50 protein-coding genes (2 of these 50 only partly in view) are annotated in these 57,671 nt (G+C 67.5%); 33 read left to right on the top strand and 17 right to left on the bottom strand.

The window, feature by feature from the left end; genetic code table 11:
- Positions 1–545, bottom strand: the 5' portion of a protein-coding gene (gene rhaI / locus LG299_RS08620) for an L-rhamnose isomerase (RefSeq protein WP_404429230.1). 622 nt of this gene lie to the left of the window's left edge; 545 of the gene's 1,167 nt are visible here — the first part of the coding sequence; its start codon is at positions 543–545; the stop codon falls past the left edge of the window.
- Entirely contained in the window at positions 542–925 is a 384-nt protein-coding gene (locus tag LG299_RS08615) for an L-rhamnose mutarotase (protein WP_404429228.1), read from the bottom strand. Before LG299_RS08615 ends, rhaI begins: the two co-directional genes overlap by 4 nt.
- Before the next feature lie 151 nt (positions 926–1,076).
- Between LG299_RS08615 and LG299_RS08610 the strand changes: the two genes are divergently transcribed.
- Entirely contained in the window at positions 1,077–2,087 is a 1,011-nt protein-coding gene (locus LG299_RS08610; protein WP_404434747.1) for a LacI family DNA-binding transcriptional regulator, read from the top strand.
- 11 nt (positions 2,088–2,098) lie between these two features.
- Here LG299_RS08610 and LG299_RS08605 read toward each other — a convergent pair whose 3' ends face one another.
- Complete coding sequence (locus LG299_RS08605) at positions 2,099–2,524, bottom strand: DUF1801 domain-containing protein (RefSeq protein WP_404434746.1); 426 nt, start codon at positions 2,522–2,524, stop codon at positions 2,099–2,101.
- Between the two features lie 50 nt (positions 2,525–2,574).
- Here LG299_RS08605 and LG299_RS08600 point away from each other — a divergent pair, with 50 nt between their 5' ends.
- Entirely contained in the window at positions 2,575–3,810 is a 1,236-nt protein-coding gene (locus LG299_RS08600) for a D-arabinono-1,4-lactone oxidase (protein WP_404434745.1), read from the top strand.
- Between the two features lie 55 nt (positions 3,811–3,865).
- On the opposite strand, the gene LG299_RS08595 is transcribed toward LG299_RS08600, so the two are convergent.
- Positions 3,866–5,221, bottom strand: a complete 1,356-nt coding sequence (locus LG299_RS08595; RefSeq protein ID WP_404434743.1) for an MFS transporter — start codon at positions 5,219–5,221, stop codon at positions 3,866–3,868.
- A complete protein-coding gene (locus LG299_RS08590; RefSeq protein ID WP_404434742.1) occupies positions 5,218–5,673 on the bottom strand; it encodes a MarR family winged helix-turn-helix transcriptional regulator in 456 nt (151 codons plus the stop codon). The genes LG299_RS08595 and LG299_RS08590 overlap by 4 nt, the downstream gene beginning before the upstream one ends.
- Positions 5,674–5,757: 84 nt before the next feature.
- On the opposite strand from LG299_RS08590, the gene LG299_RS08585 reads away from it, so the two are divergent.
- Positions 5,758–6,642, top strand: coding sequence for an alpha/beta fold hydrolase (locus tag LG299_RS08585; RefSeq protein ID WP_404434741.1), 885 nt, complete (start codon positions 5,758–5,760; stop codon positions 6,640–6,642).
- A 162-nt stretch (positions 6,643–6,804) separates the two neighbouring features.
- Entirely contained in the window at positions 6,805–8,409 is a 1,605-nt protein-coding gene (locus tag LG299_RS08580; protein ID WP_404434740.1) for a glycoside hydrolase family 6 protein, read from the top strand.
- 73 nt (positions 8,410–8,482) lie between these two features.
- Here the strand turns inward: LG299_RS08580 and LG299_RS08575 are convergent, their stop codons facing one another.
- On the bottom strand, positions 8,483–9,997 hold the full coding sequence (locus tag LG299_RS08575; protein ID WP_404434738.1) for a DEAD/DEAH box helicase: 1,515 nt from the start codon (positions 9,995–9,997) through the stop codon (positions 8,483–8,485).
- A 229-nt stretch (positions 9,998–10,226) separates the two neighbouring features.
- Between LG299_RS08575 and LG299_RS08570 the strand changes: the two genes are divergently transcribed.
- The 3 genes from LG299_RS08570 (at position 10,227) to LG299_RS08560 (ending at position 13,317) form a co-directional block, all read left to right on the top strand.
- Entirely contained in the window at positions 10,227–11,276 is a 1,050-nt protein-coding gene (locus LG299_RS08570; RefSeq protein WP_404434737.1) for a biotin/lipoate A/B protein ligase family protein, read from the top strand.
- On the top strand, positions 11,255–12,229 hold the full coding sequence (locus LG299_RS08565) for a DNA-methyltransferase (protein ID WP_404434736.1): 975 nt from the start codon (positions 11,255–11,257) through the stop codon (positions 12,227–12,229). The genes LG299_RS08570 and LG299_RS08565 overlap by 22 nt, the downstream gene beginning before the upstream one ends.
- A 236-nt stretch (positions 12,230–12,465) precedes the next feature.
- Positions 12,466–13,317: a DUF559 domain-containing protein gene (locus LG299_RS08560; RefSeq protein WP_404434735.1), complete on the top strand. Its 852-nt coding sequence runs from the start codon at positions 12,466–12,468 to the stop codon at positions 13,315–13,317.
- A gap of 82 nt (positions 13,318–13,399) precedes the next feature.
- Here the strand turns inward: LG299_RS08560 and LG299_RS08555 are convergent, their stop codons facing one another.
- Positions 13,400–14,890: a carboxylesterase/lipase family protein gene (locus LG299_RS08555; RefSeq protein ID WP_404434733.1), complete on the bottom strand. Its 1,491-nt coding sequence runs from the start codon at positions 14,888–14,890 to the stop codon at positions 13,400–13,402.
- 179 nt (positions 14,891–15,069) lie between these two features.
- Between LG299_RS08555 and LG299_RS08550 the strand changes: the two genes are divergently transcribed.
- Positions 15,070–15,906, top strand: a complete 837-nt coding sequence (locus LG299_RS08550; RefSeq protein WP_404434732.1) for an alpha/beta fold hydrolase — start codon at positions 15,070–15,072, stop codon at positions 15,904–15,906.
- A gap of 147 nt (positions 15,907–16,053) precedes the next feature.
- The gene (locus LG299_RS08545; protein ID WP_404434731.1) at positions 16,054–17,040 is read left to right on the top strand and encodes an LLM class F420-dependent oxidoreductase; all 987 of its coding nucleotides are present in this window, start codon (positions 16,054–16,056) and stop codon (positions 17,038–17,040) included.
- A gap of 131 nt (positions 17,041–17,171) precedes the next feature.
- Here the strand turns inward: LG299_RS08545 and LG299_RS08540 are convergent, their stop codons facing one another.
- The 9 genes from LG299_RS08540 to LG299_RS08500 form a co-directional block, all read right to left on the bottom strand.
- On the bottom strand, positions 17,172–19,412 hold the full coding sequence (locus LG299_RS08540) for a beta-galactosidase (RefSeq protein ID WP_404434730.1): 2,241 nt from the start codon (positions 19,410–19,412) through the stop codon (positions 17,172–17,174).
- Position 19,413: 1 nt separating this feature from the next.
- A complete protein-coding gene (locus LG299_RS08535) occupies positions 19,414–20,394 on the bottom strand; it encodes a serine hydrolase domain-containing protein (RefSeq protein ID WP_404434728.1) in 981 nt (326 codons plus the stop codon).
- Positions 20,394–22,160, bottom strand: a complete 1,767-nt coding sequence (locus LG299_RS08530; RefSeq protein ID WP_404434727.1) for a beta-galactosidase family protein — start codon at positions 22,158–22,160, stop codon at positions 20,394–20,396. The genes LG299_RS08535 and LG299_RS08530 overlap by 1 nt, the downstream gene beginning before the upstream one ends.
- Positions 22,161–22,429: 269 nt before the next feature.
- Positions 22,430–23,872: an aldehyde dehydrogenase (NADP(+)) gene (locus LG299_RS08525; RefSeq protein WP_404434726.1), complete on the bottom strand. Its 1,443-nt coding sequence runs from the start codon at positions 23,870–23,872 to the stop codon at positions 22,430–22,432.
- 76 nt (positions 23,873–23,948) lie between these two features.
- Positions 23,949–25,055, bottom strand: a complete 1,107-nt coding sequence (locus tag LG299_RS08520; RefSeq protein ID WP_404434724.1) for a mandelate racemase/muconate lactonizing enzyme family protein — start codon at positions 25,053–25,055, stop codon at positions 23,949–23,951.
- Positions 25,052–25,948: a 5-dehydro-4-deoxyglucarate dehydratase gene (locus tag LG299_RS08515; RefSeq protein ID WP_404434723.1), complete on the bottom strand. Its 897-nt coding sequence runs from the start codon at positions 25,946–25,948 to the stop codon at positions 25,052–25,054. The genes LG299_RS08520 and LG299_RS08515 overlap by 4 nt, the downstream gene beginning before the upstream one ends.
- The gene (locus LG299_RS08510; RefSeq protein ID WP_404434722.1) at positions 25,945–26,868 is read right to left on the bottom strand and encodes an NAD-dependent epimerase/dehydratase family protein; all 924 of its coding nucleotides are present in this window, start codon (positions 26,866–26,868) and stop codon (positions 25,945–25,947) included. Before LG299_RS08510 ends, LG299_RS08515 begins: the two co-directional genes overlap by 4 nt.
- Positions 26,865–28,223, bottom strand: coding sequence for a Gfo/Idh/MocA family protein (locus LG299_RS08505; protein WP_404434721.1), 1,359 nt, complete (start codon positions 28,221–28,223; stop codon positions 26,865–26,867). Before LG299_RS08505 ends, LG299_RS08510 begins: the two co-directional genes overlap by 4 nt.
- Positions 28,224–28,392: 169 nt before the next feature.
- Positions 28,393–29,394, bottom strand: a complete 1,002-nt coding sequence (locus LG299_RS08500) for a LacI family DNA-binding transcriptional regulator (protein ID WP_404434719.1) — start codon at positions 29,392–29,394, stop codon at positions 28,393–28,395.
- Positions 29,395–29,483: 89 nt separating this feature from the next.
- Between LG299_RS08500 and LG299_RS08495 the strand changes: the two genes are divergently transcribed.
- From LG299_RS08495 to LG299_RS08380, 24 genes are all read left to right on the top strand, one after another.
- Positions 29,484–31,262 carry an ABC transporter ATP-binding protein gene (locus LG299_RS08495; protein WP_404434718.1) on the top strand — a complete coding sequence of 593 codons (1,779 nt, stop codon included), beginning with the start codon at positions 29,484–29,486 and terminating at the stop codon, positions 31,260–31,262.
- A 34-nt stretch (positions 31,263–31,296) separates the two neighbouring features.
- Positions 31,297–32,409, top strand: coding sequence for a Gfo/Idh/MocA family protein (locus tag LG299_RS08490; protein WP_404434716.1), 1,113 nt, complete (start codon positions 31,297–31,299; stop codon positions 32,407–32,409).
- Positions 32,406–33,320: a PmoA family protein gene (locus tag LG299_RS08485; protein WP_404434714.1), complete on the top strand. Its 915-nt coding sequence runs from the start codon at positions 32,406–32,408 to the stop codon at positions 33,318–33,320. Before LG299_RS08490 ends, LG299_RS08485 begins: the two co-directional genes overlap by 4 nt.
- Positions 33,317–34,075: a cupin domain-containing protein gene (locus tag LG299_RS08480; RefSeq protein ID WP_404434713.1), complete on the top strand. Its 759-nt coding sequence runs from the start codon at positions 33,317–33,319 to the stop codon at positions 34,073–34,075. Before LG299_RS08485 ends, LG299_RS08480 begins: the two co-directional genes overlap by 4 nt.
- Positions 34,072–34,950: an aldo/keto reductase gene (locus LG299_RS08475; protein ID WP_404434712.1), complete on the top strand. Its 879-nt coding sequence runs from the start codon at positions 34,072–34,074 to the stop codon at positions 34,948–34,950. Before LG299_RS08480 ends, LG299_RS08475 begins: the two co-directional genes overlap by 4 nt.
- A 127-nt stretch (positions 34,951–35,077) precedes the next feature.
- Positions 35,078–36,169, top strand: coding sequence for a Gfo/Idh/MocA family protein (locus tag LG299_RS08470; RefSeq protein WP_404434711.1), 1,092 nt, complete (start codon positions 35,078–35,080; stop codon positions 36,167–36,169).
- 35 nt (positions 36,170–36,204) lie between these two features.
- The gene (locus LG299_RS08465; RefSeq protein ID WP_404434709.1) at positions 36,205–37,140 is read left to right on the top strand and encodes a family 43 glycosylhydrolase; all 936 of its coding nucleotides are present in this window, start codon (positions 36,205–36,207) and stop codon (positions 37,138–37,140) included.
- A 175-nt stretch (positions 37,141–37,315) separates the two neighbouring features.
- The gene (locus LG299_RS08460; protein WP_404434707.1) at positions 37,316–38,617 is read left to right on the top strand and encodes an ABC transporter substrate-binding protein; all 1,302 of its coding nucleotides are present in this window, start codon (positions 37,316–37,318) and stop codon (positions 38,615–38,617) included.
- Positions 38,618–38,695: 78 nt separating this feature from the next.
- Positions 38,696–39,691, top strand: a complete 996-nt coding sequence (locus tag LG299_RS08455) for a carbohydrate ABC transporter permease (RefSeq protein WP_404434705.1) — start codon at positions 38,696–38,698, stop codon at positions 39,689–39,691.
- Positions 39,688–40,623 carry a carbohydrate ABC transporter permease gene (locus tag LG299_RS08450; RefSeq protein WP_404434703.1) on the top strand — a complete coding sequence of 312 codons (936 nt, stop codon included), beginning with the start codon at positions 39,688–39,690 and terminating at the stop codon, positions 40,621–40,623. The genes LG299_RS08455 and LG299_RS08450 overlap by 4 nt, the downstream gene beginning before the upstream one ends.
- Before the next feature lie 2 nt (positions 40,624–40,625).
- Entirely contained in the window at positions 40,626–41,285 is a 660-nt protein-coding gene (locus LG299_RS08445) for a hypothetical protein (protein WP_404434702.1), read from the top strand.
- 18 nt (positions 41,286–41,303) lie between these two features.
- Positions 41,304–42,830, top strand: coding sequence for an alpha-N-arabinofuranosidase (locus tag LG299_RS08440; protein ID WP_404434701.1), 1,527 nt, complete (start codon positions 41,304–41,306; stop codon positions 42,828–42,830).
- A 191-nt stretch (positions 42,831–43,021) separates the two neighbouring features.
- Positions 43,022–44,149, top strand: coding sequence for a Gfo/Idh/MocA family protein (locus LG299_RS08435; RefSeq protein WP_404434844.1), 1,128 nt, complete (start codon positions 43,022–43,024; stop codon positions 44,147–44,149).
- Between the two features lie 5 nt (positions 44,150–44,154).
- On the top strand, positions 44,155–45,372 hold the full coding sequence (locus LG299_RS08430; protein WP_404434700.1) for a dihydrodipicolinate synthase family protein: 1,218 nt from the start codon (positions 44,155–44,157) through the stop codon (positions 45,370–45,372).
- Positions 45,369–46,256, top strand: a complete 888-nt coding sequence (locus tag LG299_RS08425; RefSeq protein WP_404434699.1) for a sugar phosphate isomerase/epimerase family protein — start codon at positions 45,369–45,371, stop codon at positions 46,254–46,256. The genes LG299_RS08430 and LG299_RS08425 overlap by 4 nt, the downstream gene beginning before the upstream one ends.
- A gap of 10 nt (positions 46,257–46,266) precedes the next feature.
- Positions 46,267–47,325 carry a LacI family DNA-binding transcriptional regulator gene (locus LG299_RS08420; protein WP_404434698.1) on the top strand — a complete coding sequence of 353 codons (1,059 nt, stop codon included), beginning with the start codon at positions 46,267–46,269 and terminating at the stop codon, positions 47,323–47,325.
- Positions 47,325–48,434, top strand: coding sequence for a glycerate kinase (locus LG299_RS08415; protein WP_404434696.1), 1,110 nt, complete (start codon positions 47,325–47,327; stop codon positions 48,432–48,434). Before LG299_RS08420 ends, LG299_RS08415 begins: the two co-directional genes overlap by 1 nt.
- Positions 48,435–48,665: 231 nt before the next feature.
- On the top strand, positions 48,666–49,364 hold the full coding sequence (locus tag LG299_RS08410) for a YesL family protein (RefSeq protein ID WP_404434695.1): 699 nt from the start codon (positions 48,666–48,668) through the stop codon (positions 49,362–49,364).
- Between the two features lie 41 nt (positions 49,365–49,405).
- Positions 49,406–50,944 (top strand): extracellular solute-binding protein, encoded by a 1,539-nt coding sequence (locus tag LG299_RS08405; protein WP_404434694.1) that lies wholly within the window; start codon positions 49,406–49,408, stop codon positions 50,942–50,944.
- 61 nt (positions 50,945–51,005) lie between these two features.
- Positions 51,006–51,986 (top strand): ABC transporter permease, encoded by a 981-nt coding sequence (locus LG299_RS08400; protein WP_404434693.1) that lies wholly within the window; start codon positions 51,006–51,008, stop codon positions 51,984–51,986.
- A complete protein-coding gene (locus LG299_RS08395) occupies positions 51,986–52,867 on the top strand; it encodes a carbohydrate ABC transporter permease (RefSeq protein ID WP_404434691.1) in 882 nt (293 codons plus the stop codon). Before LG299_RS08400 ends, LG299_RS08395 begins: the two co-directional genes overlap by 1 nt.
- Positions 52,864–53,514 (top strand): DUF1961 family protein, encoded by a 651-nt coding sequence (locus LG299_RS08390; RefSeq protein WP_404434689.1) that lies wholly within the window; start codon positions 52,864–52,866, stop codon positions 53,512–53,514. Before LG299_RS08395 ends, LG299_RS08390 begins: the two co-directional genes overlap by 4 nt.
- Positions 53,511–56,177: a Tat pathway signal sequence domain protein gene (locus LG299_RS08385; protein WP_404434688.1), complete on the top strand. Its 2,667-nt coding sequence runs from the start codon at positions 53,511–53,513 to the stop codon at positions 56,175–56,177. Before LG299_RS08390 ends, LG299_RS08385 begins: the two co-directional genes overlap by 4 nt.
- Positions 56,174–56,845 (top strand): rhamnogalacturonan acetylesterase, encoded by a 672-nt coding sequence (locus tag LG299_RS08380; RefSeq protein WP_404434686.1) that lies wholly within the window; start codon positions 56,174–56,176, stop codon positions 56,843–56,845. Before LG299_RS08385 ends, LG299_RS08380 begins: the two co-directional genes overlap by 4 nt.
- A 9-nt stretch (positions 56,846–56,854) precedes the next feature.
- On the opposite strand, the gene LG299_RS08375 is transcribed toward LG299_RS08380, so the two are convergent.
- Positions 56,855–57,671, bottom strand: the 3' portion of a protein-coding gene (locus tag LG299_RS08375; RefSeq protein WP_404434684.1) for a helix-turn-helix domain-containing protein. The gene runs 104 nt beyond the window's last position; only the last 817 of its 921 coding nucleotides appear in the window; its start codon lies beyond the right edge, outside the window; it ends in the stop codon at positions 56,855–56,857.

Raw genomic sequence — 57,671 nt, 5'->3', positions numbered from 1 at the left:
TTGTACTCCAGTACCAGGCGCTGCTCGCCGGTCAGACGCGCATAGATCTGGCGCAGCGAGTCGTTCAGGCGGTCCTGGCGGGCGCGCATATCGGTCTGGCCCGGGTAGTTCGAGCCCTCGGCGAGCCAGATCTTCAGGTCGCGGGAGCCCGTGGCGTCCATCACGTCGATGCACTCGATGTGGTGATCGATCGCCTTCTGGCGGATGCGGTCGCTCTCGTGGGTCAGGGCGCCGAACTTATAGTCCTCGTCCTGGAACGTGTTCGAGTTGATCGTGCCGAGCACTACACCGAGGTCTTCGGCGTGACGGCGCAGGGCGCCGAAGTCATCGACCTTGTCCCATGGAATGTGCAGAGCGACGCTCGGGGCGAGCCCGGTCACCCGGTTGACCTCGGCGGCGTCGGCGATCTTCTCGAAGGCGTCGCGGGGCGTGCCCTCGGTCGTCCATACGCGGAAGCGCGTGCCGGAGTTGCCGAATGCCCACGAGGGCAGCTCGATGCCCTGCTGCGCCAGGGTGGATTGAATCTCGGGGGACAGCGTCGTCATGATCGCGTGCTTTCTGTGAGCTGGTCGTGCAGGTTGAAGATCTCGGTGAGCGGGGTGGCAGCCTGGTCGGGGCGACCGCCTTGGTCAAGGGCGGGGAGTCCGACGAAAAATCGCGCCATCTCGGCCTCCCACCGCGCGGCGACGGGTGACGCGGCGAGGTAGGCCTGCGCGGCGGTATCGTCGTCGGTCTCGTAGTAGCCGATGAGGCTGCCGCCTTCGGCGAGGAAGAGCGAGTAATTGCGGCGGCCGGATGCCGCGATCTCGGCGAGCATCTCAGGCCAGACCGGCGTATGCCGTGCGACGTACTCGTCGAGCAGCTCGGGTGCGATCTGAAGTTGGAAGCAGACGCGCGTTGTCCTCGGCAATGAGGTGCTCGACATCGAGGGCTCCTTGGCTGTGGCGGCAGTGCGCCAGTGAATCGTTTCAAGAACTGTAACGCGTGATGTGCATGCGTGTCAACGTCCGCCACGCCACACAAGGTGTGAAAGCGGTATCCGAGCCCCGCTACACTCACGCAGAGGGGAGGAAACGATGGCGGTAAGCGTGCGTGACGTCGCCCTGCTCGCGCAGGTCTCGGTGGGGACGGTGTCCAACGTTCTCAACAGTCCCGACAAGGTCGCGCCCACCACCGTCGAACGGGTTCTCCGCGCGATCGACGAACTCGGATTCGTTCGCAACGATGCCGCGCGGCAATTGCGTGCAGGCCGCAGCCGGAGCATCGGACTCGTCGTCCTCGATATCGGCAACCCGTTCTTCGCTGAGGTCGCCCGGGGTGCAGAAGACCGCGCCGCGAAGGCGGGCATGACCGTTCTGCTCGGGAACAGTGATGAATCCGTCATCCGCGAGACCGCCCATCTCGATCTCTTTCGCGAGCAACGGGTCAACGGAGTGCTCGTGACTCCGGCATCCGACGATCTCGCTCTGCTACGCCGTCTGCAAGCCGGTGGCGTTCCGGTGATCCTGGTCGACCGCGAGGTCGAGGGTGAGTCGTTCGACTCGGTCGCCGTCGACGATGTCGAGGGGGGACGCCTCGCAGGCGCCCACCTCATCGACATCGGCCGCCGCCGAATCATGTTCGTCGGTGGGCCGCAGTCGATCCCACAGGTGGCCGACCGACTCGAAGGCGCACGGGCCGCGGTGGCCGCATGCCACGGCGCCACGATCGAAATCATCGAACGGCCGGCGCTCACGGTCCTGCAGGGTCGCGCGGCGGGAGAAGAGATTCTCGCGCTCCCCGCCGACCAGCGCCCGGATGCCGTCTTCGCGGCGAACGACCTCCTGGCCGTGGGGCTGCTTCAAGCGCTCGCGATTCTGTCGGACCTCCGGGTGCCCGACGACATCGCCCTCATCGGCTACGACGACATCGACTTCGCCACGGCAACTGTCGTGCCGCTGAGCTCGATCCGTCAGCCCGCCCACCTCATCGGCTCAACCGCCGTCGACCTTCTCCTGCAACAGATCGCCGACCCCGATGGCAATCACGAGCGAGCGGTGCGCTTCCAGCCCGAGCTCGTCGTGCGCGAGTCCACCGTCGGGCGCTGATCGTCAGGCGGTCAGCGCGGATCGGGGTCGTCCTCCCGCGCCCACGCGATTTCGATGAGCTGTCGCAGGACGTCGAGGTCGATGTCGTCGAGCTTCTTCACGTAGACGCACCCCGCACCCTCGGTGTACGTCCCCAGGGACGGCAACAGCTCGGCGCCCTCGGGGAGGTCCTTCAGTCCGTACAGCGAAAGTTGCCCCTTGCGTGGCGAGAACCCGGTCTTCGGCCACACGCCGCGCGTGCGCGGATTCGCGGGAGAGATGAAGTGGTAGCTGCCGTAGCCGACCATCGACGGACCCCACAGGACCGGGTCGGTGCCGGTGATCTCGTGGAAGATTCTCGCGAGTTCGAGGCCGTCCTCACGCCGACGGGCCGGCGTTGCGGCGTCGAGAAACTCGTGTACATCAGCATCCGTCGGCTGGGTCTTTGCTTCGCTCATGACGACATCATCGCAGTCACTTACGACGCGTGGATGGGTAGGTTTGTGCGATGACCAAGAACTGGGCCGGCACGTACGAGTACTCCGCGCCTCGCATGGTCGTGGCGCAGTCGGTCGACGACGTCCGCCGGATCGTCGCTGAGGGTGGACGCGTGCGCGCTCTCGGCACCCGGCACTCCTTCACCGATCTGCCCGACACCACGGGCACGCTCGTCGATGTGACGGGGCTGGCGCCGGACTTCGTGCTCGACGAGAAGGAGCACACCGTCACGGTGGCGGCGGGAGTGCGCTACGGAATCCTCGCTCTCTGGCTGGATGAGCGTGGGTGGGCGCTGCGCAACATGGGGTCTCTGCCGCACATCAACGTGGGCGGCGCGACAGCGACCGGCACCCACGGTTCGGGTGACGGCAACGGGGTGCTCTCGACCGGTGTGCGAGCGCTCCGCTACGTGGGGGCCGATGCCGAGGTGCACGAAGTGCGCCGGGGTGACGCATCCTTCGACGCACTCATCGTCGGGCTCGGCGCGTACGGCATCGTCGTCGCGGTGACGCTCGACATCGTGCCGTCGTACGTCATGCGGCAGGACATCTATACGGGCGTGACCTGGGATGCCGCGCTCGCCGCCTACGGCGACATCTCCGGCGCGGGCTACAGCGTCTCGGTGTTCTCGCGCTGGGAGGGTGACGACCTCGGGTTCGTCTGGGTGAAGTCGACGGCGGATGCTGCGCCCGACACGCTTCTCGACGGCGTGCGCGAGACCGGACCGGCCTCACCGCTCACGGGCGACAACATCACCGAGGTCGGGGGAGTGCCGGGCCCATGGATGCTGCGCCTCCCGCACTTCCGGCTCGACGTCGAGCCGTCGTTCGGGGACGAGATCCAGAGTGAGTACTTCGTCGACCGTGCGGTGGCCGCCGACGCGCTGAGCGCGGTGCGGGCGCTGGGTGACAGCATCCGGCCCCACCTGATCGTGACAGAACTGCGTTCAGCCGCTGCGGACGAACTGTGGCTGAGCCCGGCGTACCGGCGCGATGTGGTGATCATCCACTTCACGTGGTTCAACCACCCCGCCGAGGTTGCGGCGCTGCTGCCGCGTATCGAAGAGGCGCTCGCGCCGTTCGCGGCGCGGCCGCACTGGGGCAAGCTGCATACGTTCGACGCCGAGCGCATCGCGGCCGTGCACCCGCGCATCGCCGACGCCCGCACGGTGTTCGAGCGGCTCGACCCGGAGGGTGTCTTCTCGAACGCGCACCTCGAGCGCTTGGGCGTGCGCGCCGAGCGGTGACGCGCGAACCTCTGCGCTCGAACCCACATATCTGTGCGTGAGCCAGACGGATGCCTCAGCCAGCGCGTCGCGCCGGGACTGTGGTGGGGCCAGCTTCGGGAACCCGGATCGGGGTCGTGCTCGCCACCTCGTCGGAGAACTGCTCGGGCGTAACGATCGCGAGCGGGCGGGTCTCGTCGATCGTGAGGCGGAAGCGCGACTCGTCAGCCCGGTGCAGGCGCCCCGAGACGATGAGCCACGTCGCGCCGACCGCGAAGGCGACCAGCGCTGCGCCGGCGCCGAGCAGGATCGCGGTGCGGGGTCCGAACTCTGCCGCGACCCAGCCCACGATGGGGGCTCCGATCGGCGTTCCGCCCATGAGGATCGCCATGTAGAGCGCGAGTACGCGCCCGCGGAGAGCCGGGTCGGTCGTGGTCTGTACGTAGCCGTTCGCCGTGGTCAGCATGGTGACCACCGCGAAGCCGGTGAACATGAGTGTTGCGGCATATGCCCAGTACGAGGGCATGATCGATGACACTCCGGCGGCGATCGCGAAGAGCAGCGTGCCCCCGATCACGACTCGAATCCGCGCTTTGTCGCGGCGCGCTGCGAGCAGAGCACCGGCGAGCGAGCCGACGGCGAGAATCGAGCTGAGCAACCCGTACCCGTCGGCCTCTTGGCCGAATTCGAGGGCCATGGTCGACGCGAAGATCGGGAAATTCATGCCGAAAGCACCCACGAGGAACACCATCGAGAAGGTGACGATGAGGTCGGGTCGGCGAGCGACGTAGCGGAACCCGTCGGCGAGGCGCGAGGCCCCGGTCGTCTTGGCCCGCGGGATCAGCTCGTCCCCGCGAATGAGGAGAAGGGCGGCGATCATCGCGAGGAAGGTGAGCGCGTTGAGGAAGAAGACCCAGCCGGTGCCTACGGCGACGATCACAACGCCCGCGACAGCGGGTCCGATCATGCGCGCACCGTTGAAGGACGCCGCGTTGAGAGCGACGGCGTTCGAGGCATTTTCGCGATTGACGAGGTCGGAGACGAAGGCCTGACGCGCCGGGTTGTCGAACGCGGCGATGACACCGAGGGCGAGGGCGAACGTGTACATGATGCCCAGCGTCATTGCGTCGGTGAGGATCAGCACGCCGATCGCGAGGCCGAGTGCGAGCAGCAGCGACTGCGTCAGCATCATCAACCGGCGTCTGTCGAACCGGTCGGCTACCCAACCGGTGACGCCGACCAGCAGCAGCGGCGGGGCGAACTGCAGGGCCATCGTGATGCCCATCGCGCCGGCGTCGTTGTTCGTGAGTTCAGTCAGCACGACCCAGCTGAGGGCGGTCGCCTGCATCCACGCACCCGTGTTCGACACCAGCGCGCCGATGAACCAGACGCGGTAGTTGAAGACCGAGAACGACCGGAACATGGCGCTCATAGTGCGGCCATCCGCTGCATGATCTCGGCGGCAGCAGACAGGGTGCGGCGCTCCTCTGTCGTGAGGCCCGACAAGGCCTCTTCGACCCAGGCGTCACGTCGACGGACGGTCTCTTCAACCACCTCGAGACCCGGCCGGGTGAGGTCGATGATCACCTTTCGGCGGTCCGCAGCATCCGGGGTCCGCGTCAGATAGCCCGACTCCTCGAGGCAGTTGACCGTGCGATTCATCGACGGCGCCGACACGCGCTCGCGCTCGGCCAGTTCGCCCAGTGTGTGCGGGCCGTGGATCTTCAGGCCGGCGAGCACCGCAAACTGTCCGTCGCTCATGGCATCGACGGCGCGCTGTGCGCGAAGGCGGCGAGCGAGTCGGAACGTCGCCATGCGAAGTTCGGATGCTTCGGCGCTCAGCGCTTCGACGGTAGTGGGCGAAGGATGCGTCGAAGTAGTCATATCGATTACTTAGCATAGCTCATTAGTCATGCTAAGTAAAATCTCCAAACCCGGATTCGGACGCGCGCCGATAGGCTCCCAGTCATGCCCGACTCCAGCACCGATGCCCGGTCCTTCGTCGACGAAAAGGGAATCACGATCGTCTACGACGTGCATCCCGCTACCACCGCACCGCGGGCGGTCGTTCAACTGCTCCATGGTGTGGGGGAGCACGCCGGTCGTTACGCAGCCCTTATCGCGGCGCTCACCGCCGACGGGTACACCGTCTACGCCGATGATCACCGCGGCCACGGCCGCACGGGCATGCTGCAGCACGACGGAGATGTTTCCCGCCTCGGCAAGCTCGGACCGGGCGGGCTGCGCGCCGCGCTCGCGGCCGTCTGGCAGTTCACCGGGATCATCCGTGCGGAGAACCCGGGCCTGCCCCTGGTGCTGCTCGGACATTCGTGGGGGTCGTTCTTGTCTCAGATGCTGCTGAACGACCATCCGGATGCCTACGACGCGGTGATCCTGTCGGGTTCGGCGCTACGGACTCCGACGTCGCTGAACGGTGGCAGCCTGAACGCGAAGTGGAAGGGGAAGGATGCCCTCGGCACCGAGTGGCTGGCTTCCGACCTAAGTGTGGGCCGAGCTTTTCTCGACGATCCGCTCACGACGGATGAGCCGCTGCTCAAGCTCTTCGGAGTCGTTGACGCCCTACGGCTGTATGGCCGCCCGCGGCGGGGCATTGCGGACGAGCTCGGTCGAGGCATCCCGGTTCTGCTCATGGTCGGACGTGACGATCCGGTGGGCGGACCGCGCAGCGTACACAAGCTCGCCGACGAGTATCGCCACCGGTCGGGCTTCAAGGACGTGACGACTCTGGTCTACCCGGGCGCGCGCCACGAGATCTTCAACGAGGTCATGCAGGAGGACGTTTTCGCGGACCTGCTCGCGTGGGCCGATCGGCGCTTCCCGGTACGCGGTTGAGTGTAACCGGTTGACGTGACGCGGTGGGATGCGTCATCCTGACACCGATGGATGTCGTGGGAGCGCTCCCACGTCCCCTACTCGGGCTGTTGCTCTCACGGCGCCCATCAGATCGCAGCGCGATGACGCACTGCGAAAGGCGCTGACGAAGGAGTCGCATCTATGGTCCCCTCTTCCCCCCACACCCGGCGTCGAAGGGCGTTCGGAATCGCCGTCTCGGCCGCAGTCGTGGCCGCCCTCGCGCTTCCGGTGTCGGGTGCAGCCGTCGCCGCCGACGGAGGTTTGGCTGACTCCGACCTGTTCTTGAATCCGTGGAGCACGACGCTCGAAGCGGCACAGGGACTCACCGGTCAGTCTCGCGACGACGCACAGCTGCTCGGCTCGATCCCCTCCGCCGACTGGTTCACCAAGGGCACACCCGCAGAGGTGCAGGCGGCCGTCGACGAGGTTGTCACAGCTGCGTCAGCCAAGGGCGAGATGCCCGTGATCGTGGCGTACAACCTTCCGTTCCGCGACTGTGCCCAGTACTCCTCGGGCGGTGCCCTCGACACCGCGGCCTACAAGGCGTGGATCGACGGGTTCGCGGCGGGCATCGGTGGCCGCCCCGCCACCGTGATTCTCGAACCCGACGGTCTCGGGATCATTCCTCACTACACGACCCTCGACAACGTCACGGAGTGGTGTCAGCCGGCGGAGCTCGACCCCGCGACGGCCACCTCGGACCGCTTCGAGCAACTGAACTATGCCGTCGATGAATTCGCCGCGCTGGCGTCCACCTCGGTGTACCTCGACGGAACCGGAGCGAGCTGGCTCAACGTGGGCGAGATCTCGGACCGCCTGCTCAAGGGCGGCGTGCAGAATGCCGACGGGTTCTTCCTCAACGCCTCGAACTACCAGTTCACGGCCAACTCGACCTACTTCGGTTCGTGGGTGTCGAAGTGCATCGCCTTCGTGACGGAGGCGGGTGGAAGCTTCGCAGAGTGCGGCAACCAGTACTGGAACGGCGGGCCGGCGAACAACTGGGGCGGCGATTGGCCCGCAGGCTACGGCGGCGCGATGTCACAGTACGCGGAGTGGTCGGCGGGCAGCGCTGACCCCGCCCTCAACGTCGACGGTGTCGAGTCTCGGTATGCCTCGCAACTGGGCGGCATCGAGCCGACGACGCGCTTCGTGATCGACACGAGCCGCAACGGCCTCGGCCCGTGGCAGTTCCCCGCGGGTGAGTACCCGGCGCCCGAGGACTGGTGCAACCCGCCGGACCGCGGTCTGGGACTGCTGCCCAACACCTCGACGGGTGTCGCTCTGGTGGACGCGTACCTCTGGATCAAGGTGCCCGGTGAGTCGGACGGCAAGTGCTTCCGCGGAACGCCTGGACCCCTCGACCCCGAACGCGGGATGGAAGACCCGGCGGCCGGTCAGTGGTTCGTCGAGCAGGCGCGCGAACTGATCGCGCTGTCCAACCCCCACCTCGCACCGCTGGACTGCCACGTCGATTGGAGCGCGAAGGGCGCTGGCAAGGCCTTCGCCACGACAGTACGCGTCAACGGCGAGGCGTCCTCCGGATGGTCACTGGAGTTCGCCGAGCGCGGCGGCCAAACGTTCACCAAAGCGGTCGGCGGCTCGGTGAGCCAGGCCGCCGGCACGGTGACCGTCACGGGCGGAACGGGCAAGGGTGCCGGCAAGGCGACCTCGACAGTGCTCCACGCCAAGGGATCGCCGTACCAGCCGTGGCAGTTCCACCTCGATGGCCGGGCGTGCACGTCGTAGGTGAGGAGTGACGAAGGGGGAGGCATCCGTGAATGGATGCCTCCCCCTTCGCAACTACTGAGGTGTGCGCGGATCAGCCGCGCGAGCCACCCGAGTGCGATGCGCGACGGTTCTGGCGCGGGCGCCCACCCTCGGAGCGCCCGCCGCGGCTGATTTCACCGACGGTGCTTCCCGTGGTGTAGCGCTGAGCCGAAGACTTCTGTGCCGGGCGTGCCTGGCTGCGCTGGCCCGACGATGCAGCCTGAGTGCGCTCGCCGCCACGGGCGTTCTCGCCCTGGCGCGCGCCCTCGCTGCGACCGCCCTGGCTACGACCCTGACCGCGCCCGCCCTGGCCGCGACCCTGACCTGCGCCGGCAGGCTTGCGCGCCGGACGCTGCTGCTGCTGCGGCTGAACCGGAGCAGGAGTCACGTGCGGGGCGATCTCGCCGACGAGCTGACCGACCGAGGCGTGTGCCGCGGTGACGGGCTCGAGAGCAGCGGTGACCTGCGCCTTGCGGAGGAGGTCCTTGACCTCGCCGCGCTGCGAATCAGTGGCCACCGTGACGACGACACCCTCGGCGCCGGCGCGAGCCGTGCGACCCGAACGGTGCAGGTACGCCTTGTGCTCGACAGGCGGGTCGACGTGGACGACGAGTTCGACCTCATCGACGTGAACGCCGCGGGCGGCGACGTCGGTGGCGACGAGCACGCGGACGCCACCCTTGGCCACATCGGCGCCGAACGCGGCGAGGTTGCGCTCACGGGCATTCTGGCCGAGGTTTCCGTGCAGGTCGACCGACGGGATGCCCGCGGCAGTGAGCTGCTTCGCGAGCTTCTTGGCCTGGTGCTTGGTGCGAGTGAACAGGATGCGGCGGCCGTGGCCGGACGCAAGGTGCTGCACGAGGGCCGACTTCTCGTCGGCCGACGTTACGAATACGCGGTGGGTCATGACGCCCTGCGGGACCGACTCTTCGTCTACTTCGTGACGAACCTCGTTCTGGAGGAAGCGACGCACGAGTGAGTCGACACCGCGGTCGAGTGTGGCGCTGAACAGCATGCGCTGCCCGCCCTGCGGGGTGGCGGCGAGGATGCGCGTGACACCGGGGAGGAAGCCGAGGTCGGCCATGTGGTCGGCCTCATCCAGCACGGTGATCTCCACCGCGTCGAGCCGAGCGAAGCCCTGCTTCATCAGGTCTTCGAGACGGCCGGGGCACGCCACGATGATGTCGACACCGCTCTTGAGCGCTGCTTCCTGCGGCTTCTGGCTGACGCCACCGAAGATCGTCGTCACGGTCAGGCCCGAGGCATCCGCCAACGGCTTGATGGTTGCGGCGATCTGGGTCGCGAGCTCACGCGTGGGGGCGAGCACGAGGCCACGGGGGCGGTTCGTGCGACGACCGGCGGCGTTCGCACCCGACAGGCGGGCAACGAGCGGCAGCGCGAACGCGATGGTCTTGCCTGAGCCGGTGCGGCCACGCCCGAGCACGTCGCGACCGGCGAGGGAGTCAGGAAGCGTGTCGCGCTGGATCGCGAACGCCTCGGTTTTACCATCCGCCTCGAGGACGGCGGCGAGCTTCTCGGGCACGCCGAGAGAAAGGAAAGAAGACATAGGGGTACTTTCGGTGATGCACACGCGAGCGATCATCGGACGCGGTGCGGGAAGAGGCGACGGCGCGGATTCGCGCATCGGTTCGCCGTTCGAAAAGAGCCGCAGCCGCAAGGCCGGGAGCGTGACGACGACGCAACGGCCAGGAACGGCCGCAGACTCCACCGTAGCAGTCCTATCCGGGAGTGCCCTGCACGCGGCCCCGCCGAGGCCTCGGTCGTAGGCTGAAGGCATGCACGGTGAGTACAAAGTCCCGGGCGGCAAGCTCGTCGTCGTCGACCTCGAAGTGCGCGACGGGCGGATCGCCGAGTTCCACCTCGCGGGCGACTTCTTTCTCGAGCCCGACGACGCCCTAGACGACATCGACGCCGCCGTCAACGGATTGCCGGTAGAGACGGATGCCGCGGCCATCGCCGCGGCCGTGCGCTCGGCTCTCCCCGAAGGCGCGCAGCTCCTCGGCTTCACCCCCGAGTCGGTCGGCACCGCGGTGCGCCGCGCGCTCGTCACCGCGCCGGGGTGGAGCGACTTCGACTGGGAGGTCGTGCACGAGCGGCCCGTCTCACCGCGGATGAACCTCGCCCTCGACGAAGTACTCACCTCCCGCGTCGGGGACGGGCGACGCCGTCCGACGCTGCGGCTGTGGGAATGGGACGAATCGGCGGTGGTGATCGGGTCGTTCCAGTCGCTCCGCAACGAGGTCGACCCGGAGGGTGCTTCGCGGCACGGTTTCGATGTGGTTCGCCGCATCTCCGGCGGCGGAGCCATGCTCATGGCGGCGAACTCGATCGTCACGTACTCGCTGTACGTCCCGGCATCCCTCGTTCAGGGTATGACGTTCGCCGACTCGTACGCGTTCCTCGACGATTGGGTGTTGCAGGCTCTGCGCTCGCTTGGGGTCGAGGCTACCTATCAGCCTCTCAACGACATCGCTTCGCCCCAGGGCAAGATCGGCGGAGCCGCGCAGAAGCGCCTCGCCAACGGGGGAGTGCTGCACCACGCGACCCTCTCGTACGACATGGACGGTCAGGTCATGACCGAGGTGCTGCGAATCGGCCGCGAGAAGCTCAGCGACAAGGGCACGGTGTCGGCCGCCAAACGGGTGGACCCGCTGCGCCGCCAGACCGGCCTGCCCCGCGACGCGGTGATCGAGCGGTTCATCGAGACGTTCACGAACCTCTACGGCGCGGTGCCGGGCGAGATCACGGCGGACGAGTACGCCGAGGCCGAAGCGCTGGTCGAGTCGAAGTTCGCGACCGATGCGTGGCTGAACCGCGTCCCGTGAGCGAGGCTCGTGGCGCCGTTGAGATTCACCACGGCGACAACCTCGTCGTCGCGCAGTCGCTGCCGGACGCGTCGTTCACCCTGATCTACCTCGACCCGCCGTTCAACACCGGCCGTGTACAGGGCAAGCAGATCGAGACTGCGCTGCATGTGCCCTCGGCGGCGGGGAATCGGACGCAGATCGGGGAGTCGACCGAGGCCGTTTCCGCGGGACTTCAGGGCAGCGTGCCGGCCGAGCGCCTGGATCTGCGTCCGAATTCACGCGGCGCCGAGCCCGGCGTGCGCCGAGGGTTTCACGGCCGGGAGTACGAGCGCCTGCGCGGAGACCTGCGGGCCTACGACGACCGGTTCGACGACTACTGGGGTTTTCTCGAGCCCCGACTCGCCGAGGCCTGGCGGCTGCTCGCTGACGATGGCACGCTGTACGTCCACCTCGACTACCGCGAGGCCCACTACGCCAAGGTGCTGATGGATGCCCTCTTCGGCCGGGAGCGGTTCCTCAACGAGCTGATCTGGGCGTATGACTACGGCGCGAAGACGCGCAAGCGGTGGCCCACGAAGCACGACACGATCCTGGTCTACGTCAAAGATCCGAAGAACTACTGGTTCGACTCTGAGGCCGTCGACCGAGAGCCCTACATGGCGCCGGGGCTGGTGACGCCCGAGAAGGCCGCCCGCGGCAAGCTGCCGACCGATGTCTGGTGGCACACCATCGTCCCCACGAGCGGGCGTGAGAAGACGGGTTATCCGACGCAGAAGCCCGAGGGCATCCTGCGGCGGATCGTGCAAGCATCCAGTCGCCCCGGTGACCGCGTGCTCGATCTCTTCGGCGGCAGCGGAACGACCGGTGCGGTCGCCTCGGCTCTGGGTCGCGACGCGGTGCTCGTCGACGCGAACCCCGAGGCCATCGAAGTGATGACGAAGCGGATGCCGCACGCCGTCGTGGTCCGTTGAGAGCAGTCGGCACTACCGGTGCGGTGTATTCGGCGCCCTTTGCGTGAAAGTTCCGGGACGAATCCGTCATTTGACGCCTGAACGGTCGTTCCCAGCCACATCCGTCCGGGATCTTTCACCCGACGACGGCCAGAACACCCCGGGCGGTTCCTCCTCAGCTGGGAGGTTTGTCGAGTTGTCCCCAATTCGGGGTCGGCCGACGTCGCGGTGGCTGCCCGGATCGCAGGCTTCTGGGCATGCCGACACCCGCTCTCCTCGATGCGCCGCGCCTTCTCACCCGTCAGCGACTTCGTCGGGAGGGGTGGACCGACCGCCAAATTGCGGCCGCTGTCGGGGACGGACGACTTCTTCGTCCGCGTTCCGGCGCCTATGTTCCGCCTGACAGCCATGCCGACCTCCTTGACTCCTGTGCTCAGGGTGGGCGGCTGGCCTGCGTTTCGGAGCTTCACCGGCGCGGGGTGTTCGTCCTCGACACCTCTGTCCTGCACATCCACCTTCACGAACCCAGCCGCAACGCGCCGAAGGCTTCCCGCGCAATCCGCCGCCATTGGCATCGCCTGCGGCGTGCCCCCCACCCGCACTCGATCGCCGTCGAGCCTTTCGATGCGGTGGCGTGCGCCGTGCGCTGTCAGACCGCGCGTGCCGCGCTCGCCACCCTCGACTCGGCACTTCGACTCCGCGTCCTCAACCCTGACGATCTGGATGAGCTCTTCCTCGGGCTTCCCCAGCGGTACAGGGTTCTCCGGCGACTGATAGATGTACGCGCGGAGTCAGGCCCAGAGACTTTGGTGAGGCTCATGCTGCGCGCGCTCGGCGTGCCGTTCGAGGTGCAGGTGGTGATCGACGGTGTGGGGCGAGTGGATTTCGTCGTTGCCGGCTGGCTCATCGTCGAGTGCGACAGCGATGCGCATCACTCGGGGTGGGAGGAGCAGCGTCGTGATCGACGCCGCGACCAGGCTGCCGCTGCGCTCGGCTACTCGACATACCGGCCTATCGCCGAAGACATCATGTGGCACCCGGAGCGTGTGCGCAATGCTCTGGCGGGTCTGCTCGCCGCGGGCCAGCGTGGACGGCGGGGACAGAGGTGAAAGTTCCGGGACGAAAGTGCTCTGGGCGCCCGCACGGTCGCCGCGAGGCCTGATTCGTCCCGGAACCTTCACGCCTCGCCGGTCAGAGCAGGGCGCGGACGCTCGCGTAGCCGTCGGCTTCGATGTCGGGGTGGGAGGCCTCGCCCCCGAAAATCCGCGTCACTCCCGGTGCGGAGGCCCACTCGGGCCAGCCGGGGTCGCCGTCGCGCACGAAGGCTGCGGCCGCGCCGTGCACGGCATCGGCGAGAGCCCGCGGGGGAGCCTCGCCGGCGATCGCCGCGACCCCGTCGGCGTCGAGGCAATCGAACCAGAACGGCACGTCGAGGCAGTGCAAGGCCCAGGTGCGGGTGGGTGAGGGCCAACAGAACCGGTACGCCCAGGTCGGCGCGGCGCCGCGCGCGTCGGCGACCTGCACGACGGTGGTGCGGAACATCGTGTCGGTGACGTAGCGTCCGAGCACGGCCGCTGTGCCCTTGCGTCGCTGGGCGGCGCCGTCGGCGAGGTACGCCTTGCGCGCAGTGGGCTCCGGCAGAAGCTTTCCGAGAGCGAATCCGACGGGGACGAATCGCAGTCTGCCCTTCGCTCCGTCGGTGGTCATCGTGAACTCGTCGTCGGTGGTGCCGAGCACGAGGGGTATCTCAGAGCCCACACCCGCGCGCAGCGATTCGATCGTCGGCCGGGTGATGAGGTCTCCGTCGATGGTCGGCCCCCAGGGCAGACCATCCGACAGCAGTGCTCGTACGCCGGCCAGTGCGTCTTTCGACTCCGTCGCGCCCGCGGCGTTCTGCAACGCGGTGAGCGTGGCCTCGGGCACCGACGCGAAGCCGTCGCGGGTGGGGGACACGCCGGCGAGATTGGCGAGCTTGGCCGACAGGGTGCGCGCCCGCTCCCTCGGCACGTCGACCAGCGCGGACGAGAGTGCCCAGGCGGACTGGAAGAGCCCGTGGGCCGCCGGCATCCCGAGCAGAGTGAGCACGGCGCCGCCGCCGGCGGATTGTCCGGCGATCGTCACCCGGCCCGGGTCGCCGCCGAACGCCGCGATGTTCTGCTGCACCCACTCGAGGGCTGCGAGCCAGTCGCGCACGCCGCGGTTGCTGGGGGCTCCGGCGATGTGGCCGAACCCGTCGAAGCCGAGGCGGTACGAGATACTCACCGTGACGATTCCGTCGCTGTTGAAGGCCCGGCCGTCGTACCAGGGGCTCGCCGGCGAACCCGAGACGAATCCGCCGCCGTGAATGTAGACGAGCACCGGCAGGGCCGCCGCTGTGTCGCCCGGTACCGGCGTGAAGACGTTCACGTTCAGTGTCGAATCACCCGGGACCGAAGGCTCGGGGATCAGCGTGATTCCGTTGTCGCCCCGCTGAGCGGTCGCTCCGTATGCCACGGCGTCGCGGATGCCGTCCCACGGCTCGGGCGCTAGCGGCGCGGCGAATCGGAGGTCGCCCACGGGCGCTTGTGCGAACGGGATGCCGAGAAACGCGGCGGATGCTCCGGCCGAACCGGATGTGCCGCGCCAGCGGCCCCGGACCCTGCCGGGCGCGATCGAGACGACGGGGTCTTCGGGTTCGGTCACAGTCGCTCCTTCGCGGGTAGCGGGGCTCTGCGCAGAGTGCCCAGCAGGTTGCATGTCCTTCCACCTCATCACACCTGGGCATGTGCGTGCGTCATACCTGTCAACCCCTGGTGCGTTCGGGTGGGCCGCCCTAACGTCGACAGTGGCCGTGGCGCGGGTCGCGGCCGGAAGGAGCGATCGTGGCATATGTGACCGTCGGAACCGAGAACTCGGCCGATATCGACCTTTACTACACCGACCAGGGGACCGGACAGCCTGTCGTGCTGATCCACGGATTCCCTCTCAACGGAGAGTCGTGGGGCAAGCAGCAGGCGGCACTCCTAGACGCCGGGTACCGGGTCATCGCCTACGACCGCCGGGGCTTCGGTGCCTCGTCGAAGACAGCCTCGGGCTACGACTACGACACGTTCGCGGCCGACTTGCATGCCCTGATGGAAGACCTCGATCTGAGGGATGCTGTGCTCGTCGGCTTCTCGATGGGCACGGGCGAGATCGCCCGCTACCTCTCCCGCTATGGCGCCGCGCGCATCGCGAAGGTGGCTTTCCTCGGCTCGCTCGAGCCGTTCCTGCTGATCACGGATGACAACCCCGACGGTGCGGGCCCGCAGGAGTTCTTCGACGGCATCGCCGCCGATGTGCGAGCGGATCGCTACGGGTTCGTCCAGGGGTTCTTCATGAACTTCTACAACCTCGACGAGAACCTCGGCTCGCGCATCTCGCAGGCGGCGGTCGATGCCTCGGTTCAGGTCGCCAACCAGGCAGGCAACGCAGGCATCGCTGCGGCGCCGCTCACCTGGCCGACCGACTTCCGTGACGACATCTCGTCGGTGACGGTGCCGGCGCTCATCCTGCACGGCACGGCGGACAATATCCTTCCGATCGACAAGACCGCCCGAAAGTTCCGTGAGCTCCTCCCCGACGCGACCTACGTCGAGATCGAGGGCGCTCCGCACGGACTGCTCTGGACACACGGCGACGAGGTCAACGAGGCGCTGTTGGCCTTCCTCTCGTCGTGACTCGCCGCCATCCCGGCGTCGCCGCACGAGGTCGCGCGCGTCGGGCGTCAAAGCTCCGGGACGAATCGCGGTTTGTGCCGCCACTGGATGGTCTGAGACCGCATCCGTCCCGGATCTTTGACGACGGTCCCCCCATAGGCTGAGGAAATGCGATTCGGAACCTTCATTCCCCAAGGCTGGCGCTTCGACCTGGTCGGCATCGCCGACGCGGAGCAGTGGAGCCTCATGCGAGGCCTCGCCCAGCGCGCCGACACGGGGCCCTGGGAGTCGCTGTGGGTCTACGACCACTTCCACACCACTCCGGTGCACAGTGACGAGGCGACTCACGAGGCCTGGTCGCTCATGGCGGCGTTCGCCGCCTCAACCGAGCGCATCCGGCTCGGCCAGATGTGCACGTGCATGGGCTACCGCAACCCCGCCTACCTTGCAAAGATCGCGGCGACTATTGACCACGTGTCAGCGGGCAGGGTCGAGATGGGCATCGGCGGCGGGTGGTACGAGCACGAGTGGCGGGCATACGGGTACGGCTTCCCCGAGATCAAGGACAGGCTCGGGATGCTGCGAGAAGGTGTGAAGATCATGCATCAGGCCTGGTCGACCGGCATGGCGACACTCGACGGAAAGCACTATCAGGTCGACGGAGCGATCGTCCGACCGCTTCCCGTGCAGGAGGGCGGCATCCCCCTGTGGATCGCCGGTGGGGGCGAGAAGGTCACGCTGCGCATCGCGGCGAAGTACGCCGACTACACCAACTTCGCGGGTGGGCTCAAAGAGTTCGACCGCAAGAGCGAGATCCTCCGCGGGCACTGCGACGACCTCGGCCGCGAATTCGGCTCCATCACCCGCTCGGCGAACTTCAACACGATCGTGGGCGCCACCGAAGCCGAGGCTCACGACCGGCTCGCGCTGGTCAAGGAGCGGATCCTGCCGCACGTCGGCCAGAAGCGCGCCGACCAGATCGAGCAGGACTACCTGTCTTCGCGCGGCTTCGGGTCGGTCGAGCAGGTGACCGAGCGACTTGCCGAGAACGGCGAGCACGGCCTCGGCTACGCGATCCACTATTTCCCCGAGGCGGCCTACGACCTCTCGGGCGTGGAATTGTTCGAGCGTGACGTGATCGGGGCGCTCGCGTAGGTGCCGCTCTCTGAGCGCGAGTCGGTGTCAGGGCGTCAGGCGGTCAAGGTTCCGGGATCACACGCGCGGTGTGCCACCGTGCGAGTGGTGAAAAGCGTGAGTCGTCCCGGAACTTTGACGCCGCGGGTGCGCTAGGTGCCGACGACCTCGCGCCACGGGCCGCGTGAGGAGACGCGCACGGCATCGACCGCGAGCAGGTCATCCGTGGTGGCTGTGCGCCGCGCTCGCGCGGACTCGGGAACCCACACGGTCGACTCGGCCGACAGGGGGAGCACGTGCAGGGTGACGTCGGCCGCCGCCAGCCCCAGATCGAGGACGCTGATCGTCCAGGTCGAGCCATCCCAGTACCGGTCGTCGACCGCGACGCCGCCCACGCGGAGCTCTGCGACATCGCCCGCCCAGTCGATGCGCAGGACGGCATCATGGGCCTGCTCGAGCGACCACTCGGGCAGCTCGAGCCGGTAGACCGCGGCGAGATCGTCGAACCGCCCGGGCGATGGTGCAGTGTGGCGCTCGCCGCCGAATCCGTAGTCGGATGCCGCGGCCTCCCCCGCACGCTCGAGACGCAGTCCCACCTCCGACGAGAGGGCCGGCACTTCGCGGTCGGCGATGTCGTGCTTCCGCCACCTGCCGGATGCCGGGTCGTAGGACGCGACCTCCGGGTTGTTGCCCCCGCGCACTGTGACCGGGCTGCGGTCAGACCAGGTCAACGGTGCAGGGCTGTGCAGGAGCACCCGCCCACCGCCGGAAACCTCGCGCACCCAGAGATCGTGTGCGAGAGCGGAAGGCAGGACGAGCAACCCGTCCGCGACGGGCGTCCACGACGGCTCGACCGCCCGCACCACACCGTTCACCGAGATCTCGACGGGGACGCCTTCGTCGGCGACGAGTACGAGAGTCTCATCGAGCACGGTCAGCACGGAGGCCGTCGCCCAGTCGAGGCGCTCGCCGTTGATCGACAGCCCGAGCGGCCATCGGCTGAGGGATCCGGCGGGGATAGCGACGGGTTCGGAGGGCAGGACAAGATCGCCGATGCGGAACTGCACGGGTGCCGAGTCGGCCAGACCGAGATGCGGCTGATGGCGGTTGACGAACAGGAATCCGCGGTCACCGTCCGAGCGCACCGCCCAGCGGACGGTCTCGGCATCGTCGAGGCCCGTCGGGAGAACGTCGGGCAGGCTCGAGTGGAGGTCACCCAGTATCTCGCCGAACGCGCTCAGAAACGCGTGCTGGCCGCGCAGCAGAGCGTAGCTCGGGGTGACGTCGCCGGACTGCCCGATCGCCGCGTGAAAGTCGTAGCTGAGCGGCACCATGTCGTTCGGGTAGCCGGTCGCCTGCGATTCGTGCAGGCCCGGGCCGGGGTTCGTGCCGCCGGCGTACATGTAGTACCCCTGCCACATCGACCCGTTGCCGACCTTGATGTGTGCGACCGCCGCAACGTCGAGCGCCGAAGGTCGTGGCCGGCGGTGGTAGGCCGTCGCCATCCCGCCGCCGAGTTCGCAGGTGGCGGGAGGGAAGACGGATGCTTCGTCATCGTCGTTCTCCGGAGCGGAAGCCGCGCTGAACCCCTGCGCTTCGCGCACATCGGCTCCGACGCCGGGGTCATCCCACACGTGGGAGAAGAAGTAGTGGGCACGAAAAGAGTCATCCCACGGGGCATCCGGCTCGGTCCAGAATCCGTCACCGTACCCGCCGTAGAGCGGAAAGACCTCGTCTGTCGGCAGCTCGGCGCCGCCCCACGCGGTGGCTGTCCACAAGGGCGCCGACATCCCGGCCTCGCGCGCGAGTCGCTTGAGGGTGCTGAGGTGCTCGGGCCGGTCGTACAGCTCATTCTCGAGCTGGATCGCGATGATCGGCCCTCCTGGGCGGGCTCGACCGCCCAGTGCAGCGGCGAGCTGACCGAACCACTCGCGCACGAGATCGAGATACACCGGGTCGTCGGATCGGTGGATGACCGGCTGCTCTTGCACCCAGTCGGGGAAGCCGCCGTTGCGCGCTTCGCCATGAGCCCACGGTCCGATCCGGAGGCAGACTTCGAGCCCCGACGCGGCGCACTCGTCGATGAACGCTGCGACATCGTTCTGGCCCTCGAAATCGGCGACCCCGCGCTCTGGAGAGTGGTGCAACCAGAAGACATAGGTCGAGGCGACCGAGATCCCGCCGGCCCGCAGTTGGCGTGCGCGTTCGCCCCAGCGGGCGCGGGGGATGCGGCTGTAGTGCAGTTCTCCCGAGACCGGAATCCACGGTGCACCGTCGCGAAGCACCGCCCGGTCGGTGACGGCGAGCCCCAGCACTTCTTCGCCTGCGGCGGGCATGGGCGCGGTGCGCGGTGGCGAGTCCCATCCTCGTGGAGAGAGCGTGAGTTCGGTCATGTCAGAGTCCGCCGATGATCGCGTTGTCGAGCAGGTCGGCGTCGACCCCGCTGGGCGGAGCCTGGTTGGTGAGCAAGACGTACGCGACCCCGGCACTCGGGTGCACCCAGAACTCACCGCCCGACCAACCACCGTGGCCGTAGGCGTCGCGGTCGATGAGCCCGGGCGCGCGGGTCGGCAGGTTCCAGGTGAACCCCCAGTCCTGTCCGCGCTCGGCCGGGTACGGGTCTAGCCGCGGGATGTCGCCGGTGAGCGGCCGACGCATCATGGCGAGGGTCGCGGGCTGCACGATGCTTTCACCGTTCCGCAGGAGCGCCGAGGCGATGGCGAGCAGGTCGGGCGCGCGGCCGATGAGTCCGGCGCCCGGGCTCTGCAAGCGTGCGAAACGAGCGATGTCGACGCCCGCGTCGGCTGCTCCGACGATGTCGTGCGGGTCGGATGCTTCATCCAGGGTGAGTCCGTCGGCACCGACCTCGGCGGCCCACGCGAGGGTCGCAGCATCCCACGTCTCTGTTGTCGCGTGCTCGATGAGCGCCGCGATGCCCTCGAACGCGAGGGTGGAGTAGCGCGAGGCGGTGCCCGCGGCGAAGTCGCGCCCGGCACGCAGCAGGTCTTCGCGCATCGGATTCGGTGCATCGAGCGGCGGTTCGCTGATGCCCGATGTGTGGCTGGCAAGGTGGAGCAGGCGCACGATGTCGTCGCGGTTCGCACCGAACGTGGGGAGCGCCGCGCTCAGCGGCGTCTCGGGAGAGAGCAGGCCGCGCTCGATGGCCCGTGCCGCGGTGAGTCCGGTCAGCGGCTTGGTGATCGAGAACAGCCGGTAGTGGTCGTCGACTCGGGCTGTGCGCTGCGCTGTTGCGCCGAAGGCGTCGAGGGCGACCGTGCCGTCCTTGGTGGCGATGCCGAGCACCGCCGTCGGCAGACGGCCCTCCGAAACCTGCGTACGCGTCCAGTCGAACGCGCGTGAGAACCCTGCGGTCATCACTCCACCTCGTGACCGAGGTCGTGCCGGGCGACGAATCGGGCGGTCGCGTCGGTGAGCGACTCCAGTTCGACGATCGTGATGGTGTTCTGGCCGGGCTGGGTCACAGGGCCCGGGACGAAGAGCGTCCGCTGTGGGCCGCGGCGCCAGTAGCGGCCGAGGAAGAAGTCGTTCACCCACGCATAGCCCTTCCCCCAGCCGCGTGTGTCGAGGAACAGGTCGGCGGATGCTTCGAGGTCGAAGGTGGCGCGGAGCCCGACAGGCCCGGCGGCGCGGTCGTTGGTCAGCGCGGCGGAGGTGGAAGCATCCGTCACCGCCTGACCGAGGGCAGGAACATCGAACGTCCGGACCTGCCACGGACCGGCGATCTCGACCCCATCGACCAACGGCACACCGATGATGCCCTTGGCCTCGCCGATCTTGGTGTCGTAGTTGACGCGCCCGGTTTCTTCGACCAGGAGCCGCAGGCGTTCGCCCGACGGAATCGTGAGCGAGTTGTCACCGATTGTGCGCTGCAGAATGCCGACGGGCCGATCATCGACCTGCACCCAGGCGTAGTCGCGGACTTCGGCTTCGAGCACGGCTTGGCTATCGACAGAGACGGATGCTGCGTACTCGACGAGTACGAGGTCGGAGCCGAGTTCATCCATCGTGGGCGGAGTGGTGAACTCGCCGCGGTCGGTGACGACGGCGTCCAGCGGGTTGCCGACACTCTCGAGCGCGACGGTCAGGGTCGGGGCGTCCACAGCCTCGGGGAGCGGCTCGTCGGGCACCGGCGCGTGCTTCGCGATGACGTCACGGAACGCTCGGAACTTCGAGGTCGTGCGCCCGTCTTCGGTGATGGGCGAGTCGTAGTCGTAGGACGTGACCATCGGCAGGTATCGGCCCGAGTCATTCGCGCCGGCGGTCAGACCGAAGTTCGTGCCTCCGTGCACCATGTAGATGTTGACCGATGCCCCGGCCTCAAGCAGCAGGTCGAGGTCGGCGGCGCTGTCGGCGAAGGCGGTGGTGTGATGCTTCTCGCCCCAGTGGTCGAACCAGCCGCACCAGAACTCCATGCACATGAGCGGCCCGGTGGGCTGGTGCTCGCGCAGCGTCGCGAGGCGTTCGTGGATGCGGGATCCGAACGACCCGGTCTTGTGCAGGCCCTCGTGCGCGCCGTTTTCGAGCATGTGGGGGATGGGCTGGTCGACCTGTGTGAGGGGCACGGTGATGCCCGCCGCGCGCGTGAGGCGGATGAGTTCGGCGAGGTACGCCTTGTCAGCCCCGTATGCGCCGTACTCGTTCTCGATCTGGACGAGGATCACCGAGCCGTCCTGGTCGATCTGGCGCGGAACGAGGATCTCGTTGACGCGCCCGAGGTAGTCGGTCACCGCCTCGAGGTAGCGCGGGTCGGAGCTGCGGAGCTTCATGTCGGGGTCGGCGGTGAGCCACGTCGGGAGTCCGCCGTTATGCCACTCGGCGCAGACATAGGGTCCCGGCCGGACGATCGCGTGCATGCCCTCGTCGGCGATGATGTCGAGAAACCGGCCGAGGTCGACGGCGCCGTCTTGCGACCACTGCCCACGCACGGGCTCATGGGCGTTCCAGGCGACGTAGGTCTCGATCGCGTTGAGCCCCATCAATCGGGCCTTGTGGATTCGGTCGCGCCACTGGTCGGGGTGCACGCGGGGGTAGTGCATCGCGCCGGAAATGATCCGGTGGGGCTGCCCGTCGAGCAGGAAGTCGGTCTCGCCGATCTGGAAGCGGGAGGGGGAAGTCGTCATCGTCGTCCTCATACTGATGTTGAGTGTCCAAGAAACGCCGTTCGGCGTGAGTCATTGGCGGCGTGTTCTGGACACTCGACAGCGGGGTGGCTGCGGTGAGGCCAGCTTAGCGGGGAAGCGCTTTCCCTGTCGAGCGCCAAAGCGACTCGGGCTGGGCTGACGGATGATGGCTGAGGGGTTTGGGCGTGGTTCCCCCACCCAGCGCCGGGCGCGGCGGGATGTTGCGCAGGTTTGCTGCCCCGAACTCGCGCAAAGCACGAGCCGACAGTTCAAGGAACCTGGAGCACTCCGTTGAGTCGGTGCGGGAGGTGCGCGAGCGACGCGTCGCGGAGCGGCAACGGCAGCAGGGCATCGGGTGCGGACTGGTACGCCACTGGGCGCAGGAAGCGCCGGATCGCGGTCGCCCCGACCGAGGTGAACAGCGAGGTCGTCGCCGGCCACGGCCCCCCGTGCTGCTGCGACCAGGTCACGGCCACGCCGGTCGGCCAACCCGCGAACAGCACGCGTCCGGCACGAGCCTGCAGCAGGTCGAGTGTCTCTTCGACCTCTTCGCCGGGCTCGGAGTGCAGGGTCGCGGTGAGGCTCCCCGGCACGGCGCGCAGCGCCGCGTGAAGCTCCTCATCGGACGAGTACCGCACGAGCACGGTCACCGGGCCGAACACCTCTTCGAGCAGCAGTTCGGGGCGCTCGGCGACTGCCGCGGCATCCGTCACCACAACGATCGGCTGGGCGACTTCACCGTCCGAGACGGATCCGGCGACGATCTCGACCGACGCGTCGGCGAGGAGGGCATCGATGCCCGAGGGGAACGCGGCCGTGATGCGGTCGGTGAGGAGGACGCCGCCGTGCGAGGCGGGGACGAGAGCGGCGACGGATGCTTCGAACTCGGTGCCCTCGGGAATGAAGACGACACCCGGCTTGGTGCAGAACTGCCCGACTCCGAGGGTGAACGAGGCGACCAGCCCACCCGCGAGGTCCTCTCCGCGAGCGCTGGCGGCCGCCGGGGTGATCACGACGGGGTTGACGCTGCCGAGCTCGCCGTAGAACGGGATCGGGTCGGGGCGGCCGGTGGCGAGGTCGAACAGCGCGCGACCACCCGAGAGCGAGCCGGTGAACCCCGCGGCCTGGATCACCGGGTGCTGAACCAGGGCGTTGCCGGCCTCGCGGCCTTCGACGAGAGCGAGCGACCCGACGGGAGCGCCGGCCGCCACCAGTGCGTCGGCCACGATCTCTGCGGTGCGGCGGGAGAGCTCGATGTGCCCGGAGTGCGCCTTGACGATCACCGGCGCGCCTGAGGCGAGCGCTGAGGCCGTGTCGCCGCCGGCCACGGAGAAGGCGAAGGGAAAGTTCGATGCCGAGAACACCGCGACAGGCCCGACGGGCACGAGCATGCGCCGCAGCTCGGGACGCGGGGGAGTCGCCGCAGGGTCAGCGTCATCGACCGTGAGTTCGAGATACGAGCCCTCCTCGACCACGGTCGCGAAGAGCCGCAGCTGTCCGGTCGTCCGGCCGACTTCGCCGCGCAGGCGCGCTTCGCCGAGGCGGGTCTCGCGGTCGGCGATGGGGACGAGTTCGTCGCTTGCGGCATCCAACGCGTCCGCTGCGGCGCGCAGCCACGCGGCGCGATCGCTCGCGGTCGATCGTGCCCAGATGGGTGCGGCGGATGCTGCGGCCGCAACGGTCTCGTTCAGTTCGTCGAGTGTGGTGTTCACTTCAGCCTCTCTTGCCCGTGAGCCGTCTCAGATGACTCGCGATGGGGGATTTTGGGACATATGCGACGGCTCGCGTTCACCGAAACCGGAGACCAAGGCCGTCGTGGGGTGCGTCGGTCAGCCAGCCGTTCTCGATCTTCACAGGGCTGGGGCCGATCAGCGCACCGAGCGCGCCGAACCCGGCATCTTCGACGTCTTCGACCAGGGCATCCGGGACTCCGGGCACCGCGCGCATGCAGAGCGCGAGCTGGCCCGAGAGCTCGGGGAGGAGGTGCGGATGCACTGCGGCGCCGTACTCGGCGGCGATCGCCGCGATGCCGAGGAATGGCGTGATGCCGCCGACCCGCACGATGTTGGGCTGCACGATCTGTGCCGCACCCGTGCGGAGGAAGTCGTCGAACCGATACACGTTGTGGAGGTTCTCACCCACCGCGATCGGGATGCCGCTCGACGCTCTCAGACGCCCTGCGAGTTCACTGTGGCCGTACAGGTCGTCGGCGCGAAGAGGTTCTTCGATCCACGCCGGATTCACCTCGGCGAGCACCTCGAGCGATGACGTGGCGCGATCGAGCTCCCACCGCTGGTTCGCGTCGATCATGAGCGCGCGGTCGGGGCCGAGCACCTCGCGGACGGCCCGCATGCGGTCGAGGTCTTCGGCCACGTCGGGCTTGCCGACCTTGACCTTGACGGCGTCGAAGCCGGCATCCACCCAGCGCCGCACCTGTGCGACGAGCTCGTCCTGCGTATAGTGCAGGTTCACGCCGCTGCCGTACGTGCGCACTCGCTCGCGCTGCGCACCCAAGAAGCCCGGCAGTGAGGTGCCCCCGGCGCGGGCCGCGGCATCCCACAACGCCAGATCAAGCCCGGCCTGAGCGATCGTCGAGATTCCGCCACCGCCTGCCTCGTGCAGGTGCTGCCAGAGCGCCAGCCATTGCGACCCAGGGTCGGCGGGGCGACCGATCGCGAATGCTGCGATGTCGTGCGAGAGCAGAGCCTGCACCGCCTCTGCGCCGATCTGCGGCGTCCACGAGAAGCCCCAGCCGATCACGCCGTCCGACCGAGTGACCTGCGTCGCGATGACCCCGATCGAGGTGACGTCGCTGCCCCACGGGCGCGTGAGCGGCACGCGGATGAGCCGCGCGTCGAAGCGCTCGATCGTGGGGATTGCGGGAGCCTCGGTCACAGCAGTGCGCGCCCCGCTTCGAGGATCGCGGCGAGTCGAGCCTCTTGATCGGGGGTCGGGTCGACCAGGGGTGCGCGAACGCTGCCCACCGGCAGACCGCCGATGCGCAGACCCGCCTTGATGAGCGACACCCCGAAGCCGGGGGTCTCGTCGCGCAGGGCGACCAGCGGAGTGTAGAAGCCGTCGAGGATCTGCTCGCGACGCGCTTCGTCGCCGTCGACGTACGCGCGGTAGAAGGCGTTCGCGACCTCGGGAATCATCGCGAAAGCCGCCGACGAATACAACGGCATGCCGATGCCCCGGTACGCCGCCTGGGTGAGTTCGGCGGTGAGCAGGCCGTTGAAGAACGCGAAGTCGCGCCCGGTCTCGGCGACCGCACGTACGACCAGCTGGGCCACGGCGAGATCGCCGACGCCGTCCTTGAAGCCCACGACCTTCGGGTTGGCGGCAAGCCGGCGCACCGAGTCGACCGAGTACTGCGCGTTTCCGCGGTGGTAGATGATGACGGGCAGGTCGGATGCCGCGGCAATCGCTTCGACGTAGGCCACGAGGCCGGCCTGCGGCCCGCCCACGAGGTACGGCGGAAGCACGAGGAGAGCGTCGGCTCCGGCATCCGATGCCGCACGGGCGACCTCGATCGCGTGGCCGAGCGTGCCGCCCGAGCCCGCGACCACCGGGACGCGACCGTTCACCGCCTGCACCGCTGTCGCCACGACAGACGAGGCTTCTGCCGCCGAAAGCGCGTGGTACTCGCCGGTTCCGCACGCCGGGAAGACCCCGCCCGCACCGGCCTCGACGCCGGTCGAGACGTGCTGTGCGAGCAGGTCGTGGTCGATCGCTCCGGCGGCGCCGAAGGGGGTGACGGGGAAGAAGAGGATGCCGTCGAAGTTCATACCGGCACGTCCTTTCGTTTATCGGCGTGCGCGAGTTCGGTGCGCCAGTCGTGGTCGGGGGTCCAGCCGAGGAGGCGCCGGGCTTTGGCGTTGGAGAACGCGGGCGAGGTGCCGGTGAGCTCCGTCGCGGCACGCGCGGTGCCGGGGTGGAAGCGGGGGAGCAGCTCGGAGAGGGGGTCACGGGCGAGAGCATCATCGGCGCCCACGAAGAACGTCTCGCCGTTCGGGATGTCGCCGAGGGCTGCGAGCAGGGTGTCGGCGAAGGTCGCGACATCGCGCGCATCGACGTAGTTGAACAGGGCCGGCGCCGACAGTGCGGGATCATCCAGGCGCGCGCGAACAGTGTGGCCCTGCTGGGTCGGCGCTCCTGCCCACTCTTCGGGGGCGATCACGTAGCAGGGGCGAAAAGCGGCGAACCGCACAGCGTCGCCGGTCTGTCGCTGCAGCATCGTGAGGGTCTGCTCGATCAGCAGCTTCGAGAGGGCGTACGCGTTCCAGGGCTGCGCGGGGGAGTCCTCGTCCAGCGGCAGTCGTTCGGGGGTCCAGCCGTTCGGAGCGCCGTAGCCGAGCACCGTGGGGCTGGACGCGGCGACGATCTTCGGAATGCCGGCGGCAACCGCCCCGCCGAGTACCGAGATCGCGAGGGCCGAGTTCGTCCGCATGATGACGTCTTCGGGGGCGCTGAACGGCACGGCGATCGCCGCCAGATGGATGACGGCGTCGGCGCGGGCTGCGGCGAGGGTCACGGCGGTGGTCGAGGCATCCGTCAGATCAATCGCGTGCTGTCGCACGCCGTCGATCTCGAGCGCGGACGTCGTTGACCGGTCGAGCGAGACGATCTCGTGTCCGCGCTCAGCGAGCCCCGCGACGAGGCTACGTCCGAGGCGTCCGGCCCCGCCGGTGATGACGATGCGGCTCATGTTGTGGGCGTAGGCGTGGACAGCAGGCGGATGCCGAGATCGGCGACGTTCACCGGGAGTCCGGTCTCGAGTGAGCGGTTACCGGCGATGCCGACCGCGATCGACTGCACCCCGTCGCGCCAGTTCGCCGGTCGCGCCAGCGGGTCTTCGCCCGGTCCGATGAAGATGTCGGAGAGGAGGATGGCGTCGCCGCCTCCGTGGCCGCCCTCACCATTGACGATTTCGATCTCGACGGGTGCCTCCCAGTGGCGCTGCAGAAGCAGACGCTCGCCTTCGGGGCGCAACGATCCCGACGACCCGGCATCTACCGCGCTCGGGTCGAGTACGGGGTGGAGGCCTTCGGCTTCGAGAACGGCGCCGCGCTCGATGACGTCGAGTTCCACGCGGCCGAGCGTGCCGTTCACTGCGACCCGATAGCCCTCCCACGGCGCGTGGGCGTTGAGCGAATAGCTGAGGGTCGCGCCGTTCGCATAGTCCACGACGAGCGCGAGGTTGTCTTCAATGGTGATGCCCTCGCCGAACACATCGCGGTCGCGCACGTAGCCGTCGTGGGCCTCGGCGTCGAGGTAGAGCGCCTTCAGGTTCGGGTGATCGCGCAGGTCGAGGTCGAAACCATCGTGGTTGTGCATGTCATCAGTCCTGTCCCGCGTGCCGCGCTCGGGGCGCTCGCCGAGTCCGCGTGCCGCGGCATTGTCGGCTCCGTAGAACCGCAGTCCACCGCTGGCGAACACCCGGCGCGGGGTCGAGCGGATCCACCAGTTGACGAGGTCGAAGTGGTGGCTCGACTTGTGCACGAGCAGGCCGCCCGAGTTCTTCTTCTCGCGGTGCCAGCGGCGGAAGTAGTCCGCGCCGTGTTTGGTGTCGAGCATCCATTGGAAGTCGATGGAGGTGATTTCGCCGATCAACCCGTCCTGGATGACCTGACGCAGCCCGCTGTTGCGCGGCGAGTAGCGGTAGTTGAAGGTCAGCAGCACATCGCGGCCCGTGCGCTCGACGGCGTCTTCGATCGCGGCAGCGCCCTCGGCGTCGATCGTCAGCGGCTTCTCGACCACGACATCGGCGCCTGCCTCGAGGGATCGGACGATCAGCGACGCGTGCAGATCATCGCGTGCCGTGATCACGACCCTGTCGACGCGCTCGGCGCGGATCATCTCTTCGAGCTGATCGGGGTGCCATGTCGAGGGTGCCTCGATGCCCGCATTCACGGCACGCCGCACTGACAGTGCGGCGCGGTGCGGGTTCGGCTCGCAGATGGCGACGAGTTCTGCGTGCTCGGCGTAGGTGCCGGCGATCGCATCGACGTACATCTGCGAGCGGCTTCCGGCTCCGACGACGGCGTACCGGGTACGGGTCATTGCAACTCCAACTCAGGAAACGTTTTCTCAGGCTACAGGTGTGCGGTCGGGTCTGTCGAGTTGGTTCCCCCGAAGACCTCATCTCCGTGAGAACTCACTCCGCCGACGAGAACTCCGCTGTGGGCCGGGTTCTCGTCGGCGGACTGGGTTCTCGCGGGATCTTCGGGGGTCAGGATGCCGCGGCCGCGGTGCTTCCGCGCACGACGACTTCGGGGTTCGTGGTGACGATCGGGCTCGGGGTCTGACCGGTCAGCAGGGCGTGCATGGCAGCCCAGGCCTGGGCGCCGAGGTCGGCGGCGGGCACGGCGGCCGTGGTCAAGGGCGGAGAGGTGTACGCGGCGAAGGGGATGTCGTCGAACCCCGCAACCGAGACGTGCTCGGGCACGCGCACCCCACGACCGGCGAGCGTCGACATCAGGCCCATCGCGACGAGGTCGTTGAAGGCCAGAACAGCCGTCGCGCCCGTCTTGATGACGGCGTCGGCGGCGGCCGCACCGCTGTTGAAGTCGACGCCGGAGGGCAGCTCGATCACCGTGAGGTCGGAGTGCGCGGCGCGCGCGTCCGCGATCGCGGCGAGGCGCGCGGCGTTGGAGGCGCTGCGGGCAACACCGGCGAGAAACACGATGCGGCGATGGCCGAGGTCGTACAGGTGCTCGGCGAGCCCGCGCAGCGCGGTGCGGTAGTCGGCATTCACGACGGGGACACCCGCCTGTGGCGCGCGGTTCACGACGACGACGGGAGACAGGCTGGGCAGGAGCACGGCGAGTTCGTCCTGCGCCATGCGCGGTGCGCACAGGATCACGCCGTCCGTGCGCCGTCGGGTCTCGACGGCCAGTACGCGCTCTTCATCGACCTGCTCGGCGGAGTCGGCGATGAGCACGTGAAAACCGTCGGCAGCGGCCGCACGGCTGAGCCCGCGCAGAATCCCCTGGAAGGTGGGGTTGGCGAGGTCGGGAATCACGACCGCGACCGTGCTCGTGCGCCCGAGCACGAGGCTGCGCGCCAGCGGGCTGGCGGAGTAGCCGAGCTCGGCGGCGACTCCTCGCACCCGCTCGGCCAGCACGGGATCCACGGTGGCGTTTCCGTTCATCACCCGCGAGACCGTCGAGAGCGACACTCCCGCGGTGCGTGCGACGTCGGTGATCGTCACGCGGCGCGGTGCTTCCGGCATCTTCCGTCCCTTCGCGAGCGGTGGGCCCAGCCTAGCCAGAAAGCGTTTTCGCCTACCGATCAGCCGGCGTTTCGGCGTAACATGGACTCGTGGCAAGGAAAACGCTTTCCGATCCGGCCGACCTGATCGATGGTGCGCACCCGGCGCGCTCGGTGTTGCGCCTGCTCGCTCGGCGGCCAGCCCGCATGACTCTCGCCCTCTTCGCATTTGCGATGAAAGAGATTCCGCTCTGGTTTCTGCCCGTGATCACGGCAGCGATCATCGATATCGTCGCGACGCAGGGAGAGGTCTCCGCTGTGCTGTGGTGGCTGACCCTCGCGGTGGTGCTGCTCGTGCAGAACTACCCGAACCACATCCTCTACACCCGCAACTTCATGACCGTCGTGCGCGATACCGGTGCCGACCTGCGCAACGGCTTGGCTGCTCGCCTCCAGAGCCTCTCGATCGGCTATCACACGCGAGTGAGCTCCTCCATCGTGCAGACCAAGGTCGTGCGCGACGTTGAGAACGTCGAACTGATGCTGCAGCAGGTGACTCACCCGCTGCTGTCGGCGATCATGGTCATGGTCGGCGCGATCTCGATGACCGCGATCGCTGTGCCGCAGTTCCTCCCGGTGTACGCGCTGGCCGTCCCGATCGCCATCGGCATCCGCTACGGAATGCGCAATCGGTCGAAGGCGCGCAACGAGGTCTTCCGACGTGAGGTCGAAACACTGTCGGCGCGTGTCGGCGAAATGGCATCACTGATCCCCGTCACCCGCGCCCACGGGCTCGAGCAGACCGCAGTCACGCGCGTGAACAGCGGTGCCGACGGAGTGCGTCGCGCGGGCCTGCACCTCGACATGCTCAACGGACATGTTGCCTCGATTTCGTGGGTCGCGATGCAGTTGCTGGGGGTCGGATGCCTCGTCCTCGCCGCGATCTTCTCGCTCACCGGCATCCTCCCGATCACTCCGGGCGAAGTGGTGCTCCTGTCGACCTACTTCACGCTGCTTACCGGTGGCCTCACCGCGCTTCTGATGCTCATCCCGGTCGGGGCCCGCGGCCTCGAGTCGGTGCGCTCGATCGCAGAGGTGATGCAAGAGCCCGACCTCGAGCAGAACGAAGGCAAGCACGCGGTCGATCGCGTGAGCGGAGGCATCCGTCTCGTGCGTGCCTCGCACCGCTATCGCGACGCCGACCGCGATGCCCTTCACGAGATCGACCTCGATATCGTGCCGGGCGAAACCGTGGCCTTCGTGGGCTCGTCGGGATCGGGCAAGTCGACTCTGCTCAACCTGGTGCTCGGGTTCGTGCGTCCGACGAGCGGGCAGGTGCTGCTCGATGGCGCCGACGTGCAGACCCTCGACATGCGCACCGCGCGCCGGTTCGTCTCGGTCGTCCCGCAGGAGTCTGTCCTCTTCGAGGGAACGATCCGCGAGAACATCGCGTACGGACTGCCGCACGCGGACGACGATCGCATCGCCCGCGCCCTGCGCGATGCCAATGCGTGGGAGTTCGTCCAGGCGCTTCCGCAGGGGTGGGACACGATCGCCGGCGAGCGCGGTGCGCGCGTCTCGGGCGGTCAGCGCCAGCGGCTCGCAATCGCTCGCGCGCTCGTGCGCGACCCGCGCATCCTGCTGCTCGACGAGGCCACCTCGGCGCTCGACCCCGAGTCCGAAGTGCTCGTGAAAGAAGCACTCAGCCGCCTGATGGAGGGGCGCACGACTCTGGTCGTCGCCCACCGACTGTCGACCATCCGCCAGGCCGACCGCATCATCGTGCTCGAACACGGGCAGATCGTCGAACAGGGCAGTCACGACGTGCTGCTTGAGGCGAACGGGCGTTACGCCCACCTCCACTTCACTCAGGCCGGCACCGCACGCTGAGCCTGCGCCAATCATCACCTCACGAAGGAGTGACATGACGGATGCTTCGTCCCGCGCCCTGCGGGCTGCCATCATCGGTACCGGCGCGATCGCCCACGCCCACGCAGAGGCGATCGCGGGCCTTGCCCCGCGGATCGACCTGGTCGCGGTGGTGGATGTCGACGCGGATCGCGCCGCCCAGTTCGCCGAGCGGTTCGGTGCGGAAGCGGTGTACACCGACGCGGCCGAACTCTTCGCCAGCGAGCAGCTCGACCTCGTGCACGTCTGCACCCCGCCGCTCACCCACGTTCCGCTCGCGATTCAGGCGCTGCGCGCCGGTGTGCCGGCGCTTATCGAGAAGCCGACGGCCCTCAGCCTGGCTGAGATGGACCGGCTCGTGGCGGTCTCGCACGAAACGGGTGTGCCCGCGCTCACGGTGTTCCAGCATCGGTTCGGGGCCGCCGCTCTGCGGCTGGCCGCCCTCGTCCGAGAGGGCGTGCTCGGCCGTCCGCTCGTCGCCACCTGCGAAACCCTGTGGCACCGCACGCCTGATTACTTCGATCTGCCCTGGCGAGGGCGGTGGGCGATCGAGGGGGGTGGGCCGACGATGGGCCACGGCATCCACCAGTTCGATCTCCTGCTCGCGGTGCTGGGTCCCTGGCGCAGGCTCTCGGCCTTTGCCGCGCGACAGGCACTGCCGACCGACACCGAAGACGTCTCGATGGCGGTCGTCGAGTTCGAAGGCGGGGCGCTGGCGACCGTGGTCAACTCGATCGTCTCGCCGCGCGAGACGTCGCGGCTGCGCTTCGACTTCGAACACGCGACCGTCGAGGTCGAGCACCTCTACGGCTACACCGATGCGGACTGGACCTTCACGGCCGCGCCAGGGCACGAAGCGCTCGCCGAAGCCTGGGCGCAGCAGCCCAGCGACGAGATCAGCAGCCATCTCAGCCAACTCGCCCAGATCGTCTCTGCGCTCGAAGCGGGCACCGACCCGGGCGTGGGCGCGGACGAGGCCCGGCGTACGCTCGAATTCGCGGCCGCGACGTATGCCTCGGCTTTTCGGGGCCGACCGGTCGAGGCCGGCGAGATCACCGACGACGACCCATTCCACTCGTCCATGGACGGCGGCGCCGTGCCGTGGTCGCCCGTCAAGGAGGCACAATGACCCTTTCCATCGCCGACGACAACGAGTCCGCGTTCGCCGTCTATGACGACGACGTTGAGCTGTTTCGGTACACCTTTGTGCCCGACACCGAGCAGTTCGAGTCGCCGAAGCCGTATCTGCATCCGATCCGCACGCGCTCGGGACACCTCGTCAGCCTCTTTCGCCCGCATGACCACGTGTGGCACAAGGGCATCGCCTGGTCGCTCCCCGTCGTGGGCGACGAGAACTTCTGGGGCGGACCCACCTACGTCCGTGATCAGGGCTACGTCCAACTGCCGAACGATGGTGCACAAACCCATCTGAGGGTCGAGGCCTCGGGCACAGACGCCGACGGTGTGGTGCGCTTCGCCCACGACCTCGAATGGATCACCGAGGGCGGCGTGCGGATCTTCACCGAGCGCCGTGAGATCACCGCGCGCGTGCTCGACGACGACAGCTGGGTGCTCACCTTCGAGACGGCGATGACGAATGTCTCGGCATCCGACATCGCCATCGGTTCACCGACGACCAAGGGGCGCGAGAACGCCGGCTACGGCGGGCTGTTCTGGCGCGGACCGCGCTCGTTCACCGGCGAGATGCTGGTGACCATCGACGGCACCGGATCGGGCAGCGATGTCCGTGGTCAGCGCCACGAGTGGATGGGTTTCGCGGGCCGCCACGACGAGGTCGACGCCGCGTCGCTCATCGTGATGGTTGACGCGACCTCGAACCCGCATCATCCGCCCCAGTGGTTCGCGCGATCCGAAGAGTTCGCAGGCCTCAACCCCGCGCCGTTCTTCAGCGAAGAGGTCGTGGTGGCTGCGGGCGAAACGGTCACGTTCCGCTACGGAGTGGGAATTGCGGATGCCGATGCCGACGATGCGGCAGAGCTCGCAGACTCCATTCGCACGGTCTTGCAGGAGCGGCGATGACGTCGCCACTCTTCCCCGGTGGGGTAGCGGTGAGCGACCTCGCCGTCTACGACTGGGACGCCGCCGACGGCAGGTGCGGCGGATCACCGCACCTGCACACCGCCTCCGGCGAGGGCTATATCGTGATCGGCGGGTCGGGCGCGGTCGAGACCCTCTCGAGTGAGGGCTTCGTCGAGCATCCGCTGGCGGTGGGCGATGTGCTGTGGTTCTCGCCGGGAACGGTGCACCGGCTGGTGAACGACGGCGAGCTGCGGTTGCTCGTGGTCATGCAGAACTCCGGACTCCCCGAGGCGGGGGATGCGGTGCTGACCTTTCCCTCCGCGGTTCTTGACGACGCTGAGGCCTACACGGCCGCGGCCCTGCTGCCGGTCGGTGCCGGCCGGGAGGATGCCGCGCGGGCGCGGCGCGACCTCGCTCTCGAGGGCTATGCGGAGCTGCTGGGCGCCTGGCGGGCAGACGGCGCGTCGGCCCTCGCCGAGCTTCACGCGCGAGCGGCGCGACTCGTCCGAGATCGGGTTCCGCAGTGGCAGGAGCTGTGGGTTTCCACGGTCGCCGCCGAGACCGAGCGGACGCGGGCGCAGCTCGAGGCGCTCCGCGCCGGGTTGCCCGGGACGCTGGGTGAAGCATCCGTCGTGCGCGCAGTTCCGACGCCCGGCGATCGTGGATACGGGATGTGCGGAAGGCTGAAGACGTGGGAGTTCTCAGAGACGACCGCCCGCGACGAAGTGATTGCACCATCGAAGGAGCACGAATGAACGCCGTACCCATCACCCCCGTCACGCTCGGCGCGTCGCGTCTGGGGGAACGTCCCGGTGGCGCCGAGTTGGCGGATGCGCTGCTTGTCTCGCCGCTCGGCAACATCGATACGAGCAACATGTATGCCGAGGGTCGCAGTGAAGAGCTTCTGGGTGCCGCGATCGCGCGTGCCGGAGGCATTCCCGGCACGAAGCTCATCTACTCGAAGGCCGATCGTGATCTCGAGACGGGCGCCTTCGATGGCGATCGCGTGCGCCGTTCGCTCGACGAGTCGCTCACCCGGCTCGGCGTGGACTCGCTCCCGCTCTACCAGTTCCACGATCCGTACACCGTGACCTTCGACGAAGCGATGGCACCCGGTGGGGGAGTCGAAGCCCTCCTCTCGCTGCGCGACGAAGGCGTGATCGGTGCGATCGGCATCGCGTCGGGCACCATGGCCCAGGTGCACGAGTATGTGGCCACGGGCGTCTTCGATGCAGTCCTCTCGCACAATCGCCTCACGCTCGTGGACCGCACCGCCGAGCCCACGTTCCGCCTTGCGCGCGAGCTCGGGATGACGGTCTTCAATGCCGCGCCGTTCGGTGGCGGCACCCTCGCGAACGGCGCGAACACCTACGGGTACCGCGAGATGCCCGCCGACTTCGCCGCCCACCTCGAGCGGTTGCGTGCCCTCGCGGCCGAGTGGTCGGTCGACCTGGCGGCGGCCGCCCTGCAGTTCTCCACGAGGAGCCCGCTGGTCGACACCACCGTGGTCGGGGTGACATCGGCGGCTCGCCTCGACGCGCTTCCGGTTCTCATCGACGCCGTCGTGCCAGACGAGTTCTTCGACGCGGTTGAGAAGCTCGGGCCGCCGCCTGCCAGCGGCAACGACTGAGCAGACTGATCCCCTGACCAGCCCGCCCGCGAAACGTGCGGCTCGTTTGGACGGACGCGCGGGATAGCGCTTTCCCGCGAACTGCTCTAGGGTGAAGTGAGCTCAGTCCCTCGACGCGGAGAAGCCCATGACCACCTCCTTGCGCTGCGCGCTCGTCGGCACCGGGGCGGTTGCAAATCTGCACGCTCTCGCCGTTGCCGCGCACCCTCGCGCCGACCTTGTCGCCGTCACCGATCACACGCGCTCGGCGGCCGACGCGTTCGCTGAACGGTATGACGTCCCCGCTGTGTACGACGACCTCGATGGGCTGCTCGCCGCTGAGGACCCCGACGTCGTGCTGATCTGCACCCCTCCCGGGGCGCACCGCGGCCAGACGATCACCGTTTTCGCGGCCGGTGCCCACGTCGTGGTCGAGAAGCCGCCGGCCTCGTCTCTCGCCGAACTCGACGAGATGCGCGCGGCCGCGGTCGCCGCTGATCGTGAGCTCGCGGTGGTCTTCCAGCAGCGCACGGGTACGGCCGCCGCCCACGTCCGTCGGCTTCTGCACGACGGCGCCCTCGGGCGACCGCTGATCGCCACGTGCGAGACCCTCTGGTACCGCGGAACCGACTACTTTGCGGTGCCGTGGCGCGGAAAGTGGGCGACCGAAGGCGGGGGAACGACGCTGGGTCACGGCATCCATCAACTCGACCTGCTGGCCTTCCTTCTCGGCGACTGGGCAACAGTGCGCGGCGAGCTCTGGCGTCTCGATCGCGAGACCGAGACGGAGGATGCCTCGACCGCCACGGTCACGTTCGCCAGCGGTGTCGTCGCCCAGGTCACGACCAGCGCCGTGTCTCCGCGCGAGGTGAGTGCGATCCGGATCGACACGCAGAAGGCGACGATCACGGTCGAGCACCTCTACGGACACGGCCATGACAACTGGAGCATCTCGCCCGCTCCCGGCTTCGAGGAGGAGTCGGCCGCCTGGGCTTTTCCGCAGAACGAAGAGCGCAGCGACCACGGCCCGCTGTTGCGCGATGTGTTCGACGCGCTGCTCGACGGTACGCCGCTGCCCGACACGGCCACGGCGCCGGCGAGGTCGTTCGAGATCGTGGCGGCGATCTATGCCTCCGCCGCGGCGGGCGGTGCGCCGATCACACCGTCCGACCTCGCGAACCACCCGACACATCGCCAGAGCTTCGCCAGCCCGGTCACCGACCTGCGGCCGGGCCGATGAATGTCTCTGACTCCCTGCGAACTTCGCGCGGTCCAATGACGCCCGCGAGCCCTGAGCTCTACCGCGACCCGGTCTATGACGGCGCGACCGACCCGACGGTGGTGATCGCCGACGGCGCGTGGTGGATGTTCTACACCCAGCGCCGGGCGACACACCCGGACCCGGGTCCGGGTGTGGCATGGGTGCACGGCAGTCGCATCGCGGTCGCGCGTTCGGGTGACGGGATCGCGTGGGAATACGCGGGCACGCTGGAACCGGATGCTGCGGGCCTGGCCCTTCGCGAAGGCCCGCCGCCGTCCGTGACCGACCGGACCCACTGGGCGCCCGAGGTCATTCACGACGGCACGAAGTGGCGCATGTACCTGACAGAGATCGACGGGGTACCCGATCGGTGGCCGGGGTTCGCCCGCACGATCGTGGAGTACGTCTCGGACGACCTGTCGAGGTGGACACTGCGCGGACCCCTCGCGCTCTCGAGTGAACGCGTGATCGACGCGGCGGTTGCTCGTACGCCCGATGGCCTGTGGCGCCTCTGGTACAAGGACGAGGCGGGTGACTCGGTGACGATGGTCGCGGCGTCCGACGATCTTGAATCCTGGCGACTCGACGGCGTCGCGATCGGGGGAGCCCCGCACGAGGGGCCGTTCGTCTTCGAGCTCGACGGCTGGTGGTGGATGATCGTCGACGAGTGGCGGGGGATGGGCGTCTATCGGTCGACAGACGCGGTTGCGTGGTCTCGGCAGGGGGATCAGGATGCTGTCATCCTCGGTGCGGGAGAAGTCGCAGGACCCGGGTTCGGTCACCATGGCGCTGCCGTTCGCGAGGGCGAGAAGCTCTGGTTCTACTACTTCGGCCACCCCGCCCGCGCCGGCTTCGGCGAGGGCGACACCATGGATGATCGCCGTTGCGCCGTGTACCGGTCGCAGCTCGTCGTTTCAGACGGAGTGCTGAACACGGGCGACGCGCTGTGAGATCACGACGGGAAAACGATTACCGATTGAGGGTTGAAAAACGTTTCAACCCGTAGTAGCGTGACGGGCAAGCGCTTTCCCGCACCATGAGTCAGCGCCACACCACCGCACACACGGACAACGAACGTTCGGCGGAGAAATACCGAACACGGACGTTCACAACGAGAGGACAAGGATGTTCAGCAACAAGCGGGCATTCACCGCCATCGCACTTGCGACCGGCGCTGCCATCGCCCTTGCAGGCTGCGCGGGTGGCACGACCACCACCCCCGAGTCGGCAGCCAGCTTCGACCCGAACGAAGAGGTGACCCTCGACCTCGCGTTCTGGGGTAACGACATTCGTGCCGAGCTCTACAACGAGGCCATCGCCGCGTTCAACGAGGAATACCCGAACATCACCGTCAACGCGACGTTCCTGGGCTTCCCCGAGTTCTGGGAGAAGCGTCAGACCGAGGCGGCGGGCGGCAACCTGCCCGACGTCATGCAGTTCGACTACTCCTACATGCGCCAGTACTCCGAGAACGGCCTCCTGCTCGACCTCGACCCGTACCTCGGCAACATCATCGACACCGAGCCGCTGTCCGAGAACATCCTGCAGATCGGCGTCGTCGGCGGCGTGACCACCGGTATCGCCACCTCCACCAACGCGTGGGCGCTGTTCACCAACCCCGTTCTGCTGGAGACTGCAGGCGTGGACGAGTGGGAAGGCGGCGACTGGGAAGAATACGCCGACTGGATGGGCGAGATCACCGACGTCTCCGGCGGCGCATTCTGGGGCGGCAGCGACTGGACCGGTCGCATTCAGAACTTCGAGATCCAGTTGCGCTCAGAGGGCTCATACCTCTTCAGCGAAGACGGCGAAGCCGGCTTCGACGAAGAGCGCCTCACCGAGTTCTGGGAGTCGGGTGCCGACGTCCGCGAAAACATTGGCATTCCGCAGCAGCGCATCGAAGAGGTAATCCCGAAGGGCGGCTTCGACAGCGCGCTGACGGCAAGCGAGCTCACGTGGGACAACTTCGGTGCCGGCTACCTCGCGGGTCTCGGTGAGGGTTACACCGAGCTTGGCATCATCGCGCCGCCCGTCACCGAGGAAGGCACGCAGGACCTCTACCTGAAGCCCTCCATGCTGCACACGATCTCGGCCGGGACCGATCACCCCGAGGCAGCGGCAACGCTGGTCAACTTCCTGGTGAACTCCCCGGAGTCCGGTGCGATCTTCGGCACGAACCGTGGCCTCCCGGCATCCGAGACAGCACTCGAGGGTGCAGACCTTGACCCGCTGAGCCAGCAGGTCCGCGACTACGAGGCGTCGATCGCCGACCGCCTCGGCGACGCCCCGCCCGTGCCGATCGTCGGCTACGGCACCCTGGAAGAGAAGTTCCGTCAGCTCGGCACCGAGCTGAACTTCGGAACCCTCACGGTCGAGGACGCGGTTTCGCAGTTCTTCTCCGAAATGGACGTCATCCTCAACCAGTAACAACTGGCTTCCTGGGCCCGGTCGTGTACGTCCGGGCCCAGGAACACCACATCATCCGCATCAATCGGGAGAGTCGACGTGAGTACTACTGCGACGAGAGTCATTGTGACGGGCGAGAAGTCTTCGCGTCGGTCTTTGCTTCGCAAGGAGCGTCCGGAACACCTGAGCCGTCCGGGCCAAAGGTCCAGGCTGCTGAAGGAGTCTCTCGCGGGGTACGGGTTCCTCTCTCCCTGGCTCCTCGGTTTCTTCGGTCTGACGATCATCCCGATGGTCTACTCGCTGTATCTGTCGTTCACGAGCTACAACATCTTCCAGCCGCCCCGGTGGATTGGATTCGACAACTACATCCGGATGTTCACGAACGATCCCGCGTTCATCCAATCCGCGCAGATCACCCTGATCTATGTGCTCGTAGGGACGCCGATCACGTTGATCGCCGCTCTGGCGGTCGCGATGCTGCTGAACTATCGCGACAAGGGTGCCGGATTCTTCCGCTCCGCGTTCTACGCCCCGTCGCTGATCGGCGGATCGGTCTCGGTCGCGATCGTCTGGCGGGCGATGTTCTCTGCCGATGGCCCCGTCGACAACGGACTAAGCCTGTTCGGCATCAACCTCGGCGGGTGGGTCGGTAACCCCGATCTGGTGCTGCCGATGATGATCCTTCTGTCGGTGTGGATGTTCGGCGCAACGATGGTCATCTTCCTCGCCGGTCTCAAGCAGATCCCGAAGGAACTGTATGAGGCAGCCGAAATGGACGGCGCGGGTGCGTTTCATCGATTCCGCGCGGTCACGGTTCCGCTGCTGTCACCGGTGATCTTCTTCAACCTGCTCCTCGGCTTGATCGGCGCGTTCCAGGTCTTCGCGTCGGCGTACATCATCTCCAACGGGTCGGGTGGCCCTGCCGGGATGACGAACTTCATCACCCTCTACCTCTACAAGCGCGGCTTCAGTGACGGGCAGATGGGCTACGCCGCCGCGATCGCCTGGGTGTTGCTGATCGTCGTCGCGATCATCGCGTTCATCCTGTTCCGCACCCAGCGCTCGTGGGTCCACTACTCGGGAGACAGCAAATGACCACTTCCTCCTTCTCCCAGAACGCGCTGATCCAGGTCGAGAACCAGGTCGACCCCGACCCGAAGACCGGCCCCGCGACCGGTCGACGCAAGGTCAAGCGCCGCACCTGGCAGACCCTCGTCTGGCTGGTCGCGCTCATCCTCATCACCGCGGTCGTGCTCTACCCGCTGGTCTGGCTGCTCTTTTCGACCTTCAAGCCCAACGGTGAGTTCGGTAGCAACATGGGCCTTCTCCCCAACAGCCCCACGATCGACAATTACATCAAGGTGCTCGAGGGCATCGCCGGCGTCCCGCTGTGGAAGTTCTTCGCGAACTCGCTCCTGATCGCCGTGGTCTCGGTCATCGGCACCGTGGTCTCGAGCGCGATGGCCGCGTACGCGTTCGGACGTATCCAATTCAAGGGACTCGGCATCCTGTTCGCGGCAATGATCGGCACGCTCCTGCTGCCGTTCCACGTCGTGATCATCCCGCAGTACATTTTGTTCAACAACCTCGGCTTGGTTGACACGTTCTGGCCGCTGCTGATCCCGAAGTTCCTCGCCACCGAGGCGTTCTTCGTCTTCCTCCTCGTCCAGTTCATCCGCCAGATGCCCCGCGACATGGACGAAGCAGCCCGCATCGACGGAGCCGGACACGTCCGCATCTTCTGGGCGATCATCATCCCGTTGATCAAGCCCGCCCTGATCACCTGCGCGATCTTCTCCTTCATCTGGGCGTGGAACGACTTCCTCGGACCCCTGCTGTATTTGACGAGCCCGGAGAACTACCCGTTGCCGATCGCTCTGCGCCTCTACAACGACCAGTCCTCCTCCAGCGACTTCGGTGCCACCGTGACGGCGTCCTTCCTCGCCCTCCTCCCAGTGCTGATCTTCTTCCTGGTGTTCCAGCGCTTCCTGGTCGACGGTGTCGCCACCCAAGGGCTCAAGGGCTGACGGTGAGCACCGTGACCACAAAGCGCGAGCACAAGGCAGCGCTGCGCGCCGACCGCTCGGGCAGCGGCCCGACCATCGAAGAGCGTCCGCCAGCACGGTTCCCGGGTGCAGGGGCGAAGTTCGCCCTGTTGGGCGAAGTGCTCATGATCGGGCTGCTCGTTGCGCTGGTGGGCGTGCTGGTCGTGACCCTCCCCGCGGGGCTGGCGGCAGGCATCCGCCATCTGCGTCGTTTCGTGGCGGCGGATGACTCGTCCCTCGTCTTCTTCTGGGCGGATGTGCGCCGCGCGCTGCCGATGGGAGCCGTTGTAGGGCTCGCCTCCACAGTGGTGCTGGTCATTCTGCTGCTCGACATCGACCTCGCACGCAGTGGCTTCCTCCCCGGGGGAATCCTCATCGAGATCGTCGGATGGGTCGGCCTCGCCGCACTCTCGGTCGCTGTGCTGGTTGCCGCCGCAGCATGGTCGCCCGAGACCGGATGGCTGGCCGCCGTCCGCTCCGTGCCGCGCAGTGTTGCCGCCGACCCCGTCGGTGGGCTTTACCTTGTTGCCACCGCCGGGTTCGTCGCGGTCGTGACCTGGGTTCTCCTCCCGCTGTTGTTGCCCGCACTGGGCCTCGCCGCGCTCGCGGCCGTGGCAATTCCCGAGCGCCGCCGCACGCGCTGATACTCCCGAAAGGCATTCATGACCACCGTCGACGCTCACCTCGACCCGCGTGCCGAGGTCGCCGAGATTGACCGCCGAATCTTCGGAGGGTTCGTCGAGCATCTCGGGCGCCACATCTATGACGGCATCTTCGAGCCCGGGCACGAGACAGCCGACGCCGAAGGCTTCCGTACCGATGTCGTGAAGCTCGTCAAAGAGCTGGGCGTGAGCACCATCCGCTACCCCGGCGGCAACTTCGTGTCGGGGTACCGCTGGGAAGACGGCATCGGCCCGAAAGAGCAGCGTCCGCGCCGTCTCGACCTCGCCTGGCACGCGACCGAAACCAACGAGATCGGCCTGCACGAATTTCAGTCGTGGCTCGACAAGGTCGGCAGTGACCTCATGCTCGCCGTCAACCTCGGCACGCGCGGGACGCAGGAGGCGCTCGATCTACTCGAGTACGCCAACACGTCGGTGAAGACGGCGCGCACAGACGAGCGAGCTGCCAACGGCCGCGATACGCCGTTCGGCGTGAAGATGTGGTGCCTGGGCAACGAGATGGATGGCCCCTGGCAGCTCGGCCACCGCAACGCCACCGACTACGGAAAGCTCGCATCGCGCACCGCGAAGGGCATGCGCCAGCTCGATCCGTCGATCGAGCTCGTCGCGTGCGGGTCCTCCGGGCGGTCGATGCCGACCTTCGGTGCGTGGGAGCGCCAAGTGCTCGAGCACACGTTCGACGACGTCGACTTCATCTCGTGCCACGCCTACTACCAAGAGCATGACGGCGATGCCCGCGAGTTTCTCGCCTCGGCTGTCGACATGCAGCGCTTCATCGAGTCGGTCGTCGCCACCGCCGATCACGTCGCCGCTCTCAAGAAGAGCGAGAAACGCATCATGCTCTCGTTCGACGAGTGGAACGTCTGGTACATGTCGACCTGGAATGAGCAGGCCGTCACCTACGGACCCGACGAGTGGCCGGTCGCGCCGCGTCAGCTCGAAGACCAGTACAACGCGCTGGACGCGGTCGTCTTCGGCGACCTGATGATCACGCTGCTCCAGCATTCCGACCGCGTACGTTCGGCCTCCCTCGCTCAGTTGGTCAACGTCATCGCGCCGATCATGACCGAACCCGGCGGCATCTCGTGGCGCCAGACGACGTTCTTCCCGTTCTCGCTCACCTCGCGTCTGACCGCTCCCGGCGCACGCGCTGTGCGTGTCGCGGTCGAGTCGGGCACCTTCACGAGCGAGCGGTTCGGAGAAGTGGTGAACGTCAATGCGGTCGCCACGGTCGACGACGACGGCGTCAGCCTGTTCGTGGTCAACAGATCGTTGACGGATGCCGCGTCCCTCCGCGTCGATATCTCACAGCTCGCCGAAGCCCTGGGTAAAGAACTGACGGTCGTGGAGTCGCACCTCCTTCACGAGCACGACCATTACGCCGCGAACACACTCGCCGAGCCCGAGCGGGTCGGAGTGCGACCCGTCGAGGATGCGGCGGTCGCAGCATCCGTGCTCACAGCCTCATTGCCCCCCGTCAGCTGGGCGGCGATTCGCCTGGCCTGACCTCCACCCACCACAGCGGGAAAGCGCTTGCGCGCCGGTCCCATTCTGTGACAAACTATCGGAAAGCGCTTACCCACCTCATCGGGTCAAGCGATGAGCAGAAGGAAACGCACGTGTCAGAGACGACCACTCTCAGCCCCGCGACGGCAGTCGCCGACGTCCTCCCCCCGGTCCGCGAGATCGGCATCATCATGAACGGCGTCTCGGGCCGGATGGGCTACCGCCAGCACCTGGTGCGTTCGATCCTCGCGATCCGCGACCAAGGCGGCATCGAGCTGTCCGATGGCTCAAAGGTGACCGTGAAGCCGATCCTCGTCGGCCGGAGCACCGCCAAGCTCGCCGAGCTCGCCGCGAAGCACGGCATCGAGGACTACACCAACGACCTCGACGCTGCGCTGGCTGACCCGCGCTGGGAGATCTACGCCGACTTCCTCGTAACCAAGGCCCGTTCGTCGGCCCTGCGCAAGGCGATCGCCGCCGGCAAGACGATCTACACCGAAAAGCCCACGGCGGAGTCGGTCGAAGAGGCACTTGAGCTCGCGAACCTCGCCGCCGCGGCCGGCGTCAAGACCGGCGTCGTGCACGACAAGCTCTACCTGCCCGGTCTGCAGAAGCTCAAGCGCCTCATCGACTCCGGCTTCTTCGGACGCATCCTCAGCGTCCGCGGCGAGTTCGGCTACTGGGTGTTCGAGGGTGACTGGCAGCCCGCCCAGCGTCCGAGCTGGAACTACCGCACCGAAGACGGTGGCGGAATCATCGTCGACATGTTCCCGCATTGGAACTACGTGCTCGAGAACCTCTTCGGCAAGGTCGAGACGGTCTACGCCCAGGCATCGGTGCACATCGCCGACCGCTGGGACGAGAACAGCGAGCACTACACCGCCACCGCCGAGGACGCCGCGTACGGCATCTTCGAGCTTGAGGGCGGCGTCGTCGCGCAGATCAACTCGAGCTGGACGGTGCGCGTGAACCGCGATGAGCTCGTCGAGTTCCACGTCGACGGTACGCACGGCTCGGCCGTGGTCGGCCTGTTCGGTGCGAAGATCCAGCACCGCAACGCCACCCCCAAGCCCGTGTGGAACCCCGACCTCGCCGACGACCACGACTACGACGCCGACTGGGCCGAGCTGCCCGTGAACGACGTCTTCCAGAACGGCTTCAAGCAGCAGTGGGAGGAGTTCCTCGTCTCGTATGTCGAGGGCACCGACTACGAGTTCGACCTTCTCTCGGGCGCGCGCGGAGTGCAGCTGGCCGAGGCAGGGCTCCAGTCCAGCCGCGAAGGCCGTAAGGTCGCGCTCTCCGAGCTCTCGCTGGACTGATCTCCATGCCCCACCTCACCCTGCTCGCGGCCGACGGTGCGACCTCGCTGGTCTCGCTCGCCGATCGCCCCGCTTTCACCAAACCGACCGCGCCGCTGCAGAGCCGCGTCGCGTACGCCGCCGCGCACGTCGTGCCGGTGGTCTGGGGTGACAACACCCCGGGGCAGCCCGCCGACATCGACTGGGACTCGACGCTCGCGTTTCGCCGCCAGGTCTACTCGTGGGGTCTCGGTGTCGCCGACGCCATGGACACCGCGCAGCGGAACATGGGGCTGGATGCTGCCGCCACTCGTGAACTGATCTCGCGGTCGGCTCAGACCGCCCGCGAAGAGGGCGGCTCGGTCGTCGTCGGGGTCAACACCGACCACGTCGCCGAAGAGCACATCTCGCTCGATCAGGTCATCGACGCGTTCAAGGAGCAGCTGCACTTCACCGAAGAGCAGGGTGCGGGTCCGGTGCTCATGGCATCGCGGCACCTTGCTCGTGTCGCTCAGTCCGCGGACGATTACCGGCACGTGTACCGCGAAGTGCTGCAGTCGGCGACCACCCCGGTCGTGCTGCACTGGCTCGGCACGGCGTTCGACCCGTCGCTCGAGGGCTATTTCGGTTCGACCGATTGGCGCGAAGCATCCGCCGTCCTGCTCGACATCATCGGCGAGAACGCCGACAGAATCGCCGGCGTGAAGATGAGTCTGCTGGATGCCGCATCCGAGGTGTCGGTGCGTGAGCGCCTTCCCGAAGGTGTGCGCATGTTCACCGGCGACGACTTCAACTACGTCGGACTCATCGGCGGCGCCGACGTTCCCGACGCAGCTCAGCCCGATCGTGACCCCGCGTCACCGCGGCAGCACTCCGATGCGCTGTTGGGCGCGTTCGCCGCGATCACTCCGGTTGCGTCCGCGGCGATCCAAGCGCTCGACGCCGGTGACCCGGCGCGCTATCTCGAGATCCTCGGGCCGACCGAAGCGCTCAGCCGTCAGGTCTTCGCCGCGCCGACGTTCTACTACAAAACCGGTGTCGCCTTCTTGTCGTGGCTCAACGGTCACCAGTCGGCGTTCCAGATGGTCGGCGGTCTGCACTCGGCGCGGAGTCTTCCGCACCTGTCGCGCATCGTCGAACTCGCAAACGCATCGCATGCCCTGGAGCAGCCCGAACTCGCGGCTGTTCGTTGGCACGGCATGCTGCGCGGTGCGGGCATCGACATTCCGGGGGTGCTCCTGTGAACGCCCCCGATCCGCGCCTGTCGATCAACCAGGCGACGCTCAAGCACGCTGACCTTGCCACGGCGCTGCGCGCGACGGCGGATGCCGGAGTGCAGGCGATCGGACTCTGGCGCGAGCCGGTGAACGAGGTCGGACTCGACGTCGCCGCCCAGATGCTCACCGACTCGGGCCTGCGGTTCACCACCCACTGCCGCGGCGGATTCTTCACCCTCGCCGAGGGTGCTGCCCGTCGAGCCGCGATCGATGACAACCGTCGCGCGATCGAAGAGACCGCGACACTCGCCGCCGCCGCCGCTGATGGCTCCACCTCGATCCTCGTGCTCGTCGCCGGAGGGCTCCCCGAGGGTTCGCGCGACATCGTCGGTGCGCGCGAGCGCGTGCGCGACGCGCTGGGTGAATTGGCTCCGGATGCTGCGGCCTCAGGTGTCACGCTCGCGATCGAGCCGCTGCATCCGATGTACGTCACCGACCGTGCCGTCGTCTCGACACTCGGCCAGGCGCTCGATCTCGCCGCAGACTTCGACCCTGCGGTCGTGGGTGTCACGGTCGACACGTTCCACGTTTTCTGGGACCCCGATGTGCTGAGCCAGATCGCCCGTGCCGGGCGTGAAGGCCGCATCGCGACTTACCAGGTGTGCGACTGGCAGACACCGCTCGCCGCCGACGTGCTGCTCAGCCGCCACTACATGGGCGAGGGTGTCATCGACTTCGGTTCGCTCACGCGTGCGGTCGAAGAGACCGGCTACACCGGTGACATCGAGGTCGAGATCTTCAACGCCGATGTGTGGGCGAGCGCACCCGACGATGTCGTGCGGCGCACCTCCGACGCGTTCAGTGCGACCGTGTCGCCGCACCTCGCGGCGGCGGCTGCGCGCACACCCTAGAATCGGGCTGATGACCGACATGACGCTCGAAGGTGTGCGCGATCGGCCGCGAGGGCAAGCGGCAACGCTGCACGATGTCGCCCGCGAGGCGGGCGTGTCTTTGGCCACCGCGTCGCGGGTGCTCAACGGATCTGAACGCAAGGTGGCGGAGTCGTATCGAGAGCGCGTCGAGGACGCCGCCGCGCGCCTCGGATACTCGGCAAACCTCTCGGCGCAGGCCACGGCGAAGGGCACCTCGGCGATCATCGCGCTGCTGGTGGCCGACATCGCCGACCCGTACTTCGGTCAGATCGCCTCGGGTGTCGCTCGCGGTGCCGACGAGGCGGGCCTCGTGGTGACGATCGCGATCACCGACCGTGATCCGCAGCGGGAGGTGAAGCTCGTCCGCGCGCTGCGCGGCCAGCGCCCGCGAGGGCTCATTCTCGCAGCGTCGCGGAGTACCGAGACTCCCACGGCGGAGCTCCAGCAAGAGCTCGACGCACTCTCCTCAGCGGGCGGACGTGTCGTGGCCCTCGGCCCGGGCGGCGGTGACGTACGCACTGTCATGATCGACAACCGCGGTGGTGCACACGCGCTGGCGACCGCGCTCGCCGGGCGTGGCTACCGCAGCGCGATCATCCTTGCCGCTCACGAGGGTGTGCGTACCTCGGACGACCGTGTAGCCGGGTTCACCGCGGGTTTCACCGCTGCCGGGGGCGCCGTGGCGCGGGTCTACCGCGGCAGCCTCACGCGTGAGTCGGGCGTTCGCATGATGGTCGATGCGATCGACGACGGCGTCGAGGCGGGCACGGTCGTGTTCGGTGTCACGGACGTGATTGCGATCGGCGCGCTGACCGGCGTCCGCTCCTCTGCCCGCACGGTCGGCGGTGATATCGCCGTGGCGGGTTTCGACGACATCCCCACCGGCAGAGACGTCACCCCGGCCCTCACGACCGTGCGCGTTCCCCTCGAAGAGGTCGGGTATCAAACCTTGCGGGCCGCCGTCGACGCCGACTGGCAGCTCGATGCCGATGCTCTCTCGCTCTCGATAGAGGTGCGCGAGAGCACGCCTCCGCGCCTCGCGACCTGATGCCCACCGTTGTCATCGCGCCCGACAGCCTGAAGGGATCGATTTCCGCGGCCGATGCAGCGCACGCACTTGCCCAAGGGTGGGCTGACGTCCGCCCGGACGACCCCCTTGTGCTGCTGCCGATGGCGGATGGCGGCGAGGGGACGGTCGATGCCTTCGCCACCGCAGTTCCTGGGGCGGTGCGCATGCCGGTGACGGTCGTGGGTCCGGATGCCGCGGACGCTGACGTGACATGGCTCCTGCTTCCCGCCACACCTGACACACCCGGTGGCACCGGTGTCGTCGAGATCGCCTCCACGAGCGGCATCGAGATGCTGGGTGATCGCCGGCTGCCCTTCGACGCTGACACCCGGGGCTTCGGCCAGGCGATCGCGGACGCGCTCGCGCACGGCGTCTGGTCGCTGGTCTTAGGCATCGGCTCGAGCGCATCGACCGACGGGGGAGTCGGCCTTCTTTCGGCGCTCGGAGCGCGCTTCGCCGACGCTGCGGGCAACCCGATCGCACCCGGTGCGCGCGGGCTCGCCGCCGTCGCCGTCGCCGATCTCACGGCCCTTCCGCCGCTCCCGCCCGGCGGAGTCGTCGTCCTGAGCGATGTGACCAACCCGTTGGTGGGTCCGACTGGCGCCGCGGCCGTATTCGGCCCGCAGAAGGGTCTCGACGCCGACGGCGTGGTCTTCGCCGAGGCAGGCCTCGCGCGCCTGGCTGCTCTGATGCCGGTCGACCCTGCGACACCTGGTGCGGGCGCCGCCGGCGGCTCCGGGTTCGGGTTGCTCGCCTGGGGAGCCACGCTCGTGCCCGGCTCGGTCGAGGTCGCGACGCTCATCGGCCTCGCGGATGCGGTGGCTGAAGCATCCGTCGTCATCACCGGCGAAGGCTCGTTCGACGGGCAGTCCGCCGGCGGCAAGGCGCCCGCTCACGTCGCCGCGCTCGCGCGTGCCGCCGGTGTGCCCGTTGCTCTCGTCGCGGGGCGGATTGCTCCGGATGCCGACACCTCGGGCTTCGCCGCATCCGCGTCGCTGACCGATCTCGCGGGATCTTCTGCCGGCGCGATCGGCGACCCGGCGCGCTGGCTGCGCGTCGCGGGAGCCACGCTCGCCCGCACCCTCTGACTCAGCCCCGCCTTCGGCCATCCCTTGCGGGTTCGGAGCGTGGATCTTGCCCGACGCACGCGCTCGCGGCTCGTCGCGCATGTTCGCCGCCCCGGAAGGCACTCCGTCGGATGCTTCGGCTCGCATGGGTTGACACGTTTCAAGGATCGGGTTAGTATCTTCGGGAAAGCGTTTCCCCAATCGTGACTCACCGGGTCGGGTGCGGGAACCGACACATCAATGGAGATATCGATGAGCGCGAGTGCATCTGCAAGTGGCTGGGCTGTCCGCCTCCACGGCGCGTGTGACTGGGTGCTCTGGGTGATGACGATCAACGTCCTCTGGTACCTGTTCACCCTCGCCGGGGCCATCGTCCTCGGTGCCGCTCCCGCCACCGTCGCCGCCGCTGAACTCACCCGCCGCAAGCTTCGCGGCGAGAGCTTCCCGATCTTCCGCACCTTCGCTTCCGCGTGGCGGCGAGAGTTCTGGCGCACCAACGCCGTCTTCGCGCCGGTCAGCATTCTCCTCGTGATCCTAGGGCTGAACGCCGGTGGCTTCGCCGAGGCCGGACTCCTGGGCACCCTCCCCGGAGTGGCAACCGTCGTGGCCTTCGTCCTCACCTTCGCGCTGGGCGCTGTCGCCGTGACGATGTACGTGCACTACGACCTGCCCCTGCGTGCGTACCTTCTCACCGCCTCGCGCTGGATGATCCGCAACCTCGCCCACGTGCTGCTTCTGCTGCTCGCAGCGACGCTGATCGTCGTCGCCAGCCTCGTGGTACCGGGTCTCATCCCGTTCGTCTCGCTCGGCGCCTGGCTGACGATCAGCACCGCACTGTGCGTCGCGTTCTTCACCGCCAACGACCGCCACGTCTCTGAACTGACGGATGCTGCGACCTCCGCAGCATCCGCCCACATCGCTTCGCCCGCTGTCCTCTCGTCCGCTCGATAACCATCCCCACAACCCCCACCAAGAACGAAGGAGTTCCCTCCATGAAGCACAGCAGAAAGCTCAGCAGTCTCGCCCTCATCACCGCCGGCGCCATCACCCTTGCGGGATGCGCGGCCGGCGGCGAGAGCGCCGAACCCGCCGACGCAGCCGAACTCGAGACCCTCTCGATCATGGCGCCCTTCCTCGTGACGAACGCGCCGACCGCCGGCAACGACATCGAACTGGCACTGGAAGAAGTCATCGATGTCGACCTCGACATCACCTGGGTGCCGAACTCGTCGTACGAAGACAAGACCAACATCACCCTCGCGGGCGACGACATCCCGCAGGTCATGGTCATCCAGGGCAAGAGCCCCGGCTTCGTGCGCAACGCGCAAGCCGGCGCGTTCTGGGAGCTCACGGATTACCTCGACGACTATCCGAACCTCAAGAGCACCTACCCCGAGGTCCAGGCCGCGGCCAGTGTCAACGGCGAGGTCTACGGAGTGTTCCGTGCACGCGACGTCATGCGCGCCGCCGTCATCGTCCGCAAGGACTGGCTCGCAAACGTCGGCATGGAGATGCCCAAGACCACCGACGATCTCTACGAGATCGCGAAAGCGTTCACCGAAGAAGACCCCGACGGCAACGGCGCTGACGACACGTACGGCATCATCATTCCGAAGTGGCCCGGCGCCATCGGTACCAACAGCCCCTACGACGTCATGGAGACGTGGTTCGGTGCCGGCAACCGCTGGACCGAGCGTGACGGCGAACTCGTTCCCAGCTTCACGACCGACGAGTTCCTCGAGGGTGTCGAGTACGAGAAGACACTGATCGATGAGGGTCTCGTCAACCCCGACTACGCGACCTTCGACTCGGCGACCTGGAACGAGCCGTTCCTGAACGGCAAGGGTGGCATCATCATCGACGTTCACTCCCGCGCCGGCGTTCTGATGAGCCTGTTCAAGCAGCAGAACCCCGACACCTTCGACCAGTTCGTCGACGTGAGCGGCAACCTCGAAGGCCCCGACGGTGAACTCCACGCTCACCCGACCACGGGATACAGCGGATTCCTGGCCGTCCCGAAGACGAACGTGCGCACCGAGGCTGAGCTGCGCGGAGTGCTCGAAGTGCTCAACGCGATGAATTCGCCCGAGGCGGGTCCGATCCTCAACAACGGCATCGAGGGCGAGACCTACACCGTCGAAGGCGACCTCGCCGTCGCGATCACCGATGCTCCGCAGACCCTGAAGGACGATGTGCTCAGCTTCTCCCAGCTCGGCATGAACGTGGGCGGCTTCCAGGGCTTGCTGCCCAAGCAGCCGAGCGACTACGAGCAGGAGATGTACGACAAGCGCAAGGAGATCGAGGCGAGCGACCTCGAGTTCGCCACCTTCGACCCGGCATCGCCGTACGTGTCACCGACCTACGTGTCCAAGGGCGCGCAACTCGATGTCATCGTCTCGGACGCACGGTTGCAGTACATCGCGGGTCAGATCGACCTCAATGCGCTGAAGTCTGCAATCGAACTGTGGCGCACCAGCGGTGGCAACGATGTCATCGCCGAAGTGAACGAGCTTTACTCCAGCTCGAACTGATCCGGCGGGCGGTGGGAGGAAGCATCCTCCCACCGCCCACCCCAACCGGAGAGGACACCTCGTGGTCATTCTGGGAAGTACCCAAAGCAACGCGGTCACCGCCACCGAAGTCATCGTGGTGCCGCCGAAGAAGCGTCGAAGAGGTGCGCGCGCGCACTTCTCGCAGTTCAAGTGGCTGTACCTGCTGCTTCTTCCTGGCGTGATCTACTTCGCCACCTTCCGCTACGGACCGATGTACGGCGCGATCATCGCGTTCAAGGACTACGTCCCGTTCCTCGGCATCCAGGACAGCCCCTGGGTCGGGCTTGCGCACTTCGAGGACTTCTTCAGCAGCCCCGACTTTCCGCGGCTGCTGGCGAACACCCTCATCCTGGCCCTGCTGAGCCTGGTGATCGCGTTCCCGCTGACCATCATCACGGCCCTGCTGCTGAACGAGCTGCGTATCAACATCGTCAAGCGCTCCGTGCAGACGCTCATCTACATTCCGCACTTCCTGTCGTGGACCGTCGTCGCCTCGCTGACCTACCTGCTGTTCGCGCTCGACATCGGTCCGCTGACACAGCTGATCAACGGGATGTTCGGCACCGACATCAGCTTCCTCACCGACCCGGCGTGGTTCCGGCCGATCATCGTTCTGCAAGACATCTGGAAGAACACCGGATGGGGCACGATCATCTTCTTGGCAGCCCTCGCTTCGGTCGACATGGAGCAGTACGAAGCGGCGATCATCGATGGCGCCGGCCGCTTCCAGCGGGTCTGGCACATCACGCTCCCCTCGATCATGCCGACGATCATCGTTCTGCTCGTCCTGCAGATGGGGCAGGTTCTCAACACAGGCTTCGAGCAGATCTACCTCATGACGAACTCGCTCAACAGGCAGGTGGCGGACGTCTTCGACACCTACGTGTACTTCATGGGCATCACGCAAGGCTCGTACAGCTACAGCACCGCGGTAGGTCTGTTCAAGGCCGTGGTCGGCGTGATCCTCATCTTCGGCGCCAACTGGATTGCGCGCCGCTCCAACCAGACGGGAATCTTCTGATGGCACGCGAGAAGTACCGGTTCAATACCCGGGGCGGCAGGATCTTCGACGTCTTCAACGTCATCATGCTCTCGGCGGTGGGCATCATCGCCCTCATCCCGTTCGTGTTCGTCATCGCGGGGTCGTTCGCGACCGAGGCAGAGCTGGCGACGCGTTCGTTCTTCCTCTGGCCCGAGACCTTCAGCCTCCGCGCCTACGAATCGATCCTGACGAGCCCCGCCTTCCTGCGAGCGATCGTCACGACGATCCTCGTCACCGCGGTGGGTACCGTCATCCAGCTGATCCTGACGGCGACGATGGCTTACCCGCTGTCGAAGTCCAACCTGCCCGGTCGCCGGATCATCCTGTATGCGGTCGTATTCACCATGGTCTTCAGCGGCGGAATGATCCCGACCTTCCTCGTCGTGAAAGACCTGGGGCTGCTTGACACCTACTGGGCGCTGATCCTTCCGCTGGCGATCAACCCGTTCAGCCTGATCATCATCAAGAACTTCTTCCAGCAGCTTCCCGCAGAACTGGAAGAGTCGGCGAAGATCGACGGCGCCAACGAGATGCAGACGCTGTGGAGCATCATCCTGCCGCTGTCCAAGCCGGTGCTCGCGACGTTCGCGCTGTTCTACGCGGTCGGCATCTGGAACGATTTCATGTCGCCCCTGCTGTATTTGAACGACAGCTCGATGTGGACGCTGCAGATGTTCCTCCGCCAGGTGACGGTCGCCACCGACCTCTCCATGGTCGACGGTGACCCCAGTCAGCTGCCGCCGGCGCAGGGCATCAAGTTCGCCGTGATCGTCGTGGCGACGCTGCCGATCCTGCTGTTCTACCCGTTCCTGCAGAAGCACTTCGCGAAGGGAATGCTGATCGGTTCGGTCAAGGGATGAGTTCGACGCTGCTTTACCGCAACGCGCTCGCCGCCCCGGTTGACCTTGATGGCTGGGTTGCCGAGGGACCCGTCGCGGCGGCCGCCGGTGACGACGGCCTTCTGCTCTCAAGCAGCGGCGGATTCGATGACCACTGGACGCTGTGGTGTCCGGAGGTCTTCGGCGACCGCATCCGCATCTCGTGGGAGTTCTCGCCGCGCTCCGAGCCAGGGCTCGCGATGCTCTTCTTCGGGGCGGCTGCGGCCTCCGGCGGGGGCATCTTCGACGACGGTCTCGCGCACCGCACGGGGGCGTATTCGCAGTACCACTCCGGCGACATCCGCACTCTGCATGTGTCGTACTTCCGCCGCAGGTGGGAGGACGAGCGCGCCTTCCACACCTGCAACCTGCGCAAGTCGCCGGGCTTTCACCTCGTCGCGCAGGGTGCCGATCCGCTTCCTCCGGTGGTCGACGCGCGCGGAGCCTTCTACCGGGTCGAAGTGATCAAGGACGGCCCCGACATCGCGTTCTCGATCGACGACCTCGTCCTCTTTCGCTGGACGGACGACGAGTCCACCGGCCCCCGTGTACGGGTCGGGCGGATCGGCTTCCGCCAGATGTCCCCCCTTGTCGCCAGCTACCGAAACCTCGAGGTTCACTCGCTATGACGCCCACCGGCCACACCACCGACCACACCACCGTGCCGCTTCGCTGGCTCGACGGCGCAGCCCCCGACGCGCTGCCCGGCGGAGTGACCTGGGGTGCTCCTCTGCCGCGTGGTGCTGTCGCCGGCGTGGATGCACTGCAGGTGCGCATCGTCGACGGCGCCCCGGTACCCGCACAGTTTTGGCCGCTCGCCACGTGGCCCGACGGGTCGCTCAAGTGGGTGGGCGCCGCAATCGGTGCGACGGATGAGCCTGCCGAATACGAGATCGTGACGGATGCTGCATCCGCCGCCCCTGAAAGCCACGCGCAGATCGGCGTCTCGCGCGGAGGGTCATCGCTCGTCGTCGACAACGGCTTGATCGAGCTGGAGATCGATCTCCCCGGTCCGCACGCGACCGTCGATACGCTCTTTCGCTCCCTGACTCGTGGTGGCACCGTCGTGGCCGAGAACGTGCGACTCGTCAGTCTTCTGCAGTCGACCGTTCCCGAAGACGGGGGAGCGGCAGTGCGCATGCCCTACCGGTCTCGCATCTCGGTCGTCGAGGTCGAGCAGGAGGGGCCGATTCGGGCCGTCGTGCGCATCGAAGGCTCACACCGTGCAGAGTCCGGCGACCGGGAGTGGCTCCCGTTCGTCGTCCGGCTCGTCGTGATCGCGGGCTCGGCAGAGATCCGTCTCGTACACACCGTCATCTGGGACGGAGATGCCGAGGTCGACTTTCTCGCCGGTCTCGGGGTACGCGCCGACGTGCCACTGCGGGCAGCGCTGCACGACCGCCACGTCCGCGTGGCCGGCGCCGACGGAGGGTTTCACTCCGAGGCCGTGCGCGGGCTGACCGGCTTGCGCCGCGACCCGGGCGTCGACGTGCGGGCCGCGCAGATCGCGGGCAGGCAGACTCCGCCGCTTGCGGAGTGGAACACCGAGGTGTCGCACCGGCTCGACCTCATTCCTTCGTGGGGCGATGTGACCCTCACCCAACTCAGTGCGGATGGCTTCAGCATCCGCAAGCGCACCGCACCCGGTCACGGCTGGGTCGACGCGGGAGCAGGCACCCGCGCGGAGGGATTCGTGTCGCTCAGTGACCCGCAGGGGGGCTTCGGAATCGGCGTGCGCTCGTTCTGGCAGTCGCACCCGGGCCAGCTCGATGTGCGCGGAGCCGCGGGTGAGCGCGCCGAGCTCACCGCCTGGCTGCACGCCCCGCAGGCACAGCCCATGGACGTGCGGTTTTATCACGACGGCCTCGGTCAAGACACGTTCGCCTCGCAGCTCGACGCGCTCGAGATCACGTACGAGGACTACGAGCCGGGGTTCGGCGACGCGCACGGTGTGGCGCGCACCCATGAGCTCACGCTGTTCGCGTTCGATGCCACCCCGCCGATCGAGAAGCTGGCGAGCGCGGTCGATCGCCTGCAGCGTCCCCCCTTGCTGCAACCGACGCCGACGCATCTGCACAGCGTGCGTGTCTTCGGCGACTGGGCGCCGGTGGAGCGCTCCTCGCCCGTGCGCGCAGAGATCGAAGACAGCATCGACTTTCTGCTGGAGTTCTACCTCGGCCAGATCGATCAGCGCCGGTGGTATGGCTTCTGGAACTACGGCGATGTCATGCACGCGTACGACCACGACCGCCACGTGTGGCGGTACGACGTGGGTGGATACGCGTGGGACAACAGCGAGCTCTCGCCCGATCTGTGGCTCTGGTACTCGTACCTGCGCACCGGACGCGCCGATGTCTTCCGCCTCGCCGAGGCGATGACCCGGCATACCGGCGAGGTCGATGTCTACCACCTGGGGCGCTGGAAGGGTCTGGGCTCGCGCCACAACGTGCAGCACTGGGGGTGCAGCGCAAAGCAGCTGCGCATCAGCAGCCCGATCTACCGGCGCATCTTCTACTACCTGACCGCCGATGAACGCGTGGGAGATCTGCTCACCGAACTCCGCGACAGCGACGAGCGCTTTCTCGACACCGATCCGACACGCAAAGTGCGGACTGATGCTGCCACCTATCGGCCCGATCGGGCCGCTCTGGCTGTCGGTCTCGGTACCGACTGGGGTGCGCTCGCCGCGACGTGGCTCGCCGACTGGGAACGCACGGGCAACGAGCGATCGCGCGACCGCCTTCTGGGCACGATGGCAGACATCGGCGCGCTGCCGCACGGATTCCTGACCGGCGAGGCGCTCTACGACCTGGACTCGGGGAGGTTCGAGACCACTCGCGATCGCGTCGCGGTGTCGCACCTGAGCGCCGTGTTCGGGTTGGTCGAGGTGTGCAGCGAACTGATCGACCTCGTCGACGTGCCGGGCTTCGCCGACGCGTGGAATCACTATTGCCGCCTGTACCTCGCCTCTGCCGCCGAGCAGACCGCGGCCGCCGGCGCCCCGTTGCAGGGAATTCACCTCGAGCAGGCGCACAGCCGCCTCGCGGCGTATGCCGCGAAGAGCACGGGCGACGCTGGGCTGGGTGCGCTCGCATGGCGCGCCTTCGAGGGGGTGGGCGAGTGGCTCGTGCATCGCCGCGATTTCACGCTGCGACGCATAGAGGCCCCGCACGTTCTGAACCCCGTGGACGAGGTGCCGAGCGTCTCGACGAACGATGCCGCGCAGTACGGTCTTGCCGCTATTCAGAACCTCGCCCTCATCGGCGATCGGCTCGAGACGCAGAGCCGATGACCTACCACCTTGCGGGGGATTCGACCGTGGCCGCGTGCGCCCCCGAAGAGTCGCCGATGTCGGGGTGGGGGCCTTTCCTCGTCGACAGCGTTGCCGGGCCTGTGCGCAATCTCGCCTTCGGAGGTGCCACGACCGAAACCTTCATCGAGTCCGGCAGCTGGGTGACCCTCCTGTCAGAGGTCGAACCGGGCGACACCGTGATCATCCAGTTCGGCCACAACGACCAGAAGCAACCCCATCTCGACTCGCGCGGCGGTTATGCCGATCGCCTTCGGGGGATGGTGGCCGAAGCCCGCGACCGCGGTGCACGCGTGGTGTTGTGTACCTCCGTCGAGCGGCGCTGGTTCGACGGCGATCAGATCATTCCGACGCATGGCGACTATCCGAACGCGGTCCGAGATCTCGCCCACGAACTCGATACCGGGTTCGTCGACCTGACGGCGTTCACGACGTGGCTCTACGAAGACATGGGGCCTGAGGCATCCCGCGACCTGCTCTGCCACTTCGCGCCGAGCGAGCATCCCCTCTGGCCAGAGGGTCTGGCCGACGACACCCACTTCCACGAGCGCGGAGCACGCCGCATCGCGGCCTACGTCAGCAAAGCTCTGCGTGGGATCGAGCGTCGGGACGGCGACGGACCGGCCAAGGGGTCGGTGTTCGTGCACTGATGCGGTGACTCAGCCCTTACTGGTCGCCCGGTACTGCGTAGGACTCATTCCGTGCACCTTGCGGAACTGCCGCGAGAAGTAGAACGGATCGTCCATCCCCACCAGTCGGGCGATCTCAGCGACGGTGAGGTCGGTGGTGTCGAGCAGATGCCGTGCGCGTGCCATCTTGAGCGACTGGTGATGTGCCACCACGCCGCCGCCGGTCGTGCCTCGAAAGAGTGCGGAAAGGTGGGAGGGCGAGACGCCGACGAGGGCCGCGAGCTCGTTCACCTGCACGCGTCCGTCGACACGCTCGTCGAGGTAGCGCATCGCACGCTCGAGCGGTGTGCCGTCTTCGGGCAGGATGCGGTCCACGGCGAGCAGGGTGAACAGCCGCCAGGCCATACCGGCGGTCGCGATCAGGCGCGCGGGGGTCGTGTCGCGTTCGAGAGCGCTGACGATCTCGTCGAGCTGAGCCGTGATGCGGTCGATAGATCGCAGAGAGAGCGTGAGGACGGCGCCACTGACTCCCATAGCGTCGACGAGCTCGGCGGTGTCAGACCCGCCGACGTGGCACCACCAGATCGTCCAGGGGTCACCCGTGCCGGCACCGTAGGCATGCGCCACGCCACGTGGGATCACGATCGCCCCGCCTGCGCCGACGAGAGTGCGCGTCCCGTCGTGCTCGAGCCAACCGGTACCCGCGACACACACGATGACGATCGTTTCTGCCGCCCCCGTCGGTCGTTCTCTGCCATGACCTTCCGCACGCGGAAACCACCCGGCATCCGTCACGATCATGCGCCGTGTGACCGGCCGTGCGAGCGCAGCAGCGACGAGTGGGCGC

The organism is Microbacterium lacus (assembly GCF_044794305.1).
GTDB classification, from domain to species: domain Bacteria; phylum Actinomycetota; class Actinomycetes; order Actinomycetales; family Microbacteriaceae; genus Microbacterium; species Microbacterium lacus_B.
This window is presented reverse-complemented; position numbering and strand designations above follow the sequence as displayed.

Coding starts and splice junctions, on each gene's coding strand:
- LG299_RS08615 (WP_404429228.1), bottom strand. CDS start 925: ATGTCGAGCACCTCATTGCCGAGGACAACGCGCGTCTGCTTCCAACTT.
- LG299_RS08610 (WP_404434747.1), top strand. CDS start 1,077: ATGGCGGTAAGCGTGCGTGACGTCGCCCTGCTCGCGCAGGTCTCGGTG.
- LG299_RS08605 (WP_404434746.1), bottom strand. CDS start 2,524: ATGAGCGAAGCAAAGACCCAGCCGACGGATGCTGATGTACACGAGTTT.
- LG299_RS08600 (WP_404434745.1), top strand. CDS start 2,575: ATGACCAAGAACTGGGCCGGCACGTACGAGTACTCCGCGCCTCGCATG.
- LG299_RS08595 (WP_404434743.1), bottom strand. CDS start 5,221: ATGAGCGCCATGTTCCGGTCGTTCTCGGTCTTCAACTACCGCGTCTGG.
- LG299_RS08590 (WP_404434742.1), bottom strand. CDS start 5,673: ATGACTACTTCGACGCATCCTTCGCCCACTACCGTCGAAGCGCTGAGC.
- LG299_RS08585 (WP_404434741.1), top strand. CDS start 5,758: ATGCCCGACTCCAGCACCGATGCCCGGTCCTTCGTCGACGAAAAGGGA.
- LG299_RS08580 (WP_404434740.1), top strand. CDS start 6,805: ATGGTCCCCTCTTCCCCCCACACCCGGCGTCGAAGGGCGTTCGGAATC.
- LG299_RS08575 (WP_404434738.1), bottom strand. CDS start 9,997: ATGTCTTCTTTCCTTTCTCTCGGCGTGCCCGAGAAGCTCGCCGCCGTC.
- LG299_RS08570 (WP_404434737.1), top strand. CDS start 10,227: ATGCACGGTGAGTACAAAGTCCCGGGCGGCAAGCTCGTCGTCGTCGAC.
- LG299_RS08560 (WP_404434735.1), top strand. CDS start 12,466: ATGCCGACACCCGCTCTCCTCGATGCGCCGCGCCTTCTCACCCGTCAG.
- LG299_RS08545 (WP_404434731.1), top strand. CDS start 16,054: ATGCGATTCGGAACCTTCATTCCCCAAGGCTGGCGCTTCGACCTGGTC.
- LG299_RS08540 (WP_404434730.1), bottom strand. CDS start 19,412: ATGACCGAACTCACGCTCTCTCCACGAGGATGGGACTCGCCACCGCGC.
- LG299_RS08535 (WP_404434728.1), bottom strand. CDS start 20,394: ATGACCGCAGGGTTCTCACGCGCGTTCGACTGGACGCGTACGCAGGTT.
- LG299_RS08530 (WP_404434727.1), bottom strand. CDS start 22,160: ATGACGACTTCCCCCTCCCGCTTCCAGATCGGCGAGACCGACTTCCTG.
- LG299_RS08515 (WP_404434723.1), bottom strand. CDS start 25,948: ATGAACTTCGACGGCATCCTCTTCTTCCCCGTCACCCCCTTCGGCGCC.
- LG299_RS08510 (WP_404434722.1), bottom strand. CDS start 26,868: ATGAGCCGCATCGTCATCACCGGCGGGGCCGGACGCCTCGGACGTAGC.
- LG299_RS08505 (WP_404434721.1), bottom strand. CDS start 28,223: ATGACCCGTACCCGGTACGCCGTCGTCGGAGCCGGAAGCCGCTCGCAG.
- LG299_RS08500 (WP_404434719.1), bottom strand. CDS start 29,394: ATGCCGGAAGCACCGCGCCGCGTGACGATCACCGACGTCGCACGCACC.
- LG299_RS08490 (WP_404434716.1), top strand. CDS start 31,297: ATGACGGATGCTTCGTCCCGCGCCCTGCGGGCTGCCATCATCGGTACC.
- LG299_RS08485 (WP_404434714.1), top strand. CDS start 32,406: ATGACCCTTTCCATCGCCGACGACAACGAGTCCGCGTTCGCCGTCTAT.
- LG299_RS08480 (WP_404434713.1), top strand. CDS start 33,317: ATGACGTCGCCACTCTTCCCCGGTGGGGTAGCGGTGAGCGACCTCGCC.
- LG299_RS08475 (WP_404434712.1), top strand. CDS start 34,072: ATGAACGCCGTACCCATCACCCCCGTCACGCTCGGCGCGTCGCGTCTG.
- LG299_RS08470 (WP_404434711.1), top strand. CDS start 35,078: ATGACCACCTCCTTGCGCTGCGCGCTCGTCGGCACCGGGGCGGTTGCA.
- LG299_RS08465 (WP_404434709.1), top strand. CDS start 36,205: ATGACGCCCGCGAGCCCTGAGCTCTACCGCGACCCGGTCTATGACGGC.
- LG299_RS08460 (WP_404434707.1), top strand. CDS start 37,316: ATGTTCAGCAACAAGCGGGCATTCACCGCCATCGCACTTGCGACCGGC.
- LG299_RS08450 (WP_404434703.1), top strand. CDS start 39,688: ATGACCACTTCCTCCTTCTCCCAGAACGCGCTGATCCAGGTCGAGAAC.
- LG299_RS08440 (WP_404434701.1), top strand. CDS start 41,304: ATGACCACCGTCGACGCTCACCTCGACCCGCGTGCCGAGGTCGCCGAG.
- LG299_RS08435 (WP_404434844.1), top strand. CDS start 43,022: ATGAACGGCGTCTCGGGCCGGATGGGCTACCGCCAGCACCTGGTGCGT.
- LG299_RS08430 (WP_404434700.1), top strand. CDS start 44,155: ATGCCCCACCTCACCCTGCTCGCGGCCGACGGTGCGACCTCGCTGGTC.
- LG299_RS08420 (WP_404434698.1), top strand. CDS start 46,267: ATGACCGACATGACGCTCGAAGGTGTGCGCGATCGGCCGCGAGGGCAA.
- LG299_RS08415 (WP_404434696.1), top strand. CDS start 47,325: ATGCCCACCGTTGTCATCGCGCCCGACAGCCTGAAGGGATCGATTTCC.
- LG299_RS08410 (WP_404434695.1), top strand. CDS start 48,666: ATGAGCGCGAGTGCATCTGCAAGTGGCTGGGCTGTCCGCCTCCACGGC.
- LG299_RS08405 (WP_404434694.1), top strand. CDS start 49,406: ATGAAGCACAGCAGAAAGCTCAGCAGTCTCGCCCTCATCACCGCCGGC.
- LG299_RS08395 (WP_404434691.1), top strand. CDS start 51,986: ATGGCACGCGAGAAGTACCGGTTCAATACCCGGGGCGGCAGGATCTTC.
- LG299_RS08390 (WP_404434689.1), top strand. CDS start 52,864: ATGAGTTCGACGCTGCTTTACCGCAACGCGCTCGCCGCCCCGGTTGAC.
- LG299_RS08385 (WP_404434688.1), top strand. CDS start 53,511: ATGACGCCCACCGGCCACACCACCGACCACACCACCGTGCCGCTTCGC.
- LG299_RS08380 (WP_404434686.1), top strand. CDS start 56,174: ATGACCTACCACCTTGCGGGGGATTCGACCGTGGCCGCGTGCGCCCCC.